General features: G+C 71.3%; 46 protein-coding genes, 1 tRNA gene and 1 rRNA gene (1 of these 48 running past the window's edge). 21 read left to right on the top strand and 27 right to left on the bottom strand.

Going from position 1 to position 57671, the window contains the following annotated elements; translation table 11 throughout:
• The 8 genes from ACZ66S_RS14165 to ACZ66S_RS14130 all read right to left on the bottom strand — a co-directional run.
• A protein-coding gene (locus tag ACZ66S_RS14165) for an ATP-binding cassette domain-containing protein (RefSeq protein ID WP_469901793.1) crosses the window boundary here: on the bottom strand, nucleotides 1-93 show its 5' end (the start). Its footprint begins 873 nt before the window's first position; 93 of the gene's 966 nt are visible here — the first part of the coding sequence; it begins with the start codon at nucleotides 91-93; its stop codon lies beyond the left edge, outside the window.
• A complete protein-coding gene (locus tag ACZ66S_RS14160; protein WP_469901792.1) occupies nucleotides 90-521 on the bottom strand; it encodes a lasso peptide biosynthesis B2 protein in 432 nt (143 codons plus the stop codon). Before ACZ66S_RS14160 ends, ACZ66S_RS14165 begins: the two co-directional genes overlap by 4 nt.
• On the bottom strand, nucleotides 518-781 hold the full coding sequence (locus ACZ66S_RS14155; protein ID WP_469901791.1) for a lasso peptide biosynthesis PqqD family chaperone: 264 nt from the start codon (nucleotides 779-781) through the stop codon (nucleotides 518-520). Before ACZ66S_RS14155 ends, ACZ66S_RS14160 begins: the two co-directional genes overlap by 4 nt.
• The gene (locus ACZ66S_RS14150) at nucleotides 778-2631 is read right to left on the bottom strand and encodes a lasso peptide isopeptide bond-forming cyclase (RefSeq protein WP_469901790.1); all 1854 of its coding nucleotides are present in this window, start codon (nucleotides 2629-2631) and stop codon (nucleotides 778-780) included. The genes ACZ66S_RS14155 and ACZ66S_RS14150 overlap by 4 nt, the downstream gene beginning before the upstream one ends.
• 74 nt (nucleotides 2632-2705) lie before the next feature.
• The gene (locus ACZ66S_RS14145) at nucleotides 2706-2834 is read right to left on the bottom strand and encodes an aborycin family tricyclic lasso peptide (RefSeq protein ID WP_123992009.1); all 129 of its coding nucleotides are present in this window, start codon (nucleotides 2832-2834) and stop codon (nucleotides 2706-2708) included.
• Nucleotides 2835-2949: 115 nt separating this feature from the next.
• A complete protein-coding gene (locus tag ACZ66S_RS14140) occupies nucleotides 2950-3702 on the bottom strand; it encodes an ABC transporter permease (protein ID WP_469901789.1) in 753 nt (250 codons plus the stop codon).
• Nucleotides 3695-4642: an ABC transporter ATP-binding protein gene (locus tag ACZ66S_RS14135; RefSeq protein ID WP_469901788.1), complete on the bottom strand. Its 948-nt coding sequence runs from the start codon at nucleotides 4640-4642 to the stop codon at nucleotides 3695-3697. Before ACZ66S_RS14135 ends, ACZ66S_RS14140 begins: the two co-directional genes overlap by 8 nt.
• A gap of 140 nt (nucleotides 4643-4782) precedes the next feature.
• On the bottom strand, nucleotides 4783-5919 hold the full coding sequence (locus ACZ66S_RS14130; protein WP_469901787.1) for a sensor histidine kinase: 1137 nt from the start codon (nucleotides 5917-5919) through the stop codon (nucleotides 4783-4785).
• Nucleotides 5920-6069: 150 nt separating this feature from the next.
• Here ACZ66S_RS14130 and ACZ66S_RS14125 point away from each other — a divergent pair, with 150 nt between their 5' ends.
• The 4 genes from ACZ66S_RS14125 to ACZ66S_RS14110 all read left to right on the top strand — a co-directional run bounded on the left by ACZ66S_RS14125 (nucleotide 6070) and on the right by ACZ66S_RS14110 (nucleotide 12070).
• The gene (locus ACZ66S_RS14125; protein ID WP_469901786.1) at nucleotides 6070-6762 is read left to right on the top strand and encodes a LuxR C-terminal-related transcriptional regulator; all 693 of its coding nucleotides are present in this window, start codon (nucleotides 6070-6072) and stop codon (nucleotides 6760-6762) included.
• 211 nt (nucleotides 6763-6973) lie between these two features.
• Entirely contained in the window at nucleotides 6974-8428 is a 1455-nt protein-coding gene (argG, locus tag ACZ66S_RS14120) for an argininosuccinate synthase (RefSeq protein ID WP_469901785.1), read from the top strand.
• 192 nt (nucleotides 8429-8620) lie between these two features.
• Nucleotides 8621-11509 (top strand): SpoIIE family protein phosphatase, encoded by a 2889-nt coding sequence (locus tag ACZ66S_RS14115; protein ID WP_469901784.1) that lies wholly within the window; start codon nucleotides 8621-8623, stop codon nucleotides 11507-11509.
• A gap of 99 nt (nucleotides 11510-11608) precedes the next feature.
• A complete protein-coding gene (locus tag ACZ66S_RS14110) occupies nucleotides 11609-12070 on the top strand; it encodes a hypothetical protein (protein ID WP_469901783.1) in 462 nt (153 codons plus the stop codon).
• On the opposite strand, the gene ACZ66S_RS14105 is transcribed toward ACZ66S_RS14110, so the two are convergent.
• Nucleotides 12057-12710, bottom strand: a complete 654-nt coding sequence (locus ACZ66S_RS14105) for a response regulator (protein ID WP_469901782.1) — start codon at nucleotides 12708-12710, stop codon at nucleotides 12057-12059. The two genes, ACZ66S_RS14110 and ACZ66S_RS14105, sit on opposite strands and share 14 nt — an antisense overlap.
• A complete protein-coding gene (locus ACZ66S_RS14100; protein WP_469901781.1) occupies nucleotides 12710-13657 on the bottom strand; it encodes a HAMP domain-containing sensor histidine kinase in 948 nt (315 codons plus the stop codon). The genes ACZ66S_RS14105 and ACZ66S_RS14100 overlap by 1 nt, the downstream gene beginning before the upstream one ends.
• 177 nt (nucleotides 13658-13834) lie before the next feature.
• Between ACZ66S_RS14100 and ACZ66S_RS14095 the strand changes: the two genes are divergently transcribed.
• The 3 genes from ACZ66S_RS14095 (at nucleotide 13835) to ACZ66S_RS14085 (ending at nucleotide 16791) form a co-directional block, all read left to right on the top strand.
• Nucleotides 13835-14320, top strand: a complete 486-nt coding sequence (locus ACZ66S_RS14095) for a cation:proton antiporter regulatory subunit (protein ID WP_381134643.1) — start codon at nucleotides 13835-13837, stop codon at nucleotides 14318-14320.
• Between the two features lie 5 nt (nucleotides 14321-14325).
• Nucleotides 14326-15546, top strand: coding sequence for a cation:proton antiporter (locus tag ACZ66S_RS14090; RefSeq protein ID WP_469901780.1), 1221 nt, complete (start codon nucleotides 14326-14328; stop codon nucleotides 15544-15546).
• Nucleotides 15547-15795: 249 nt separating this feature from the next.
• Nucleotides 15796-16791, top strand: coding sequence for a TAXI family TRAP transporter solute-binding subunit (locus tag ACZ66S_RS14085; RefSeq protein WP_469901779.1), 996 nt, complete (start codon nucleotides 15796-15798; stop codon nucleotides 16789-16791).
• On the opposite strand, the gene ACZ66S_RS14080 is transcribed toward ACZ66S_RS14085, so the two are convergent.
• Nucleotides 16781-18163, bottom strand: a complete 1383-nt coding sequence (locus ACZ66S_RS14080; protein WP_469901778.1) for a sensor histidine kinase — start codon at nucleotides 18161-18163, stop codon at nucleotides 16781-16783. The two genes, ACZ66S_RS14085 and ACZ66S_RS14080, sit on opposite strands and share 11 nt — an antisense overlap.
• A gap of 211 nt (nucleotides 18164-18374) precedes the next feature.
• The gene (locus tag ACZ66S_RS14075; RefSeq protein ID WP_365456330.1) at nucleotides 18375-19061 is read right to left on the bottom strand and encodes a response regulator transcription factor; all 687 of its coding nucleotides are present in this window, start codon (nucleotides 19059-19061) and stop codon (nucleotides 18375-18377) included.
• A 312-nt stretch (nucleotides 19062-19373) separates the two neighbouring features.
• Between ACZ66S_RS14075 and ACZ66S_RS14070 the strand changes: the two genes are divergently transcribed.
• The 7 genes from ACZ66S_RS14070 (at nucleotide 19374) to ACZ66S_RS14040 (ending at nucleotide 25312) form a co-directional block, all read left to right on the top strand.
• Nucleotides 19374-20150 (top strand): amino acid ABC transporter ATP-binding protein, encoded by a 777-nt coding sequence (locus ACZ66S_RS14070; protein ID WP_053848840.1) that lies wholly within the window; start codon nucleotides 19374-19376, stop codon nucleotides 20148-20150.
• 61 nt (nucleotides 20151-20211) lie between these two features.
• On the top strand, nucleotides 20212-21060 hold the full coding sequence (locus ACZ66S_RS14065) for a glutamate ABC transporter substrate-binding protein (RefSeq protein ID WP_469901777.1): 849 nt from the start codon (nucleotides 20212-20214) through the stop codon (nucleotides 21058-21060).
• 108 nt (nucleotides 21061-21168) lie between these two features.
• Complete coding sequence (locus ACZ66S_RS14060) at nucleotides 21169-21837, top strand: amino acid ABC transporter permease (RefSeq protein WP_469901776.1); 669 nt, start codon at nucleotides 21169-21171, stop codon at nucleotides 21835-21837.
• On the top strand, nucleotides 21834-22742 hold the full coding sequence (locus tag ACZ66S_RS14055) for an amino acid ABC transporter permease (protein WP_469901775.1): 909 nt from the start codon (nucleotides 21834-21836) through the stop codon (nucleotides 22740-22742). Before ACZ66S_RS14060 ends, ACZ66S_RS14055 begins: the two co-directional genes overlap by 4 nt.
• 188 nt (nucleotides 22743-22930) lie before the next feature.
• Entirely contained in the window at nucleotides 22931-24535 is a 1605-nt protein-coding gene (locus ACZ66S_RS14050) for an FAD-dependent monooxygenase (protein WP_469901774.1), read from the top strand.
• 116 nt (nucleotides 24536-24651) lie between these two features.
• Complete coding sequence (locus ACZ66S_RS14045; protein ID WP_309506048.1) at nucleotides 24652-24699, top strand: hypothetical protein; 48 nt, start codon at nucleotides 24652-24654, stop codon at nucleotides 24697-24699.
• Between the two features lie 76 nt (nucleotides 24700-24775).
• Entirely contained in the window at nucleotides 24776-25312 is a 537-nt protein-coding gene (locus ACZ66S_RS14040; protein WP_469901773.1) for a cupin domain-containing protein, read from the top strand.
• A 58-nt stretch (nucleotides 25313-25370) separates the two neighbouring features.
• Here the strand turns inward: ACZ66S_RS14040 and recX are convergent, their stop codons facing one another.
• Together recX and recA are read right to left on the bottom strand one after the other, a co-directional pair.
• Nucleotides 25371-26303: a recombination regulator RecX gene (recX, locus tag ACZ66S_RS14035; protein ID WP_469901772.1), complete on the bottom strand. Its 933-nt coding sequence runs from the start codon at nucleotides 26301-26303 to the stop codon at nucleotides 25371-25373.
• A gap of 4 nt (nucleotides 26304-26307) precedes the next feature.
• Nucleotides 26308-27432, bottom strand: a complete 1125-nt coding sequence (recA, locus tag ACZ66S_RS14030; protein WP_469901771.1) for a recombinase RecA — start codon at nucleotides 27430-27432, stop codon at nucleotides 26308-26310.
• 343 nt (nucleotides 27433-27775) lie between these two features.
• Here recA and ACZ66S_RS14025 point away from each other — a divergent pair, with 343 nt between their 5' ends.
• The gene (locus ACZ66S_RS14025; RefSeq protein ID WP_469901770.1) at nucleotides 27776-28192 is read left to right on the top strand and encodes a hypothetical protein; all 417 of its coding nucleotides are present in this window, start codon (nucleotides 27776-27778) and stop codon (nucleotides 28190-28192) included.
• Nucleotides 28192-28992 carry a hypothetical protein gene (locus ACZ66S_RS14020; protein ID WP_469901769.1) on the top strand — a complete coding sequence of 267 codons (801 nt, stop codon included), beginning with the start codon at nucleotides 28192-28194 and terminating at the stop codon, nucleotides 28990-28992. The genes ACZ66S_RS14025 and ACZ66S_RS14020 overlap by 1 nt, the downstream gene beginning before the upstream one ends.
• Before the next feature lie 10 nt (nucleotides 28993-29002).
• Here ACZ66S_RS14020 and ACZ66S_RS14015 read toward each other — a convergent pair whose 3' ends face one another.
• Both ACZ66S_RS14015 and ACZ66S_RS14010 read right to left on the bottom strand, forming a co-directional pair.
• Nucleotides 29003-30262, bottom strand: a complete 1260-nt coding sequence (locus tag ACZ66S_RS14015; protein WP_469901768.1) for an AI-2E family transporter — start codon at nucleotides 30260-30262, stop codon at nucleotides 29003-29005.
• Between the two features lie 135 nt (nucleotides 30263-30397).
• Nucleotides 30398-30592 (bottom strand): DUF3046 domain-containing protein, encoded by a 195-nt coding sequence (locus tag ACZ66S_RS14010; protein WP_355734159.1) that lies wholly within the window; start codon nucleotides 30590-30592, stop codon nucleotides 30398-30400.
• 80 nt (nucleotides 30593-30672) lie between these two features.
• Here ACZ66S_RS14010 and ACZ66S_RS14005 point away from each other — a divergent pair, with 80 nt between their 5' ends.
• The 4 genes from ACZ66S_RS14005 (at nucleotide 30673) to ACZ66S_RS13990 (ending at nucleotide 38975) form a co-directional block, all read left to right on the top strand.
• Entirely contained in the window at nucleotides 30673-31599 is a 927-nt protein-coding gene (locus ACZ66S_RS14005; protein WP_469901767.1) for a hypothetical protein, read from the top strand.
• 276 nt (nucleotides 31600-31875) lie between these two features.
• Complete coding sequence (locus ACZ66S_RS14000; protein ID WP_469901766.1) at nucleotides 31876-36816, top strand: ATP-dependent helicase; 4941 nt, start codon at nucleotides 31876-31878, stop codon at nucleotides 36814-36816.
• Nucleotides 36817-37323: 507 nt separating this feature from the next.
• Nucleotides 37324-38178: an Fpg/Nei family DNA glycosylase gene (locus tag ACZ66S_RS13995; RefSeq protein ID WP_469901765.1), complete on the top strand. Its 855-nt coding sequence runs from the start codon at nucleotides 37324-37326 to the stop codon at nucleotides 38176-38178.
• Between the two features lie 32 nt (nucleotides 38179-38210).
• A complete protein-coding gene (locus ACZ66S_RS13990; protein WP_469901764.1) occupies nucleotides 38211-38975 on the top strand; it encodes an SDR family NAD(P)-dependent oxidoreductase in 765 nt (254 codons plus the stop codon).
• Between the two features lie 505 nt (nucleotides 38976-39480).
• On the opposite strand, the gene ACZ66S_RS13985 is transcribed toward ACZ66S_RS13990, so the two are convergent.
• The 8 genes from ACZ66S_RS13985 to ACZ66S_RS13950 form a co-directional block, all read right to left on the bottom strand.
• Nucleotides 39481-39861, bottom strand: coding sequence for a helix-turn-helix domain-containing protein (locus tag ACZ66S_RS13985; RefSeq protein ID WP_007385114.1), 381 nt, complete (start codon nucleotides 39859-39861; stop codon nucleotides 39481-39483).
• A 109-nt stretch (nucleotides 39862-39970) separates the two neighbouring features.
• Nucleotides 39971-40516, bottom strand: coding sequence for a CinA family protein (locus tag ACZ66S_RS13980; protein ID WP_469901763.1), 546 nt, complete (start codon nucleotides 40514-40516; stop codon nucleotides 39971-39973).
• The gene (pgsA, locus tag ACZ66S_RS13975; protein WP_469901762.1) at nucleotides 40513-41352 is read right to left on the bottom strand and encodes a CDP-diacylglycerol--glycerol-3-phosphate 3-phosphatidyltransferase; all 840 of its coding nucleotides are present in this window, start codon (nucleotides 41350-41352) and stop codon (nucleotides 40513-40515) included. Before pgsA ends, ACZ66S_RS13980 begins: the two co-directional genes overlap by 4 nt.
• Entirely contained in the window at nucleotides 41349-42842 is a 1494-nt protein-coding gene (rimO, locus tag ACZ66S_RS13970) for a 30S ribosomal protein S12 methylthiotransferase RimO (protein WP_469901761.1), read from the bottom strand. Before rimO ends, pgsA begins: the two co-directional genes overlap by 4 nt.
• A gap of 89 nt (nucleotides 42843-42931) precedes the next feature.
• The gene (locus ACZ66S_RS13965) at nucleotides 42932-43765 is read right to left on the bottom strand and encodes a helix-turn-helix domain-containing protein (RefSeq protein WP_469901760.1); all 834 of its coding nucleotides are present in this window, start codon (nucleotides 43763-43765) and stop codon (nucleotides 42932-42934) included.
• A 245-nt stretch (nucleotides 43766-44010) separates the two neighbouring features.
• Complete coding sequence (locus tag ACZ66S_RS13960) at nucleotides 44011-46734, bottom strand: DNA translocase FtsK (RefSeq protein ID WP_469901759.1); 2724 nt, start codon at nucleotides 46732-46734, stop codon at nucleotides 44011-44013.
• 167 nt (nucleotides 46735-46901) lie between these two features.
• Entirely contained in the window at nucleotides 46902-47585 is a 684-nt protein-coding gene (locus ACZ66S_RS13955) for a response regulator (protein ID WP_469901758.1), read from the bottom strand.
• 244 nt (nucleotides 47586-47829) lie between these two features.
• Nucleotides 47830-53310, bottom strand: coding sequence for a HAMP domain-containing protein (locus ACZ66S_RS13950; RefSeq protein ID WP_469901757.1), 5481 nt, complete (start codon nucleotides 53308-53310; stop codon nucleotides 47830-47832).
• Nucleotides 53311-53707: 397 nt separating this feature from the next.
• Between ACZ66S_RS13950 and ACZ66S_RS13945 the strand changes: the two genes are divergently transcribed.
• Nucleotides 53708-56461 (top strand): SpoIIE family protein phosphatase, encoded by a 2754-nt coding sequence (locus tag ACZ66S_RS13945; RefSeq protein WP_469901756.1) that lies wholly within the window; start codon nucleotides 53708-53710, stop codon nucleotides 56459-56461.
• A 47-nt stretch (nucleotides 56462-56508) separates the two neighbouring features.
• On the opposite strand, the gene ACZ66S_RS13940 is transcribed toward ACZ66S_RS13945, so the two are convergent.
• From ACZ66S_RS13940 to rrf, 3 genes are all read right to left on the bottom strand, one after another.
• Nucleotides 56509-56584, bottom strand: a tRNA-Thr gene (locus tag ACZ66S_RS13940).
• Nucleotides 56585-56659: 75 nt separating this feature from the next.
• On the bottom strand, nucleotides 56660-57322 hold the full coding sequence (locus ACZ66S_RS13935; protein ID WP_469902385.1) for a DegT/DnrJ/EryC1/StrS family aminotransferase: 663 nt from the start codon (nucleotides 57320-57322) through the stop codon (nucleotides 56660-56662).
• A 114-nt stretch (nucleotides 57323-57436) separates the two neighbouring features.
• Nucleotides 57437-57553: ribosomal RNA gene (gene rrf / locus ACZ66S_RS13930) — 5S ribosomal RNA — on the bottom strand.
• Between the last annotated feature and the right edge of the window lie 118 nt (nucleotides 57554-57671).

The raw sequence follows: 57671 nt of genomic DNA, 5'->3' as shown, positions 1-57671 counted from the left end.
CATGCTGCCCGTCGGCACGGTCAGGTCGAGGCCGTTCACGGCCGCCGTGGTGCCGTAGTACGCGTAGAGGCCCTCGGCCCGGATCGCCGTCATCGGCGGCTCCCCTCGGAGAGGCGGCGCACGGCCAGGACCGTGCGGAACGCGCTGAGTTCGCCCGGCTCGTCCACCGGCCGCCCGTCGACCTCCACCCAGGCGTGCGCGCCGAACGGCTCGGTCCTGAACCCGGTGCACCAGTCGGCCCATCTGCCGTGCGCCCGGCACAGCAGCACGGTGGCCACGGAACGCTGGAGACAGCCGAGGCCCGCGCACCGGGTGCTGACCGAGACGACCGCCCGGCGGGCCCGCGCCACCTCGGCGTGCCCGGCGGGGCGGGACCCCTTGCTGAGCACGCGCAGCACGCGGTGCAGCCGGGCCGGGGGCAGTCGGACCAGCAGTCGGGCCGCGCCGGCCGCGCACCGGGGGGCGAGCTGCCGGTGCCAGGGCAGCCGCGGGGCCTGTTCGGCGACGGCGGGGGTGGTCATGAGGTGACCTCCACGAGGTGGGCGGCGCTGAGCGCGTCGATGAGGGCCCGCACGTCCTGGCGTGCCTGGGTGTCGCTGACCGGGGCGGCGGCGCACAGGCCGGCGGCGGCCGTGTCGGGCGCGTCCCCGTCGAGCAGTTGGCGCAGGACTCCGGCGCCGGAGTGGTTGAGCTGGTAGTAGCGGCCGCGGCGCCCGTCGAGCAGCACGGCGCCCGTGTCGACGGCGGTGAGGGTGACGTCCCGGGCGAGGGTCAGCTTCATGCGGGTTCTCCCGTGTGCGTGTCCGGGGTGCGGGTCGGGGGGTGCGTCTCGGGACGGGTCCGCGGATGCGTCCGCAGCCAGCTCTCGCACGCCACCGTGGTGTCGATCGGCATCAGGTGGTGGGACATCGGTCCCGGGTTCAGCACCGCGGCCCGGAAGGCCGCCGGGTCGACGAGTCCGAGCCGGGCGAGCCGGGAGTCCTCGCAGAGCTCCAGGATCCGGGCCCGGTTGCGGGCCAGGCCCCGGAACGCCTCCGCGCTGAACTCGCCCTTGTCGCGGCGGTCCAGGACGTCCGAGGGGACGAGCCCCCGTACGGCCGAGGTGAGCAGCGGCTTGAACCGCCCGCCGAGCAGGCGCTCCTCGATGCGGGTGGACAGGGCCGCCTCCACCACCCGGTCGTCGAGGAAGGGCGCGTCCCAGGTGATGCCGGTGCCCGCGAGGGCGGTGTTGACCTGGCGGACGGTGGTTCCCTCGAAGACCAGTGAGGCGAGCGCCTGGTGCCGGGCCCGGTCGGCGTCCAGGGGTCCGGGTCCGTCCTCGGCGGCGTCGACGAGGAGGTCGCGGACCGCGGCCACGGCGTCCGGGGTGGCCCAGGCGGGCAGGCGGGGCGCGAACACCCAGCCGAAGTCGGGCTCGTCGACGGGCGGGGGCGGGGTGTCGATGCGGGCGGCGACCCCGCGCAGGTTCTCGGTGAACGTCGACCGGTCCAGCAGCGCGCGCAGTGTCGACCGCCACGGCCAGCGGTTGGCCAGCCGGTAGCGGTTGACCAGCCGCAGTCCGCCGACGGGTGTGGCACGGGCCAGGGACCAGGCGCAGGCCGGCATCCGGCCGAACAGCTCGTCGCCGCCGAAGCCGGTCAGGTGCAGCGTGGCGCCCTCCGCGGTGGCCCGCTTGGCCAGGTCCTGGATGTGGGCGAGTCCGGAGGCCCAGGTCGAGGGGCCTTCCGGGGCCGCGTGCACGAGGTCGGCGGTGTACCCGACGTCGAACAGGTTCTCGGCGCGGTCGGCGGACAGGACGTGGTGCCGGGCCGCCGGGAGGGACTCCGCGGCCCTGCGGGCCCATACGGTGTCCGCGTTGGCGCTGTCGATCGGCATCACGTGGTAGGTGACCAGGTCGGCGCCCGCCGCGTGGGCGAGGAAGCACAGCGAGGTGGAGTCCAGGCCGCCGGACAGGTCGGCGCTGAGGGTGCCGCCCGCGGCGACCCGGGTGGTGATCGCGTCGTCCAGTGCCGAGCGGACGGCCGCCGCTCCCTCGGCGAGGCTGAGGGTCGGCTCGGGCAGCTCCCACCAGCGGATCTGCCGGGCCCGGCCGTCCCGGTCGAGTTGCAGCCAGTGGCCGGTGGAGAGCGGTTCGATGCCACGCCGGACCGGGCGCTGGGCCAGGGGCCAGGGAGGGCCGCCGGGCGCCAGCAGGCGGGCGGCCAGCACGCTCTCGTCGAGGTCGGCGCCGGTCAGCCGGAGCAGGGGCTCCAGCCCGCTCGCGGCGATGGTCACCCCGTCGAGGGCGGTCGTGAAGATCTGTCGTGCGCCGACGACCGAACCCTGCACCCGGGTTGCGCCGTCGACGGAGACCGCCAGGTGGAAGACGCCCGGCAGCCGGGAGGCGATCGTGTCGACGTCGTGCAGTGAGCGCAGCCTGCCGAGCGCGGTCGCGGTGGCGTTCTCGTCGAGCCGGGTGTGTCCCAGCAGGACCATCCGACGCGGGCCCGCCTCGACCGTGGTGACCTCGGCCCCGTGCCAGTCGCCGACTATCCAGGGCCGTCCCGACGCGTGGTCGACGCGCTGTGCCGCGCGCAGCCGGCCGGCCAGTGCGGCAGCGGCCGGACAGTCCGGAAGAACCACGAATTCCATGTCGCCTCGTTCCCCGTCCCCTCGTTGCCTCCGGATGGTGCCGGTGCGCTGACGCGCACCGGCACCGGAGGTGATCACCAGAAGCAGACGATCGCGTAGCCGCAGCCGGCGAAGTCGTTGCAGCTTCCGACGCCGAGGCACTTCGTGAGCTCGTCGAAGTCGCCGACTTCCTGCAGCATGGGGGGCTCGTAAATCGCGGACATGGATGTCCTCCCGTGTCGGATCGGTCGGGCCGACCTGTTCGGCCCGTGATCTGACAGGGAAGCTACGGGGCGGAATGTCCCACAGGCATGGGGCAGACGTCCTATGCCCGTCCTCTTAGCTGTCCCACCGCCGCTGCCGCACCCAGCCCCAGCCGATGGCCGCGACGGTCCAGGCGAGCAGCACGGTGAACCCGAAGGCGGTGTGCGGGGAGTCGACGGTGAGCAGTTCGTTGCCGGCCTGGTCGGGGAAGTAGCGGGCCATCTCCTTGGTCGCTCCGATGAGGGACAGGATGTGCGTGCCGGCGAGGACCATCGGCAGCAGGACGGCCAGCGGTACGACGGTGTTGCGGGAGATCGCGGCGATGCCGGCCGCGAACAGGCACATCAGGGTCAGGTAGACGACGGCTCCGGCCAGGGCGCGCGGGACGCCGCTCGCGCCCAGCGAGGATCCGTGGGACCCGAGGGCGGCCTGGGTGACCAGGTAGCCGAGGAGGGTGACCGGGACCGCGACGGCGAACGCAGCCAGGGCGGTGACGCCCATCTTGGCCGCGTAGAGGCGGCCGCGCCGGGGCACCGCGAGCAGGGAGACGCGCATCATGCCGGACGTGTACTCGCTGGTGACGACGAGCACGCCGAAGACGATCAGCGCCAGTTGGCCGTAGAGGATGCCGTCGAGGCCGGCCTGCTCGGGGGTGAAGTCGGAGCGCAGGCTGGGGTTGTCGGACTCCAGGGCGTTCTTCGCGGACCAGCCGCCGAGGGCCGCGATGAGGATGCTGACGACGGCGAACAGCAGCAGCGACCACTGGGTGCCGCGGATGCCGCGCAGTTTGGTGGTCTCGGCCCTGACGGCCGCGAGCGTGTCAGACACGGAACTCCCTGCCTTCCTCGTTGATGCCGCCGGTGCCGAGGCCGCCGGCCGGGGCGCCCGCCTCGCCGATGATCCCGAGGAAGGTCTCCTCCAACGACCCGGCACTGGTGCTGAGTTCGTCGAGCGGGAAGCCGCCCGCCGCAGCGATCCGGCTGACGTCGGCGGCCGCCATCCCGACCACGTCGAGGCCACCGCCGGGCACGCGTGTCACGGTCGCGCCGGCGCTCTCCAACTCCCGTGCCAGCCTCTCGGGTTCGGGGGTGCGGACCCTGACGGAGGAGCGTCCGTGGCGCCCGAGGAACTCCGCCATGCCGGTGTCGGCGAGGAGCCGGCCCCGGCTGATGACGACCAGGTGGTCGGCGACCAGGGCCATCTCGGCCATCAGGTGGCTGGAGACGAGGACGGTGCGGCCCTCGTCGGCCATCGAGCGCAGCAGGTCGCGCAGCCAACGGATGCCTTCGGTGTCCAGGCCGTTGACCGGTTCGTCGAGTACCAGGACGGGCGGGTCGCCGAGCAACGCGGCGGCGAGGCCCAGCCGTTGGCCCATGCCCAGGGAGAAGGTGCCGATCCGGCGCCGGGCCGCGTCCGCGAGCCCGACCGTCTCCAGCACCTGGCCGACCCGGTCCGGGGCGATCCGGTTGCTCTGGGCGAGCCAGCGCAGATGGTCGCGCGCGGTCAGGCCGCGGTGCGGGGCCGAGGTCTCCAGGAGGGCGCCGACGTGCCGCAGGGGGTGGGTCAGGTCGGCGTAGGCGCGCCCGTCGATCCGGGCGGTTCCGGTGTCCGGGCGGGTGAGGCCCAGCATCATCCGCATGGTGGTCGACTTCCCGGCGCCGTTGGGGCCGAGGAAGCCGGTGACGGCTCCGGGCCGCACCGTGAAGGTCAGGCTGTCCACGACGGTGGCCTGCCCGTACCGCTTCGTCAGGTTCTGGACGTCAATCACGTGTCGAGTCTGTCCGGCGGGGGCCGCCGGGGACATCGGACCGGGGTCGGGACGGTGCGGACGGGTTTCCCGGAGCGGCCTCATACCGGGGTATGAAGCCCCTTTCGGCCATACCTGCGGGGTGCGGATCCGGCACGTCCTCAGTACGGCAGTGTCGCGAGGACGTGGAAGCCCGCCGCGCCGGACCGGGGCCCCGCGGCGAGGGTGCCGCCGTGCGCGGCGACCCGCTCCTTCATCCCGACGAGTCCCATCCCGCCGCCGGGCACGGTCGGCCGGTGCCCGGGCCCGGGTCCCTCGTCGGTGACGTCGATCGTGAGCACGCCGTCCCGCGCGCTGACGCGGACGAGGCAGCGGGTCGGGGCGGCGTGCTTGACGGCGTTGGTCAACGCCTCCTGGACGATGCGGAAGGCGGCCAGCGCGACCCCGTCGGGGGGTTCCTCCTCGTGGTCGGTGCGCAGGTCGACGCGGACGCCCGCCGCCTCGGCCGTACGGGCCAGGGAGGGCAGGTCCGCCATGCCGCGCACCGGCTGGAGGTCGTGCTGTTCGTCGTCGTGCTCGCGGCGCAGCACCTTCAGGGTGGCCCGCATGTCCCGCAGCGCGCGACGGCTGACGTCCTCGATGACGGTGAGCGCCTCGCGCGCCTCCTCGGGGTGGGTGGCGACGACGTGGTTGGCGACGCCGGCCTTGATGGCGATGAGACCCACGCTGTGCGTGACGACGTCGTGGATGTCCCGGGCGATCCGCATGCGTTCTTCGACCTTGGCCTGCTCGGCCGCCTGCTCGATGGTCCGCCGCAGACTCTCCCGGCGCTCCCTTACGGCCGCCCCCGCGGCCCACGTCGTCCCCAGCACCAGCAGCCCGAACAGCAGTTGCACCGCCAGGGTGCCGCCCTGGTAGTGCTGTCCGCCGGTCACCGTCAGCAGGGCCGCGCCCGCCGCGCTCGCCCCGCCGACGAGCACGGCCGACCGCCCGAGCTGTTGGCGCCGGGTCGTGGCGACCAGGTACAGGGCGTATGCGGCGGCGAGGAAGACGACGGGGCCGAGCCCGGCGGCCAGTGCCGCACAGCTTCCGACCAGGACGACCGCGAACACCGGGACGGGCCACAGGCGTCGTACGGCGAGCGGCAGTGCGGTGACGAGCGAGAGCAGGGCGACGGTGACCCCGTCGGGCGTGCCGCCGGTGCCGGGCCGCACGACCATCAACTGAGGGAGCAGGGCGAACCCGAGGGCGGCCGCTCCGTCGAGGAGCAACAGACGTCGGCGCGAGACATCTCCCATGCGCCGAACCTATGCGGCCGGTCGGGCCGACGTCCAACTCGGCCTGAAGGCGACCATATGGGATCGGCGGCCGTTGACCGTCCGCTTCGTCAGCTTAGGCTGGCACGGTCTTTGCAGGCGAGCATGCTTATACCACGGGGGTGCGAAGTCGTGCGGATCAACCTGTTCATTCTCAGTGCGGATCCCGTTTTTCTGGCCGGGCTCGAAGCGATCGTGGAGCAGGACGACAGCCTCAACCTCATCGGGACGGCGGTGGACGAACCGCACGGCCGCCGATGTCTCCAGAACAGCCCGCTGCGCCCGGACGTCGTGATCATCGGCGAACCGCCGTCCAGACGCGCCATTTGCAGGAACATCGCCTGGATCGTCTCCGCGTACCGCCAGGAGGAGACCCGGCCGCGGATCGTCGTGGTGTCGCAGAACGAGTACGACGACGTGATCGTCTCCGCCCTCCGCCTCGGCGTGAACGGCTACCTCGCCCGGATCGCCTGCCCGGAGGAGCTGTTGCAGTCCCTGCCCATCGTGGCGCGCGGGGGCGCCGCCTTCAGTCCCACGATCGCCGCTCGCTTCAGCGAATACTTCGCCACCATGCAGCGACTGCCGGAGCCGCCCGAGTTCTCCCGGCTGACCAGCAGGGAGAGCGAGATACTGAAGCTGCTCGCGGACGGCTTGAACAACCGCCAGATCGCCCGGCGGCTCTTCCTCGCCGAGAAGACCGTGCGCAACTACGTCTCCCGCATCTTCACCAAGCTGGAGGTGCACGACCGGGCCGCCGCCGCGCTGCGCGCCCGCGACGCCGGATTCGGCAGCCACCCGGACGCCGCCCTGCCCCAGCCCGCCTGACGGCCCGGCCGCCGGGGTCCTGGAGGACCTCGCAGACGGCGCTCAGGTCGGCGAACCCATCCGTGCGCACCGCGACCCCGGTCGCGGTGCGCGCTGCGTCTGTCACGCGACGGAGGCCCCCAAGGCCCGCGTCGCCGGGGATGACGCGCATCACGCGCGGGACGACACCAGGGGCTTTGCATGACCATACGCGGTGATGCATAATCTTCCTATGTCCAAGGTCCTCACGTCCCTCCCCGCCGGCGAACGCGTCGGCATCGCCTTCTCCGGCGGTCTCGACACCTCCGTCGCGGTCGCGTGGATGCGCGACAAGGGCGCCATCCCGTGCACCTACACCGCGCACATCGGCCAGTACGACGAGCCCGACATCGACTCGGTGCCCGGCCGCGCGCAGACCTACGGTGCCGAGATCGCGCGCCTGGTCGACTGCCGGGCCGCGCTCGTGGAGGAGGGGCTGGCCGCGCTCACCTGCGGGGCGTTCCACATCCGCTCGGGCGGGCGGGCGTACTTCAACACCACGCCGTTGGGCCGTGCCGTCACCGGCACCCTCCTCGTGCGGGCGATGATGGAGGACAACGTCCAGATCTGGGGCGACGGTTCGACCTTCAAGGGCAACGACATCGAGCGGTTCTACCGCTACGGCCTGCTCGCCAACCCGAACCTGCGGATCTACAAGCCCTGGCTGGACGCGGACTTCGTGACCGAGCTCGGCGGCCGCAAGGAGATGTCGGAGTGGCTCGTCGCCCACGACCTCCCCTACCGGGACTCGACGGAGAAGGCGTACTCCACCGACGCCAACATCTGGGGCGCCACGCACGAGGCCAAGACCCTGGAGCACCTCAACACCGGCATCGAGACCGTCGAGCCGATCATGGGCGTCAGGTTCTGGGACCCGTCGGTCGAGATCGCGCCCGAGGACGTGACGATCGGCTTCGACCAGGGCCGCCCGGTGACCATCAACGGCAAGGAGTTCGGCTCCGCCGTCGACCTGGTCATGGAGGCCAACGCCATCGGCGGCCGGCACGGACTGGGCATGTCCGACCAGATCGAGAACCGGATCATCGAGGCGAAGAGCCGCGGCATCTACGAGGCCCCCGGCATGGCCCTGCTGCACGCTGCCTACGAGCGTCTCGTCAACGCGATCCACAACGAGGACACCCTCGCCCAGTACCACAACGAGGGCCGGCGCCTGGGCCGCCTCATGTACGAGGGCCGCTGGCTGGACCCGCAGGCCCTGATGATCCGCGAGTCACTCCAGCGCTGGGTCGGCGCGGCGGTCACGGGCGAGGTCACCCTGCGCCTGCGCCGGGGCGAGGACTACTCCATCCTCGACACCACGGGCCCGGCGTTCTCGTACCACCCGGACAAGCTGTCCATGGAGCGCACCGAGGACTCGGCCTTCGGCCCGGTGGACCGGATCGGCCAGCTCACCATGCGCAACCTCGACATCGCCGACTCCCGCGCCAAGCTGGAGCAGTACGCGGGCCTCGGCCTGATCGGCACCGGCAGCCCCACCATCGGCGCCTCCCAGGCCGCCGCGACCGGGCTGATCGGCACCATGCCGGAGCTCCCCGAGGGCGGCGCCGAGGCGATCGCCTCCCGCGGCGAGGTCTCGGAGGACGAGGTCCTCCTCGACCGGGCGGCGATGGAGTTCGGCACGGACTGAGTCACCTCGCGGAGGGGGCCGGCGCGACCACGCACCGGCCCCCTTCTCGCGTCCGCCGACACCGCCTCGTCGAGCCCGCTCCCGTCAGCTTCTGTGCAGCATGCGGAGCTGAGGTGAGGGACTGCCGGGGAACAGCTCGTCGGGAACTGTGAAGCAGGTTTCGAACGGAAACGGGAACGATAAGTTCCCTGCATGAACGCGCGGCTCGCTCTTCTCGGCACGGTCACCCCAGGTGCGACGGAGAGCGAGGTCTTCCGGCTGGCTCTCGGGCACGCGGTCGCCGAGCTGGGCGCGCTCGGCGGGACCGTGCACCTGCGCGGCCCGATGTCCGCCCTGCGCCTGGTGTCGTCCGCCGGTCTGCCGCCCGCCCTCACCCGCTCCTGGGAGATCGTCGACCAGGAGGGCCCGCTGGCCCCGGCCCGCGCGCTCCAGCAGGGCAAGGGCGTCTGGGTGCCCCTGCCCCAGGACCCGTCGGCGGGGACCCCCTGGCCCGGCACCGGACTCGCCGCGCTTCCCGTGTTCAGCGGCCGGCGCAGCATCGGCGCGCTGACGGTCCTGGCCGGCGAGCGGGGTGAACCCACCCCGGAGCACTGGGACTTCCTGCGGGAGGTCGTCGCCTGGACCGAGGACCGCATGGCCCAGGCCCCGCCGCCGTCCGGCCCCCCACAGGCCGGACCGGACCGGGAACGGCTGCGGCACGCCCTCAAGGAGGTCCGGGTCGGCTCGTGGGACTGGGCCATCCAGAGCGGCGAACTCATCTGGGACGAGGCCGCCCTGGAGCTGTACGGCACCCGCCCCGCCGACTTCAGCGGCCGGGTCGAGGACTGGATGCGGGTCGTCCACCCCGACGACCTGGCGCCCACGCTCGCGGCGGTCGAGCGGGCGATCACCGGCCACGGTGTCTTCGAGGCCGAGTACCGCGTCCGGCGCCCGGACGGCACCTGGGGCTGGACGCAGGCCCGCGGCCGGGCGACCTACGACGAGCGGGGCGAGCCCCTGCGGATGATCGGGGTCGGCTGGGAGAGCAACGAGTCGCGCTCCGCGCGTGACTCCCTCAGCAGGGCCCTGCGCCACATGAGCGACGGCTTCCTCGCGGTGGACGACGAGTGGCGGATCACCTTCGCCAACGTGGAGGCGGAACGCTTCCTCGGCTACTCCGAGGAGGAGTTGTTCGGACGCCTGCTGTGGGACCTGCCGGCCACCCGGCAGGTGCCGGGTCTGAGAGCGAGCTGTCTGGCGGCGGGCGCCGAGGAGAAGCCGGCCGGGTTCGACGTCTACATCGCGGACTGCCGGCGGCGGCTGCACGTACGGCTGGTGCCGGGTCCCGACGGCCGCACCCTCTACTTCCAGGACGTCACCGAGAAGCGCCGGCTGGCGCAGGAGCGGCAGGCGGCGGAGCGGGCCGCGGCCGAGCGGGCGGTGCGGATCGCCGAGCTGACCACGGAGCTCGCCAAGGCGACGACCTCCCGGGACGTGGTGGACGCGGTGGCCCGCCGGGTGCTGCCGCCGTTCGCCGCCTCCGGGCTGATGGTCCAGGTCAGCGAGGGCGACCGGCTCCACCACGTCGGCGCGGTCGGCTATCCCCGGGACTTCGTGGCCCTCCTCGACAGCCGCTCCCGGGGGGTGACCGGCGACCCCGCCTGGGACACGATCGCGTCCGGCCTCCCGCTGTTCCTCTCCTCGACACGCGAGTACGCCACCCGCTACCCCGAGCTGGCCGACTTCCCCGCCCTCGGCGACAAGAAGTCCTGGGCGTTCCTGCCGCTGACGGCGTCGGGACGCACCTTCGGTGTCTGCGTGGTCTCCTTCGACCGGCCCCGGCTCCTCGACGACGAGGAACGCGCGCTGCTCACCACCATCACCGCCCTCGTCGCCCAGTCCCTGGAACGGGCCCGGCTCTACGACGCCGAGCACACCCGGTCCCGGGAACTCCAGCGCAGCCTGCTCCCCCAGGCCCTGCCCGACCTGCCCGCGTGCACGGCGGCCGCCCGCTATCTGCCGGCCGGGCACGGCGCGGACGTCGGCGGCGACTGGTACGACATCATCCCGCTGTCCGGCGGCCAGGTCGCGCTGGTCGTCGGCGACGTGATGGGCCACGGCCTGCCGGAGGCGGCCACCATGGGCCGGCTGCGCACCGCGGTGCACACCCTGGCCGACCTGGAGCTCGCGCCCGACGAGATCCTCGGCCACCTCAACGACATCGTCGGCGGCATGAGCGAGGCGTCGTACGCCACCTGCTTGTACGCGCTCTACGACCCGACGACCCGGGTCTGCTCCATCGCCCGGGCCGGCCATCCGCCGCCCGCTCTGGTACGGCCCGACGGAACCGTGCACTTCCCCGCACCGGACGCCGATCCCCCGCTGGGCGCGGCCAAGCCGCCGTTCGAGACGACCGAGCTGGAGGTGCCCGAGGGCAGTCTGCTCGTGCTGTACACCGACGGGCTGGTGGAGTCGGCGACACGGGAGATCGACGAGGGCATGGCCGAGCTGGCGCGGCTGCTCGGCACCGCCCACGCCGACGGGACCGCCGTGGACCTTGAACGGCTGTGCGACACGCTGACGGCCGGTCTGCTGCCGGCGGACCAACAGGCGGCCGACGACGCGGCGTTCCTGGTGGCCCGGCTGCACGCGCTGCCGGCCGAGCGGATGGCCGTACGGTCCCTGCCCGAGGACCCGAAGGCGGCGAGCCTGGCCCGCCGTCTCGTCCGCGAACAGCTCACGGCCTGGGGCCTGGAGGACCTGTCCCCCATCACGGAACTCCTGGTCAGCGAACTGGTGGGCAATGTCGTCCGGCACGCCCGCGGCCCGGTCCGGCTGCGCCTGCTGCACACCACCGAGCTGATCTGCGAGGTCTACGACGGCAGCCAGACCATGCCCCGGATCCGGCATGCCGCGGACACCGACGAGGGCGGCCGGGGCCTCCAGCTCATCTCGGCCCTCTCCACGCGCTGGGGCGCCCGCTACACCCCCACGGGCAAGTGCATCTGGACGGAACAGTCCCTGCGGGGCCCGGCCGAGCCGGCGGACGTGCTGTTCCTCGACCCGGCCGACTTCGACGAGGACTGGGAGGCGCTCCTGTGACGTGCGCGCCCGTTCGGCCCAGCTCCACGGGCCGGACACCGGGCGCGTCCCTAGATTCGCGGTGACGGCTGTTCCGGCCCCGCCCGAAAGGCACGACCCATGGGAATACGCACCACGTTCACCGGCGCCACGCTGGCCGTCCTGGCCATCGCCGGACCGCTGACCGGCGTCGCACACGCGCAAGGCGACCTGGACTGCGCGGACTTCGCCTACCAGGAGGACGCCCAGGCGCAGTTCGACCGCGACCGCTCCGACCCCGACCGTCTCGACGAGGACCAGGGCCGCGACGACGGCATCGCCTGTGAGGTGCTGCCGCACAGGGACACCGCCGTGAGCGTCGCCACGCCGCTCACCACCCCCCTGGCCACACCCACCGCACCTGTCGTCACGCCACTGCCCACGCTCGGTGTCCAGGGCGGGTCCGGAGGCAGCGTGGGCCCGGCCGGCTTCGAGCGGGCGATCGGGGCGGTCCTGGCGCTCGGCGGGGTCGGCCTCGCGGGGGCGTACGTCGTGCGGCGGCGCCGCGGCACCCAGGCGCAGGCCCGTCTCAGGGGTCGATGAGCCCGGCCCTTATCGCATACCGGGTCAGCTCCAGGCGGTCCCGCATCCCCAGCTTGTGCAGCAGGTTCGCCCGGTGCCGCTCCACCGTCTTCGCGCTGATGAACAGCAGCTCGCCGATCTCCTTCGTGGTGTGTCCCTCGGCGACGAGCTTGAGGATCTCCTCCTCGCGTTCGGTGACGGCCCGCGCGGGCAGGTCGTCACCGCGGTGCAGCCGGTCCAGGTAGGAGCGGACGAGGGCCCGCTCGGCCCCGGGGTAGACGAAGGGCTCGTCGCGCACGGCGGCCCGGCACGCCTCGACGAGATCCCGGTCGGCGACGGACTTGAGCACGTATCCGCTGGCCCCGGCCTTGAGCGCCTCGAAGAAGTACTGCTCGTTGTCGTACATCGTCAGGATCAGGATCCGCAGGTCCGGCAGCCGCCGGGACAGCTCGCGGGCCGCCTGCAGTCCGGTCATCCGGGGCATCGCGATGTCCAGCACGGCCAGATCGACCTCACGCGCGCGTGCCAGCTCCACCGCCTCGGCGCCGTCCCCCGCCTCGGCCACGACGGTGAGGTCCGGCTCCCCCTCCAGGATCAGCCGGACCCCCCGCCGCACGAGGGTGTGGTCGTCGGCGAGCAGGACACGGGTCGGCCCGGCCATCAGCGCACCTCCGCCGGGACCGGCACGCACAGCCGTACGTCCGTCCCCCGCCCGGGACCGCCGTGCACCGAGAACACGGCCCCGACCAGCAGCGCCCGCTCCCGCATCCCCTGGATCCCGGCCCCTTCCGGCGCCCCGCCCAGTCCCTTGCCGTTGTCGCGCACGAGGAGTTCGACTCCGCCCGCGACCGGCCGGAGACTGACCTCCGCGCGGTCGGCGGCCGAGTGCCGCGCGGTGTTCGTCAGCCCTTCCTGGGCGACCCGGTAGAGCACGAGTTCCGACTCCTCGGTCAGCCGGGGCAGATCACCGCCGACGCGGTGGCGCACGGTCAGTCCGTGCGTGGTGAACTCGGCCGCCAGGGACCGCAGGGCGCTCGACAGCCCGAGCTCCTCCAGCACCCCGGGCCGCAGCCGCCGCGCGATCCGGCGGATCTCGTCGAGCCCGGCCCGGGTCGCCTCCTGCGCCTGCCCCACCTCTTCCCGCAGTTCCGCCGGCGCCCGGTCGGCGACCCGCTTGAGCTGCAACAGCACCGCGGTCAGCGTCTGCCCGACCTCGTCGTGCAGCTCGCGCGCGATGCGGTGCCGCTCCCTCTCCTGCGCGGAGAGGGCGTGGGCCGCGCCGGTCGCCCGCTCGGCCTCCAGCCGGTCGAGCATCGTGTTGTACGTCGTGATCAGCGCGGCCGTCTCGGCAGGACCGGAGACCGGGGCACGCACCCCGGGGCGCAGCAGATCGACGGCGGCCATGGCCTGCCCCAGCCGTTGCAGCGGGGTGAGCCCCACCCGCAGCACTAGGGCGTTGGCGACCAGCAGCAGGGCGAGCCCGCCGAGGACGACCACGACCTCCCCCCGCCGGACGGGCGTGGAGACGGTGACCGGCCCCAGCAGCAGCGCGGTGGCGACGACGAGGCCCGCGGCGTTGAGCGAGAAGATCCGCCAGAACAGCGACACGGCCCGGCCCTCACTCCTCCCGTACGACACCCGAGGCCCCAGCCTCGCCGGTGCCCGCCGCTCGCGTATATCCGTCACGTCACCCATATCGCCACCGTACGGGGACCTGACAGCATGCGAACCCGGCACCCGTGATCACTCGGACCACCGCTCACTCGAACCACAAGGGGAAGAAACGTGTCTGCTCCACGCCTGAGGGCGACGCCGCTGCCGGGCATCGGGGTCCAGTACGACCTCATGACCCGCGAGGACCGCCATCTCTCCGTGGTGGCGCACCGCGACGGTGCCCGCACGGTGAGCGTGTACCGGGCCGACGACCCCGACTCCTGCGCCCAGTCGCTGCGCCTGACGGGTTCCGAGGCGGGCGCCCTCATCGACGCGCTGAAGCCCTCCCACCACAGCGCGAGCCTCCTCTACGCCTCCGACCTGGGCCTGGTGGCCGAGCGCATCGAGGTGGCGGCCGGTTCCCGCTGGAACGGCCGGGTCCTCGGCGACACGAAGATGCGCACCGACACGGGAGCCTCCGTCGTGGCGGCCCTGCGCCGCGCCGAGGCGATCCCCTCCCCCGCGCCCGACTTCCGCCTGGCGGGCGGCGACATCCTGATCGTCGTGGGAACCCGCGAGGGCGTGGACGCGGCAGCGGCGATCCTCGGTCGGGAGTAGAAAGCATGCACTCCGCGGTCCTCCTGATCGAGTTCGGCTCGATCATCCTCGGCCTGGGCCTCCTCGGCCGTTTCGCCGCCCGTTTCCGCCTCTCCCCCATCCCCCTCTACCTCCTGGCCGGCCTGGCGTTCGGCGAGGGCGGCCTGCTCCCCCTGGGAGCGAGCGAGGAGTTCGTCTCCATAGGAGCCGAGATAGGAGTGATCCTGCTCCTCCTGATGCTCGGCCTGGAGTACACGGCCGGCGACCTGGTCACCAACCTCAAGGCCCACTACCCCGCGGGCCTGGTCGACGGCGCCCTGAACGCCGTACCCGGCGCCGCGGCCGCCCTCCTCCTCGGCTGGGGTCCCGTGGCCGCCGTCGTCCTGGCAGGCGTCACCTGGATCTCCTCCTCGGGCGTCATAGCCAAGGTCCTGGGCGACCTGGGCCGGGTCGGCAACCGCGAGACCCCGGTCATCCTGAGCGTCCTGGTCCTGGAGGACCTGGCGATGGCGGTCTACCTGCCCATCGTGACCGCCCTGGTGGCCGGCGCGGGCCTGCTGGCCGGCAGCCTGACCCTGGCGATCGCCCTGGGGGCGGCCGGCCTGGTCCTCTTCATAGCGGTCCGCTACGGCCGCCTGATCTCCCGCTTCGTGTCGAGCGACGACCCGGAGAAGCTCCTCCTGGTCGTCCTGGGCCTGACGATCCTGGTGGCAGGCGTGGCCCAGCAGCTCCAGGTCTCGGCTGCGGTCGGCGCGTTCCTGGTCGGCATAGCCCTCTCCGGCGAGGTGGCCGAGGGCGCCCACACCCTCCTCAGCCCCCTGCGCGACCTCTTCGCCGCGGTCTTCTTCGTCTTCTTCGGCCTCCACACCGACCCGGCGAGCATCCCGCCCGTCCTGCTCCCCGCCCTCGCCCTGGCCCTGCTCACCGCGGCCACGAAGATCGCCACCGGCTACTGGGCGGCCCGCCGAGCCGACATCTCCCCCAAGGGCCGCTGGCGCACGGGCGGCGCGCTCGTGGCCCGCGGCGAGTTCTCCATCGTCATAGCGGGCCTCGCGGTCTCGGCCGGCATAGAACCCTCCCTGGGCCCCCTCGCCACGGCCTACGTCCTCATCCTGGTCATCCTCGGCCCCCTCACCGCCCGCTACACAGAACCCCTGGCCACAAAACTCACCTCCCACCGCAACGCCCCCACCACACCGGACACCCCACCCCGGGTAACAGAGGCGTCGGTGGACGGCACGGCGTAACCCCGCGGGCCGGCGGAGGCTGGTCGCGCAGTTCCCCGCGCCCCCAGGAGGTTGCGGTCACCTGCGCCACGACGGGCCGTCGGCCGCGTACGGCGGTAAAGGGCCGGAGTGGGGCCCCACCGGGCAGCAACGGGCCGCCGCAGGCATTCAGGGGCGCGGGGAACTGCGCAAAACGCTCGCCCCCACCAACCCGCACCCACAAACAAACCACACTGGCCAGCCCCCCACCCCCCCTGGCAGGATCACCGCATGCCCCCGCCGTTCCCCCACCTCAGCCGCCGCCAGGCACTCCAGACCGCGATCGCCACCCTCGTGGCGCTCGGCCTGCTCCTGTGGTGGCTGCTCCCGCTCGGCGAGAGCCCCCCGACCGGCACGATCACCTTCAGCACCGGCACGAGGGCGGGCGTCTACCAGAAGTACGGCCAGCTCCTGCGGGACGAGATCCACAAGGACATGCCGGACGTCAAGGTGAAGCTGGAGACCAGCGCGGGCTCGCAGGAGAACGTCAGACTCGTGGCGACCGGAAAGTCCGACTTCGCCATCGCCGCCGCCGACGCGGTGGAGACCTACCAGCAGAACGGCGACCCCGGCGCCGACCGGCTCCGCGGCGTCGCCCGCCTCTACGACGACTACGTACAGCTCGTCGTCCCCGCCGACTCGGACATCCGCACGGTCGCCGACCTGAAGGGCAAGCGCGTCTCCATCGGCGTCCCCAACTCCGGCGTACGGCTGATAGCGGACCGCGTACTCGACGCCGCCGGCATCGACCCGGACAAGGACATCCAGCCGCGGGCCGAGGGCATCGACACCGGCCCCGAGCTCCTCGGCCACGGCCTGGACGCGTTCTTCTGGTCGGGCGGTCTGCCCACCGACGGTCTGAAGCAGTTGGCCGAACGCTCCGCGTTCCGCTTCGTCCCGATCGAACCCTCCCTCGTGGCGAAGCTGCACGTCGAGGGCGAGCCCACCCGCTACTACCGGGCCACCAACATGCCGGCGTCGGCGTACCCGTCCGTCCAGAACAACAGGACCGTCCCGACGATGGCCGTCTCGAACCTGCTGATCACCCGCAAGGACATGGACCCGGAGCTCACCGAGTGGCTCACCCGGACCGTGATCAAGAGCAGGGACGGCATCGGCCGGGACGTGCACTCCGCCCAGTTGGTGGACGTGCGCACGGCGATCTACACCGACCCGGTTCCCCTGCACGACGGCGCCCGCCGCTACTACCGCTCGGTCAAGCCGTAGGACGGCTGCGCGGCACGGAGACGGTCACGACCAGCCCGTGCGGCTCGTGGTGGCCGTACGAGATCGCCCCGCCCCCCGCGGACAGCAGGGCCCGCGAGATGGACAGCCCGAGACCGGACCCCTTGACGTTCTGGTGCCGCCCGCTGCGCCAGAAGCGGTCGCCGACCCGCGAGAGTTCCTCGTCGGTGAGCCCGGGGCCGCGGTCGGCGACGACGACCGTCGAGGTGTCCCCGTCCGCGGCGACGGTGACCGACACCTTCTCGCCCTCCGGCGTGAACTTGAGCGCGTTGTCGATGACGGCGTCGAGGGCGCTGGAGAGGGTGACGGGGTCGGCCCAGGCGGTGGTGGGCGGGCAACTGCCCACCAGGCGCACCCCCTTGGCGTCGGCGGTCGGCGTCCAGGCGGCGACGCGCTCGGCCGTGAGCTCGCCGATGTCGGTGACGCTCAGGTCCGCCTCGGTGTGCTCGGCGAGGGCGAGGTCGAGGAGGTCGTCGAGGACCTGCGCCAGCCGTTTGCCCTCGGCCTGCACGGAGGCGATCTCGGTGTTCCCCTCGGGCAGTTCGAAGGCGAGCAGCTCGATGCGCAGCAGCAGTGCGGCGAGCGGGTTGCGCAGTTGGTGCGAGGCGTCGGCGACGAAGGCCCGCTGCTGCTCCAGCACGTCCTCGACGTTGTCCGCCATCTCGTTGAACGACTTGGCCAGGCGCCTGAGTTCGGGCGGGCCGCCCGCGACCGCCACGCGTGACTTGAGCCGGCCGGTGGCGATGTCGTGGGTGGTGGCGTCGAGGACCCGGACGGGCCTGAGCACCCAGCCGGTGAGCCGCAGCGCGGCGCCGACGGCCAGCAGCATGGCGGCGAGTTCGCCCGCGAAGATGACGAGCCAGTCCTCAAGGATCCGTGAACGCATGGGCCCGGTGGGCGAGTCGGTGACGACGACCGCGACGACGTCGCCGTCCCGGATGACCGGCGAGGCGACGACCAGCCGGCCCCGCTGCCAGGGCCACACCTGCTTGGGGTCCTGGCTGCGCCGGCTGAGCAGGGCCTCGCCGAACGCGTCACGGACCTCGCCCTCCTTGGGGAGGAACCATCCGCTGGGCGCGGTGGCCATGGGCACATCACCGTCGTAGAAGACGCCGACGCGAATGCCGTAGACCTTGTAGTAGCTGGCGAGTTCGCTCTCCAGGGTCTCCAGGCGCTCGTCGGAGGCGTCGGTGACGAACTGGGCGAGCGCGGCGAAGTGCGCGGTGTCGTCGATCCGGTCGACGATGACCTTCTGCTGCTGCGCGGAGGCCATACCGATGGCGAGCGGCACGCCCAGGGCCATCAGCACGGCGGCCATGAGCATGATGAGCAGGGGAAGAAGACGTGTACGCACGGCCCCGCCTACGCCCCGCCCCGGTGCCGCGAGCGGACCCCACGGCCCTCACGGCACACGCGGGCACCCCCGCCACCGCAGTCACCCGCGCCCACAGCCACCATCCTCACCCGACCGGAATCCCTCACCCCGAGCGTCGCACAGCTCCTGCCCTCGTCCGGCCACCGGAGCCTTCGCCCCGGCTCCGCGCACCCGTGCGAGCCCCGCCGCCTCACGCCCCGGGCGCCACCAACCGGTACCCGACGCCCCGCACCGTCTCGATCAGTGCCGGCATCCGCAACTTCGCCCGCAGGGACGCCACATGGACCTCCAGGGTGCGCCCGGTGCCCTCCCAGCTCGTGCGCCAGACCTCGCTGATGATCTGTTCGCGCCGGAAGACCACACCGGGTCGCTGGGCGAGCAGCGCGAGGAGGTCGAACTCCTTGCGGGTGAGCTGCACGACGGTGCCGTCCACGGTGACCTGCCGGGTCGGCAGTTCGATGCGCACGGCCCCGAGGACCAGCGCCGTGTCCGCGCCGCCGGGCGCGTCCTCGTGGACGGTGCGCCGGCTGACGGCGTGGATGCGGGCGAGGAGCTCCCCCGTGTCGTACGGCTTGACCACGTAGTCGTCGGCGCCGAGGTTCAGCCCGTGGATGCGGGAGCGGACGTCGGAGCGCGCGGTGACCATGATCACCGGCGTGCTGGTGCGCTTGCGGATCTTGCCGCAGACCTCGTAGCCGTCCTGGTCGGGCAGACCGAGGTCGAGCAGCACGACCCCGAAGCCGTCACCCTCGGGGACGAGCGCCTGGAGGGCCTCCTCGCCGCTGCGCGCGTGCGTGACGTCGAACCCGTGCCGGGCGAGCACCGCGGACAGCGCGGCGGCCACGTGGTTGTCGTCCTCGACGAGGAGAAGTCTCACCCCGGCCCCCTTTTGACCATCGGACGTACTATCTGAATATGCAGTGAACAGGGACAAATGTGCGTACGCACGCGCGTGTGCGCACCGTGCAGTCATGCTGATGGATGAGGACGGCGTCAAGAGCGTTCCGGTTGCGCCGCCCTTCCGTTACCCGGCCGATACGCACTCCGGATGCGCACTGGTGGCAAGTGCTACGACACGTGTCCGATTGCTATCGGATCGTGATGCTCAGATTCCCCTCAAGACTAATGACGCTGGTCGCGTGGGGTTACTACTGTCCTCCGAAACCGAGGAGGACGGAGCCAGAGAGCGATGACCGAAGTATCGGTGGCCAAGGAAGATGTGGCCGCGACCGGCGAACTGGTCGTCCTGAAGAGCGTCAACAAGCACTTCGGCGCGTTGCACGTACTCCAGGACATCGACCTGACGATCGCCCGCGGCGAGGTCGTCGTGGTCATCGGACCCTCCGGGTCCGGGAAGTCCACCCTGTGCCGCACCATCAACCGCCTGGAGACGATCGACACGGGTTCGATCGCCATCGACGGCAAGCCGCTGCCCCAGGAGGGCAAGGAACTGGCCCGGCTGCGCGCCGACGTCGGCATGGTCTTCCAGTCCTTCAACCTCTTCGCGCACAAGACCGTGCTCGAGAACGTGATGCTGGGCCAGATCAAGGTCCGCAAGGCCGACAAGAAGAAGGCCGAGGAGAAGGCGCGCTCCCTGCTCGACCGGGTCGGCGTCGCCACCCAGGCGGACAAGTACCCCGCCCAGTTGTCCGGCGGCCAGCAGCAGCGCGTCGCCATCGCCCGGGCCCTGGCGATGGACCCCAAGGTCATGCTCTTCGACGAGCCCACGTCGGCGCTCGACCCTGAGATGATCAACGAGGTGCTGGAGGTCATGCAGCAGCTCGCCCGCGACGGCATGACAATGATCGTCGTCACGCACGAGATGGGTTTCGCACGATCGGCCGCAAACCGCGTGGTGTTCATGGCGGACGGACGGATCGTCGAGGAGGCTGCGCCCGACCAGTTCTTCAGCAACCCGCGCAGCGACCGCGCCAAGGACTTCCTGTCGAAGATCCTGCACCACTGACGTGCCACCCGGATCGACCACCGACGGCTCTCCTCTCTTCATCACCAAAAGGATGTTCACCATGAAGCTCCGCAAGGTCACCGCCGCCTCGGCCGCCGTTCTCGCCCTCGCCCTGTCCGCGACCGCCTGCGGCGGCGACAGCAAGGACGACAGCTCCGGCTCGAGCTCCAGCGGCGGTGGCGGCAAGATCAAGATCGGCATCAAGTACGACCAGCCCGGCCTCGGCCTGAAGGAGCCCGACGGTTCCTTCTCCGGCTTCGACGTGGACGTGGCGACCTACGTGGCCAAGCAGCTCGGCTACGCACCCGACAAGATCGAGTGGGTCGAGACCAAGAGCGCCGACCGTGAGAACGCGCTCGCCCGTGGCGACGTGAAGATCATCGCGGCCACCTACTCGATCACCGACGAGCGCAAGCAGAAGGTCGACTTCGCGGGCCCGTACCTGCTGGCCCACCAGGACCTGCTGGTCAAGAAGGACTCCAAGATCAGCGAGGCCACGGACCTCAACGGCGAGAAGCTGTGCTCCGTGACCGGCTCGACCTCGGCCCAGAACGTCAAGGACGACTTCGCCCCGAAGGCCCAGCTCAAGCAGTACGGCGGCTACTCGGAGTGCATCGCCGGCCTGCAGAGCGGCGCCGTGGACGCGGTGACCACGGACGACTCGATCCTCGCGGGCTTCGCCTCGCAGGACAAGTACAAGGGCCAGTTCAAGCTCGCCGGCCTCAAGCTGAGCAACGAGAACTACGGCATCGGCGTGAAGAAGGGCGACACGGCGACCGTCAACAAGGTCAACGCCGCCCTCGAGAAGATGGTCAGCGACGGCTCCTGGCAGAAGGCCGTCGACGACAACTTCGGCCCGGCCGGCTACAAGAACGAGCCCGCCCCGAAGATCGGCACCATCGTCAAGTAACGCAGGGACCCACCGGCGCGCCGCCGCCCGCCGCGATCAGGGCGGCGGCGCGCCGCGCCCGTCCACGTACGCCCCACACACGCCACACACCCGGAAGCGCGGGAGATCGTGTTCGACTTTCTAGAAGGTTATGACGTCCTCGGGGCGTTCTGGATGACGGTGAAACTCACCGCCCTGTCCGCTGTCGGCTCCCTGATCTGGGGCACCCTGCTGGCCGCGATGCGGGTCAGCCCGGTCCCGTTGATGCGCGGATTCGGCACCGCCTACGTCAACATCGTCCGGAACATCCCCCTGACGGTCATCATCGTCTTCACCTCGCTCGGCCTCGCCGACATCTTCGGTGTGACGATGGGCGCGGCGGACAACTTCGACGTCCAGGGCTTCCGGCTGGCGGTGCTCGGTTTCATCGTCTACACCGCCTCGTTCGTCTGCGAGGCGATCCGCTCCGGCATCAACACGGTGCCGCTCGGCCAGGCCGAGGCGGCACGCGCGATCGGGCTGAACTTCAGCCAGACCCTGCGTCTCATCGTGCTCCCGCAGGCCTTCCGCTCGGTCATCGGCCCGCTGGCCAACGTGTTGATCGCGCTGACCAAGAACACCACGGTGGCGGCCGCGATCGGCGTGGCCGAGGCCGCTCTCCTGATGAAGGAAATGATCGAGAACGAGGCCCAGACGCTCGCCATCGGCGCGGTCTTCGCGCTCGGCTTCGTGGTACTGACCCTGCCGACCGGCCTCATCCTCGGCTGGCTCGCCAAGCGACTGGCGGTGAAGCGATGAGTTCGGTCCTCTACGACACTCCGGGACCCCGCGCGAAACGGCGCAACGTCCTCCTGTCCGTCGTCTTCACCCTGCTGCTGCTCCTCCTGCTGTGGTGGGTGTGGCAGAAGATGGACGACAAGAACCAGCTCGAGTGGAACCTCTGGGAGCCCTTCACCACCGGGGCGGCCTGGACGACCTACCTGCTGCCCGGTCTCGGCAACACCCTCAAGGCCGCGGCGATCTCCATGGTCATCGCCCTGCCGCTGGGCGCGGTCTTCGGCATCGCCCGCATGTCCGACCACGCCTGGGTCCGCGGTGTCGCCGGCACGGTGGTCGAGTTCTTCCGGGCGATCCCGGTTCTGCTGCTGATGCTGTTCGCCAACGAGTTCTACGTCCGCTCCACGGACATCTCCAGCGAGCAGCGCCCCCTGTACGCCGTCGTCACCGGCCTCGTGCTCTACAACGCCTCGGTGCTCGCCGAGGTCGTCCGGGCCGGCATCCTCTCGCTGCCCAAGGGGCAGACGGAGGCGGCCTACGCGGTCGGTCTGCGCAAGGGCCAGACGATGACCAGCATCCTGCTGCCGCAGGCGGTCACCGCGATGCTGCCGGCCATCGTCAGCCAGCTCGTCGTCATCGTGAAGGACACCGCGCTGGGCGGCGTGATGCTCGGCTTCACCGAGCTGCTCAACGCGCGTCAGACGCTGGCCGCGAACTACGCCAACGTCATCCCCAGCTTCATCGTCGTGGCGATCGTCTACATCATCGTGAACTTCATCCTCACCAGCTTCGCGAGCTGGCTGGAGCAGCGGCTGCGGCGCAGCAAGAAGAGCACGGGCGCGGTACTGGGCGAGGACACGGAGATCAACCCGGCGGCGGTGGGCGGCACCTACGGAACCGGCGAGAACACCGGCGGCGGATTCTGATAGTCAGTCAAGTGGTATGAACCGCAGGTGCGGACAACACGGAGGCAGTGGCATGATCGCCACTGCCTCCGTCACTTGACGCAAGCAGCGGCAATGGGTTGCATACGTTCTGTGATCGTGCACCCTGCTCCAACCTCCTGTTCACCTACGTTCCTGGGGACTCCGCCGCGGGCAGGAGGCGCCGCGTCGTGGACCCGGTGATCATCGTCGGAGCGGGGCCCGTCGGGCTCACGCTCGCCCTGGCGCTGGCGCGTCAGGAGGTCCCCGCCGTGGTCCTCGACGAGGGCCCCGGCAAGGACGAACCCCGCCTGGCCCGCACCGCCGTACTGCACGAGGACACCGCCGCCCTCATGGCCCGGCTGACCGGGGTCCCGGTCACCGAGCTGGGTGTGCACTGGGCCGGATGGCGGTCGATGCGCCGCAAGCAGGTGATGCGCGAGGTCGACTTCGAGGAGGCCGGGGACGCCCCCCTGCACCTCGCCCAGCACGTCCTGACGGGCGCCCTGCGCGCCGCCCTCGCCGCGGAGCAACTGGTCAGGCTCGTCCCGGACAGCCGTCTCGACACCGTCGAGCAGGAACGCTCCGGCGTGACGGCCCACACCCGCGGCCCCAAGGGCACATGGTGGCGCGGGAGTTACCTGGTCGGCTGCGACGGCACGCGCTCCACCGTGCGCAAGCTGGAGGACATCCGCTTCCCGGGCCGTACGGCCGTGGAACGCCACGCGGTCGCCGCCCTGCGCGCGGAACTCCCCTGGGAGGACCGGGCGTTGCTGCACCGGATGCCGCCGTGGCGGACGACCGGGCCGTCGGCCGGGGAGATCACCGCCCGTCCGCTCCCCGAGGACGTGTGGCGCCTGGACTGGCTGCTGCCGCCGGGCAAGGACCTGGTCACCCCCGAGCTCCTGGTGGCCCGCGTCCGGGAGACCCTGGCGGGCTGGACGGGCGGGGCGACACCGCCGTACGAACTCCTCGACACCGGCGTCCACACCGTGCACCACCGGCTGGCCCGCCGCTGGCGCGCCGGCCGGGTCTTCCTCGCCGGGGACGCGGCGCACTGTCTCGGGGCGCTCGGCACGCAGGGGCTCGACGAGGGCCTCCGGGACGCCGACAACCTCGCCTGGAAACTGGCCCTGGCCTGGCACCACGGCCCCCACGAGGCGCTTCTCGACAGCTACCAGACCGAGCGGCGCGCGGTCGTCGCCGGGCGGCTGCGCGCCGCCGACCAGGCGCTCCCGCTGCTGCGCGGCGGCGGTGGCCTGCGCTCGGTGGTGCCCGGCTCGGCCCGCGGCCACGACGCGCTTCTCACCGACGGTCACCTGGGGCGCGGCCCGCTCGGCGCGCCGGGGGCGTACGCCGACTCACCTCTCGCACCCCGGCACCTCGAAGGAGAGGTGCCCGTCGACACGCTGCCCGGGTCGTCGGTCACGGATGTGCGGGTCACCGCCGAGGACGGCTCGTTCGTACGACTGCGCGACCGACTCGGCCGGGGCGCGCTGCTCGTCGTCCTGATCGCACCGGGCACCGGGGTGTGGGAGCGCAAGCACTGGGTGACCGCCGGGATCATGCCCCGGCTGGCCGCGGCGGTGAGCGCGCTGCCGCACTCCGCCGAACTCCTGGTCGCCGAGGAGTACCCGGGCGCGGCCCCGCACACGGTCCTTCTCGTGCGCCCCGACGGCCACCTCGTCACGGCACTGAGCGGAGTCCGCCCGGCCGACCTGTACTCGGCGGCCGAGACGGCGCTGGGCGGACCTCCGGCGAAGACCGAGGCGAACGCGGGGGCCGGATCGCGTTGACGTGCTCGCTGTCACTGTGCGTCCACATAGTGACAGCGAGTTGAAACGGCCGTCGGCGCCATGGTGTACTCCGGATCGTGACCGACACCTGTGTGCGCCTGTGGCGGAGGGTCCATATGGACCTCGTCCGCTATGCGGGCTGCGTGTGTCGCCCGTCCTGCTGAATTCGCCTTTTCTCTCCCCCGCGTGCCGCGCCTGTGCGACGGCACGCTGTCGCGAACTCTTCTCAGGACGGTACCCGTGTCTGTCTCCCCCGCCCTCCCCTCGGTCTCCGCCGCCGTCGCGCCGCCCACCCAGGCCGAACTCCTCGACTTCGTACGGCGCACCGCCGCCGACACCGAGCTCGTCGACTCGCTCCCGCTCGACCCCGAGGGCCGCACCTGGGTGCGCCTGGAAGGGCCCGGCGGCAGCGAGGCGTGGCTGATCGGCTGGCCGCCCGGCACCGGCACCGGATGGCACGACCACGCCGAGTCGGTCGGCGCCTTCGTCACCGCGGCCGGTGAGCTGACGGAAAACTCCCTCGCCGCCCGGCTGCCCGCCGACGGCTGGAAGACCCTGGAACTCTCCGACGACGTGGACCGCGAGCGGCGGCTGCCGGCCGGCAAGGGCCGCTCCTTCGGGCAGCACCACGTCCACGAGGTCCTCAACGAGTCCACCGAGGTCCACGCGATCTCCGTGCACGCCTACTACCCACCCCTCCCCCAGATCCGCCGCTACAGCCGCACGGGCCCGATCCTGCGGCTGGAGCACGTGGAGCGCCCGGAGGACTGGCAGTGAGCGCGTCCACGGACCGTTCGCGGGGGAGGCCCGGCCCGGCTCGCGCGCGCTCCCCGATTCAGAACCCCTCGTCCCCGAAGAACTCCGTCTCCTCCCCCTCCTCCTCCAGCGCCTGCCGCACCACCCGCAGGGCCATCCCCTCCGGGTAGCCCTTGCGGGCGAGCATGCCGGCGAGGCGGCGCAGTCGCTTGTCACGGTCGAGGCCTCGCGTCGCGCGCAGCTTGCGGTCGACGAGCTCGCGGGCCGTGGCCTCCTCCTGCTCGGAGTCGAGCTGCGAGACGGCCGCGTCGATCAGCGTGGAGTCGACGCCCTTGGTGCGCAGCTCCTGGACGAGCGCCCGCCGGGCGAGTCCCCGGCCGTGGTGCCGGGACTCGACCCAGGCGTCCGCGAACGCGCTGTCGTTGATCAGTCCGACCTCCTCGAACCGCGACAGCACCTCCTCGGCCGCCTCGTCCGGGATCTCCCGCTTGCGCAGGGCATCGGCGAGCTGCTTGCGCGTGCGCGGGGTCCCGGTGAGCAGGCGCAGACAGATCGCCCGCGCCCGCTCCACCGGGTCCGCCGGAGGCTCCCCCTGCTCGGCCCTCGACAAGGAGGGGCCGCCTCCGTCCTCACCGGGCGATTCCCCGAAGCCGCGCCGGCGCTGCCGACGCCCCCGGGAACCACCCGCGCCTGGTGCTCCGCCACCGCGGCGCGAGCTCCGGCCGAACGCCCTGTCACCGGACCCGTCGCCGCTCGGCCCACCGTCGCCGTACGTCCCCCCGTCACTGTGGGAACGACCGCCGCGGCGGGACGGACCGGCGCCGAGGGCGAAGTCGTCGCCGAGCGCTCCTTCGTCGCCGTACGACACCGAACGGCCGTGTCCCCCGTCCGCTCCGTGCCCCGTACCGTCGCCGTACCCGTCGCCGATCGGCCCGGCAGAACCCCCGTCGCCCTTCGCGCCCCGCCCTCGCGGAGCGTCCTCGTACTCGGCCCAGTCGGTTCGCCGTGTCACGGGATCAGCTCTTGGCCGCCGGGGCCTTGGCCTTCGTCGCCTTCGCGGCCGCCGGTGCCGGCACCTTCGCGGTGTCGTCCGCGGCGGCGGTCACCGCGGCGTCCGCTCCCGGCTCGGCTGTGGGCTCCTCGGGACGCACGCCGACGCCCAGCTTCTCCTTGATCTTCTTCTCGATCTCGTTGGCCAGGTCGGGGTTGTCCTTCAGGAAGTTGCGCGCGTTCTCCTTGCCCTGGCCGAGCTGGTCGCCCTCGTACGTGTACCAGGCGCCGGCCTTGCGGACGAAGCCGTGCTCCACGCCCATGTCGATCAGACCGCCCTCGCGGCTGATGCCCTGGCCGTAGAGGATGTCGAACTCGGCCTGCTTGAAGGGCGGCGCGACCTTGTTCTTGACGACCTTGACCCGTGTGCGGTTGCCGACCGCGTCGGTGCCGTCCTTCAGGGTCTCGATGCGGCGGATGTCCATGCGCACCGAGGCGTAGAACTTCAGCGCCCGGCCACCGGTCGTGGTCTCGGGGGAGCCGAACATCACGCCGATCTTCTCGCGGAGCTGGTTGATGAAGATGGCGGTGGTCTTGGACTGGTTGAGCGCGCTGGTGATCTTCCGCAGTGCCTGGCTCATCAGACGGGCCTGCAGACCCACGTGGCTGTCGCCCATCTCGCCCTCGATCTCCGCGCGCGGGACGAGGGCTGCGACGGAGTCGATGACGATGAGGTCGAGGGCGCCGGAGCGGACCAGCATGTCCACGATCTCCAGAGCCTGCTCGCCGTTGTCCGGCTGGGACAGGATCAGGTTGTCGACGTCGACGCCGAGCTTGCGCGCGTACTCGGGGTCGAGAGCGTGCTCCGCGTCCACGAAGGCCACCTGGCCGCCGGCCCGCTGGGCGTTGGCCACCGCGTGCAGGGTCAGGGTCGTCTTGCCGGAGGACTCCGGTCCGTACACCTCCACCACTCGGCCGCGCGGGATGCCGCCGACGCCGAGCGCGACGTCGAGCGCGGTCGACCCGGTGGGGATGACCTCGATGGGCTCGTTCGGCCGCTCGCCCATGCGCATGACCGCGCCCTTGCCGAACTGCCGTTCAATCTGTGCGAGGGCGGCGTCGAGCGCCTTCTCGCGGTCGGTTCCTGCCATGGGTTCCACCCGATTTGCTTGAGTCGATCGCTTCACGTCAAAGACGCTAACGCCTGCCACTGACAATGCGCCCCGACGCCCGTCCGGCCTGTGGATAACTCGGGCACTTCTCCATGCAAACCATGTCGAATCACCCGCCGTTGGCTTCGCCGGAGCTTCCATATGAATGGATGTTCGATTTTCGTGTCAAGCGCACCACGCGGCACCCGGGACACTTCCTCCGACCCCTCACCGGCGCCCTGCTCCCCTGCCCCTCCACCCCCTGCGGCTACTTCCCACGGCGTACTCCGGATGCCTTCGGCGGTACGACGACCGGACGGGCCGCACTCGCGAGCCTTGTGCCATGGACACCCCGACGAGCGCTCGAGAAGCGACCCCGACCACCCACCGGTACCCCGGCGGGAGGGCACGTCCCCCCGTCGTGATCGCCACGCTGTCCGCCCTGCTCCTGCCGGCCGCCTCCGTCGCGGGCCAGATCGCCGCCGGCGCGGACCATCCGGCCGTACCGCCCGGCCTCCTCGTCCCGCTCGTGGCGGCGGCCCTGCTCCTGTGGCGCGCCAACGGCCGGACCACCGGGCTCGCCCTCGGCATCGGCCTGTTCCTCGGCGCGGGCGCGATCCTGACCCCGGACACCGGCGACCATCTCTCCTCGGGTGACACCGCGCTCATCGCCTCGACGCTCGCCGAACTCGTCGCCCTCACCGCCCTGGTGGTCGCCGGCGCCGCGGCCTGCCTGGCCCGGAAGGCAGCGCGGACCTGATGGAACCGACCCTGACGAGTGCTCCCTCCGTGCCGGACCGGACGTCGGTATCGCGGGAAGCCGGTGCCCGCCGCGTGGAGCGCCTCTGCCACGCGACCGGTCTCCTCCTGGTCCTCTCCGGGCTCGCGCACCTGGTGGTGTTCGCCGTGGACGGCGGCCCCTGGGACGGGCCGGTCTCCTGGCGCAAGCCGGTGACGTTCGGGGTGTCCTTCGGGGTGACCCTGATCGCGGTCACCTGGGTCACGTCCTACCTGCGGATCGGCCCGCGGTCACGAGCCCTGCTCCTCGCGGTGTTCGCGGCGGACTGCGTGGTGGAGGTGGGCGGCATCACCCTCCAGGCGTGGCGCGGGGTGCCCTCGCACCTCGACATGGAGACACCCTTCGACACCGCGGTGTCCATGACGCTCGCGGTGGGCGGCGGTGTGCTGGTGGTGCTGCTGACGGTGTTCGCGGTCGCCTCCTTCCGCCACCGGCCCTCGGGCCCGGCGGGGATGGATTTCGCGGTGCGGTGGGGGTTCGCCGTCCTGCTGGTGGCGCTCGCCTCGGGTGCCGCGATGATCGCGCGCGGGGTCGTCCTCACCCGCACCGGCCACCAGGAGGCGGCGTACCACTCGACCGCCCCGCTCAAGCCACTGCACGGCGTGAGCCTGCACGCGGTCCTGGTCCTGCCCGCACTGGCCTGGCTGCTGTCCCGCACGTCCTGGAGCGAGCCACTGCGGCGACGGATCCTGTACGCGGCGATCGGCACCTACGTCACGGCCGTCGTCGGCGCCGCCGTGCGGGCCGCGCTCACCTACTGAACCGGCGCCCTCAGGACGAGCTGTCGCCGTCGGTCGAGTCCCGCGTCTCCGGCCGCCGCCGCTCCCACAGCGCACGCATGCGCGTGACCGGTGAGGGCCCCTCGCCCCGCTTCCGGTGTCCGTGCACACGCGGGTCGTCGGTGACGTCGTACCGCTTCACGTACGCCCCAAGGAATGCCTGCAGGGTGGCGACCGCCGGAATGGCGATCAGGGCACCGACCGCGCCCAGGAGGGCGGTGCCCGCGATGACCGAGCCGAAGGCGACCGCGGGGTGGATGTCGACGGTCTTCGAGGTCAGCTTGGGCTGGAGCACGTAGTTCTCGAACTGCTGGTAGATCACCACGAAGACGAGCACCCACAGCGCGTACCAGGGGTCGACCGTGAAGGCGATCAGCATGGGCAGGGCGCCCGCGAGATAGGTGCCGATGGTCGGGATGAACTGCGAGACCAGGCCGACCCACACGGCGAGCACGGGCGCGTACGGCACGTCGAGGGCCTGGAGCAGGACGAAGTGCGCGACGCCGGAGGCGAGCGCCATCAGACCGCGGGAGTAGATGTAGCCGCCGGTCTTGTCGACGGCGAGCTCCCACGCGCGCAGCACCTCGGCCTGGCGGGCGGGCGGCAGGACGGAGCAGATCGTGCGCCGCAGCCGGGGGCCGTCCGCCGCGAAGTAGAACGAGAACAGCGCGATCGTCAGGAGCTGGAAGAGACCGCCGAGGACCTGCGCGGACACGTCCAGGACGCCGGTGGCGCTGTTCTTCACGTAGTTGCGCAGCCAGTCGGAGCGCAGCAGCCCCTCCTGGACGTCCACCCGCTTCAGCTCGGTGTGGAAGTGTCCGTTGATCCAGGCGATGACGGAGTCGAGATAGTCCGGGAAGTCCTCGACGATCTTGATGATCTGGCCCGCGAGCATGGACCCGAGCAGCGTCACGAACCCGGCCGTCACGATCAGCACGCCGAAGAAGACGAGGAAGGTGGCGAGCCCCCTGCGCATGCCCCGCGCGGCCATCTTGCTCACCGCGGGTTCGATGGCCAGGGCCAGGAAGAACGCGATGAGGATGTTGATCAGCAGGCCTATGAGCTGGTGGAAGGCCCAACTGCCGAGTTGGAAGACGGCGATGAGGGCGAGCGCGAGCACCATGGCACGCGGCAGCCAGCGCGGCATGCGGGCGTTCGGCCCGGTGCCTGCGGCCGGGGGCCGGGCGGGGGGCGTCGTGCCGAGCGGAGATGCGTGCTGGGCTGCCTGCCCGGACTCGTCAGTGGGTGCCACGGAGCAAGTCTCGCCCACGCCACCGACAATGGCTGCCGTCCTGCGATCTTCGTGACCGGTCAGTTCCACTTTCGTAAGATCTTCACACCCGCCGGCACCTGTTCCGGCACCTCGTGCGGGAGCGTCCACGCCGTCTCAGTGCCGCTCGCCCGGAACGTTCATCACGGTGCACACCACGCGCCACACGTCCTTGGCGTCCCAGCCCGCGTCCAGTGCCTCGTGCACAGTGCGCCCGCCGAGCTCCGTCATCACATGGTCGCGCGCGAAGGTGTCGGCGTACCCCGGACCGAAGTGCTCCGCCATCCGCTGCCAGAAGACCGTCAACCGCATGACTCCAGTATCCCGCCCCTGAGGGTGGGCCTCGCCCGGGACCGCTTGCCGAGACCGCTTTCCGCCCTACGGTCTGACGCATGCCCGAAACAGGAGCTTCCCCACTCCCCCAGACGCCACCGGCGCACTCCCCGCTCTTCCGCGCCGAGCACTTCGTCTGGCTCACCGCGCGTGTGCTGGAACAGCGTCTGTTCGCGTACCTCTTCCTGAACCGCAGCCCCGACCCGGTGGAGACGGCCCTGGACGCCTACCGCAACACGGACGGCGGGTACGGTCACGCGCTGGACCCCGATCTGCGCGGCCCGGTCAGCCAGCCCCTGCACACCGCTCACGCCCTGCGGGTCCTGGACGTCGTCGGACGCTGCGGCGGACAGCGTGTGGAGCGCGTGTGCCGCTATCTCACCTCGGTGTCCACTCCGGAGGGCGCCCTCCCCGCGGTCACTCCCGCCCAGCGCGGCTATCCGACGGCTCCCTTCATGAAGGTCCTGGACACCCCGCCCAGTGAGCTGCTCACCACCGGTCCCGTGGTCGGCCTGCTGCACCGCAACGAGGTGTGGCACGCCTGGCTGTTCCGGGCCACGGACTTCTGCTGGCAGGCGGTGGAGTCCCTCCAGGTGTCCCACCCCGACGAGATCCAGGCCGCCCTGACCTTCCTGGACTCCGTCCCCGACCGCTCGCGCGCCCAGGCGACCGCCGACCGTCTGGGCCGCCTGGTGCGCGAACAGCGCCTGGCCGCGCTGGACCCCGCGGACCTCGCGGGCCTCACCCCGGGGGCGCACCACCTCCCGCACGACTACGCACGGACCCCGGACTCCCTCGCGCGCGCGTGGTTCACGGACGACGAGATGTCCCGTTCCCTGGACTTCCTCGCGGCCGGGCAACAGGAGGACGGCGGCTGGCCGACCCACAGCCCCCCGTGGGCCCCCACCACCGCCCTGGAGACCCGCCCCATGGCAACCATCAGGGCCTTGCAGACCCTACGAGCCCACGGCCGCGAGGTGGGCTGAGCCCACCGCCGTCACTTCCCCCACGGGACCGCAGACTCCAGGGGCGCGGGCCCCAGGGGCGCGGGCCCCAGGGGCGCGGGGAACTGCGCAAAACCCCAGCCCCCCACAGACCCGCACAGGCCGCCGCAGGCCCCAGGGGCGCGGGGAACTGCGCGACAAGCCCCCACAGCCCCGCACCCGCCCCACAACAGGACCCGGCACCCACCCAACCACCAGACGGCACCCCGAACCTCTCAGGTCAGCCCCATTGTCAGTCCCCCGGTGCAGGATGGACGCATGGTCAACTCAGCACACCGAGCCCTGAACGGCTTCTCCCCCGCGACCCGCGGCTGGTTCACGGGTGCGTTCGACGCGCCCACCACCGCCCAGGCCGGCGCGTGGCAGGCCATCACGGAGGGCTCGGACGTGCTGGTGGTCGCCCCCACCGGCTCCGGCAAGACCCTGGCCGCCTTCCTCGCCGCCCTGGACCAGTTGGCCTCCACACCCCCGCCCGCGGACCCGAAGAAGCGCTGCCGGGTCCTGTACGTCTCCCCCCTCAAGGCCCTCGCCGTCGACGTGGAGCGCAACCTCCGCAGCCCCCTGACCGGCATCCGCCAGGAGTCCGTCCGCCTGGGCCTGCCCGAGCCCGAGATCAAGGTGGGCATCCGCTCCGGCGACACCCCTCCGGCCGAGCGCCGGGCCCTTTCCACCCGCCCCCCGGACATCCTGATCACCACCCCGGAATCCCTGTTCCTGATGCTGACGTCGGCGACCCGGGACGCGCTGACAGGCATCGAGACGGTGATCCTCGACGAGGTGCACGCCGTCGCCGGCACCAAGCGCGGCGCCCACCTCGCCCTCTCCCTGGAGCGCCTGGACGAGCTCCTCCCGAAGCCGGCCCGCCGCATCGGCCTCTCCGCCACGGTCCGCCCGGTGGACGAGATCGCCCGCTATCTCTCCCCGCAGCGCAAGGTGGAGATCGTTCAGCCGAAGTCCGGCAAGGAGTTCGACCTCTCGGTCGTGGTCCCGGTGGAGGACCTGGCCGAGCTCGGCGGCTCCCCGGTCTCCGAGGGCAACGAAGGCGCCGAGCGCCCCTCCATCTGGCCCCATGTGGAGGAGCGGATCACCGACCTGGTCCAGTCCCACCGCTCCACGATCGTCTTCGCGAACTCCCGCCGCCTCGCGGAACGCCTCTGCAACCGTCTCAACGAGATCGCCTACGAGCGCGCCACCGGCGAGCCCCTGGACGAGAACCACGCCCCGGCCGAGCTCATGGGCGGCTCGGGCGCGGCCCAGGGCGCCCCCTCGGTCATCGCCCGGGCCCACCACGGCTCGGTCTCCAAGGAGCAGCGCGCCCTGGTCGAGGAGGACCTCAAGGCGGGCCGCCTCCCGGCCGTGGTGGCGACCTCCAGCCTCGAACTCGGCATCGACATGGGCGCGGTGGACCTGGTGATCCAGGTCGAGTCGCCCCCTTCCGTGGCCTCCGGGCTGCAACGCGTCGGACGCGCGGGCCACCAGGTCGGCGCGGTCTCCACCGGCGTGGTCTTCCCGAAGTACCGGGGCGACCTGGTCCAGGCGGCGGTCGTCACGGAACGCATGCGGACCGGTTCCATCGAATCCCTCAAGGTCCCCGCGAACCCCCTGGACGTCCTCGCCCAGCAGATCGTCGCGATGACCTCGATGGACACCTGGCAGCTCGACGACCTCCTCGCCACGGTCCGCAGGGCGGCCCCCTTCGCCTCCCTGCCCGAGTCCGCCTTCACCGCGGTCCTCGACATGCTCGCGGGCCGCTATCCCTCCGACGCCTTCGCCGAACTGCGCCCGCGCGTGGTGTGGGACCGCATCGCCGGCACGATCACCGGCCGCCCCGGTGCGCAGCGCCTGGCCGTCACCTCCGGCGGCACCATCCCCGACCGCGGCCTCTTCGGCGTCTTCCTCGCCGGCTCCGACCCGAAGAAGGGCGGCGGGAGGGTCGGCGAGCTCGACGAGGAGATGGTCTACGAGTCACGCGTCGGGGACGTCTTCACGCTCGGCACCAGCTCCTGGCGCATCGAGGACATCACCCGCGACCGCGTCCTGGTCTCCCCCGCCCCCGGCGTCCCCGGCCGGCTCCCCTTCTGGAAGGGCGACCAGCTCGGCCGTCCTCTTGAACTGGGCCGCGCGGTGGGCGCGTTCCTCCGCGAGGTCGGCTCCCTGTCCAAGGAGGACGCCCGCCTGCGCCTGCTCACCGCGGGCCTGGACGCGTGGGCGGCGGACAACGTCCTGTCCTACCTGGACGAACAGCGCGAGGCCTGCGGCCACGTCCCGGACGACCGGACCATCGTCGTGGAGCGCTTCCGGGACGAACTCGGCGACTGGCGGGTCGTCGTCCACTCCCCCTTCGGTGCCCAGGTCCACGCCCCCTGGGCCCTCGCCCTCGGCGCCAAGCTCTCCGAGCGTTACGGCATGGACGCCCAGGTCATGCACGCCGACGACGGGATCGTGCTGCGGCTGCCCGACGCCGACCTGATGAGCCTGGACCTCCTCGACCGGGAACCCGACAGGACCGGCACGGAGTACGACGCCGAGAAGGCCCCGGTGGGCGCCGCGGACGTCGTCTTCGACAAGGGCGAGGTCGACCAGGTCGTCACCGACCAGGTCGGCGGCTCCGCCCTGTTCGCCTCCCGCTTCCGCGAATGCGCCGCCCGGGCACTGCTGCTGCCGCGCCGCAACCCCGGCAAGCGCACCCCCCTGTGGCAGCAGCGCCAGCGCGCCTCCCAACTGCTCCAGGTGGCAAGCGAGTTCGGTTCGTTCCCGATCGTCCTGGAGGCCGTCCGCGAGTGCCTCCAGGACGTCTTCGACGTGCCCGGCCTCGTCGAGCTGATGGGCGACCTGGAGTCCCGCAGGGTCCGCCTGGTCGAGGTCACCACCCCCGAGCCGTCCCCCTTCGCCCGGTCCCTCCTCTTCGGCTACGTCGCCCAGTTCCTGTACGAGGGTGACTCGCCCCTCGCCGAGCGCCGGGCGGCGGCCCTCTCGCTGGACTCGCGTCTGCTGGCGGAGCTGCTCGGCCAGGCGGAGCTGCGCGAGCTGCTCGACGCCGAGGTCCTGACCGAGCTGGAGCGCGAGCTCCAGTGGCTCACCGAGGACCGCCGGGTGAAGGACGCCGAGGGCGTCGCGGACGTCCTCCGGGTCCTCGGCCCGCTCACCGACGCCGAGCTGGCCGAGCGGGGCGCCGAGCCGCAGTGGGCGCAGGAGCTCGCCAGGGCCCGCCGCACGATCAAGGTCCGCGTGGCTGGCGCCGACCACTGGGCGGCGATCGAGGACGCGGGCCGCCTGCGCGACGCCCTCGGCACAGCACTGCCGGTCGGCGTCCCGGAGGCCTTCACCGAACCGGTCAAGGACCCTCTGGGTGACCTCCTCGCGCGCTACGCCCGCACCCACGGCCCCTTCACCTCGGCGACGGCCGCCGCCCGCTTCGGCCTGGGCACGGCGGTCACCGAGGGCGCCCTGCAGCGGCTGGCCGCGAGCGGACGTGTCGTCCAGGGCGAGTTCCACCCGGCCGGCATCGGGCAGGAGTGGTGCGACGCGACCGTGCTCCGCCGCCTGCGCCGCCGTTCTCTGGCGGCCCTGCGCCACGAACTGGAACCGGTGCCGCCGCCGGCCCTCGCCCAGTTCCTGCCGCAGTGGCAGCACATCGGCAAGGGCCACTCCCTGCGCGGCATCGACGGGCTGGTGCGTGCCGTGGAGCAGTTGCAGGGCGCCTCCGTACCGGCCTCCGCCCTGGAGAAGCTCGTCCTGCCGTCCCGCGTGACGAACTACGCCCCGGCCATGCTCGACGAGCTCACCGCCGCCGGAGAGATCGTGTGGGCCGGAGCGGGCGCGCTCCCGGGCAAGGACGGCTGGGTCTCCCTGTACCTGGCGGACGCGGCCCCGCTGCTCCTGCCCCCGCCCCACCCCCTGGAGCTGACGGCCCTCCACCAGTCCGTCCTGGACGCCCTGACCGGCGGTTACGGCCTGTTCTTCCGCCAGATCGCCGACCAGGTCCGCGCCACCACCCACCCGGAGGCCACCGACCCCCAACTGGCCGACGCCGTCTGGGACCTGGCCTGGTCCGGGCGGCTCACCAACGACACCCTCACCCCGATGCGTTCCCTGCTGGGCTCCGGCCGCACCGCCGGTTCCACCGCCCACCGCGCCAAACGGACGATCCCTCGGGGCCGCTACGGCTCCCTCACCGCGGCCGCCCGCACCGCCTCCCGCACCGGCCCGCCGACCGTCGCCGGCCGCTGGTCCCTGCTCCCGCCGCGCGAGGCCGACCCGACCGTGCGTGCCCACGCCCTGGCCCGCACCCTGCTCGACCGGCACGGAGTGGTCACCCGGGGAGCCGTGTCGGCGGAGGGCGTGGAGGGCGGCTTCTCGGCGACGTACCGCATCCTCTCCGCCTTCGAGGACAGCGGTCAGGCTCGCCGCGGCTACGTGGTGGAGGGCCTCGGCGCCGCCCAGTTCGCCATGGACGGCGCGGTCGACCGCCTGCGCGCGGTGTCCAACGCCCGCGACCGTGGCGAAGCGCTGCCAGAGGCGGGCGCCCCCGACATCTGGAGCGCGGACTCGTCACCCGACGCCCCCTGGGCGCCCCCCGGCCCCGCACAGGACACCCCCGCGACCGAGGACTGGGACTGGACCCGCGCCTTCGACACCCCCGAGGGCCCCGACCCGGCCCGTACTGCCGCCTCCCCGGCTTCCCCGGCTTCCCGCGACGAGTACGTCTCCCCCCGGGACTACCCACCCCAGCCCACCCCCCAGCACTGGCAGGGCAGCTCCTCGTACGGCTCGGGCTTCGGCAACCGCAGGCAGAACGCCTCCGACGCCTCCCGGGCCGTGGTCCTCGCCGCCGCCGACCCCGCCAACGCCTACGGCGCGGCCCTTCCGTGGCCGGACTCCCCGACTGAGGCGGGTCACAAGCCGGGCCGCAAGGCGGGCTCCCTCGTGGTCCTGGTCGACGGTGAGCTCACGCTCTACATGGAGCGCGGCGGCAAGACCCTCCTGGCCTGGCCCTCCACGACGGACGCCACCCCCACCGACGACCCCCGCCTGCGCCCGGCGTCCGAGGCCCTCGCGGCAGCCGCCAAGGCCGGCTCCCTGGGCACGGTCACGGTGGAACGCATCAACGGCACCTCAGCCCTGACCTCCCCCCTGGGCACCCTCCTGGAATCAGCAGGCTTCATCGCCACCCCAAGGGGCCTACGCCTACGCGCCTGACGCCAAGCCCAATCGACCCCGGTAACGCAGACACCCACCCCCGGACGGCCAGACACCACCCAGCACACCAGCACTCACCCCGCCCCAAGCCCACCATCACCCCACCCACAGCCCGGGCCGCAGCCCAGGTCCAGCACGCGCCGCCCGGCGAGCTCGCCGAAGATCTCGGCGCCCGGGCCGGTGCCGCACCGCACCCGCACCCGCACCCGCACCCGCACCCGCACCCGCACCCGCACCCGCCAACGGCGAACCCGCCCCACCAGGGCCACCCGCACCCGACCACAAATCCGCACGGGTGGTGCGGGTGGGAGCACCCCGGCCGAAGGCGAAGCCGAGGCCCCACACGAACCCCGCCGCACCCCCACCCCCACCACCGACACCACCGACACCACCGACACCCTCCACCGGCACCGGCACCGACATCCCCCGACCGGCACCAGCACCGCCCCCCTCCCCCCCACTCCCCCTCCCGAAGCCCCACCCCCTCCCCCATGCCACCCTTGACCCATGCCCGAAGGTGACACGGTCTGGCAATCCGCGAAGCGCCTGCACAGCGCCCTCGCAGGCAAGGTGCTGACCCGCAGCGACCTCAGGGTCCCGAGATTCGCCACGGCCGACCTCACGGGCCGCAGGGTCCTCGACGTCACCGCCCGCGGCAAACACCTCCTCACCCGCGTGGAAGGCGGCCTGACCCTCCACTCCCACCTCCGCATGGACGGCTCCTGGCGGATCTACGCGGAGAACCAGCGCTGGACGGGCGGCCCCGCCCACCAGATCCGCGCGATCCTGGCCAACACCGAACTGTCCGCCGTCGGCTACCGCCTCCCCGTCCTGGAACTGCTCCGCACCGCGGACGAGGAGAAGGCCGTCGGCCACCTCGGCCCCGACCTCCTCGGCCCGGACTGGGACCCCGAGCGCGCCCTCGCCAACCTTCTCCAGGACCCCGCCCGCTCCCTCGGCGAGGCCCTTCTGGACCAGCGCAATCTCGCCGGCGTCGGCAACGTCTTCAAGAGCGAGATCTGCTTCCTCCTCGGCGTCACCCCCTGGCTCCCCGTCGGCGCGCTCCCCGCAGACCGCGCCGCCCAGGTCCCCGTGCTCGCCAAGAAGCTCCTGGAGGCCAACCGCGACCGCCCGGTCCGCAACACGACCGGCCGCCGCGGCCCGGACCTGTTCGTCTACGGCCGTGCGCCCCGCCCCTGCCTCCGCTGTCGCACCTCCCTCCTCGTCGCCGACCAGGGCGACGGCTCCCGCGAACGCCCCACGTACTGGTGTCCGACCTGCCAGACCGGCCCGGCCCCCAGTCCGCGCCGCAGGACACCGGGCGGAGCACACTCCAGAACATCGCGCCGTACGACCAATTGACGACCCGTCAGAAACGCTCGTACCGTCGCTCCATGGCCGTCAGCGCGTACGACCTCACGGGACGCACCGCGTTCGTCACCGGCGCCGCCGGCGGCATCGGCCGCGCGACCGCCGTCCTGCTCGCCGAGGCGGGCGCCACCGTCCACTGCGCCGACCTCGACGCCTCGGGGCTGGACGGGACGGCGACCCTGATCAAGGACGTCGGCGGCATCGCGCACACCCATCCCCTCGACGTCACCGACCGCGAACAGCTCCACCGGGCCATCACCTCCTGCGAACGCCTGGACGTGCTGGCCGCCATCGCCGGGATCATGCACAGCAGCCCGGTCCTGGAGACAAGGGACGAGGACCTCGACCGCGTCCTCGACGTCAACTTCAAGGGCGTGCTCCACGCCTGCCAGGAGGCGGCCCGTCTGATGCTCGACCGGCGGACGAGGGGCAGCATCGTCACGATGGCGTCCGGCGCCGTGGACACGGGCGGGCCGGGCCTGCTCTGCTACGGCGCGGCCAAGGCAGCCGTCGTACAGCTCACGAAGACGCTGGCCACCGAGGTCGGCCGGTACGGCATCCGGGTCAACGCCGTCGCGCCCGGCTGGATCCGTACCCCCATGACCAGCCGCCACGACGAGGACGCCCAGGAGCACACCGAGGCCCTCATGGCCCGTATGTCACCGCTGAGGCGCGTGGGCGAACCGGAGGACGTCGCGCACGCCGTGCTCTACCTGGCCTCCGACGCCTCGTCCTTCACGACGGGCCAGATCCTCCGTCCGAACGGCGGGGTCGCGATGCCTTGGTAGTCCCGCCGTCCACCCGCCGCACCCCGCCTTCCACCCGCCGCACCCCGCTCTCGCCGGCCTGCCCGGGCCCCGCCGGCCTTCCGGCGGCCCGCCACGCCTGACGCCACCGTCCGGCGGCCATGGCTCCCGCGGCCCGCGCCTTCGGCACACAGTGCACCGGCAGCAGGCTCAGCCCCCAGCCGCCCGCCGCGACCGCCCCTTCGAGCACCCCGGCGCCCGGCGCCAGCACCAGCCGCGCCACGGCCCACCACCACAGTGCCCCGAGCCCGAGGGCCATGCTCCGACCTACTGTCGGCCCCGCCATGCCGCCACCTCCGGCCCGGACGCTAGACGGCCGCCCGATCCGCGGGGAGGGCGCACCACGGGCACACGGACGCACCGACGCGACCGTCGCTCCAAGATGCACGAAAACCCCGACCGGCGCCTCTCCAGACCAACTGGAGAAACCCGTCCGGGGCCTCGCAGACTTCCTCTCGGCGAGCCATCGGCGCACCGAGCGTGAGCGTCACGCCGCTACGACGTCCACCGCTTCGCTCGGCGCCTTGATGGTCACTCGTTCCGGTGGCACACCCTTCACCGACACGGAACCCAGCATCGGACGCACGGGCGCCGGTACGGGCTCGCTCGGGGTGGCCGCAGCAGACTGGGCCAGCTCGGCGAGGGCGAGTTCGTCGCTCACTTCCCGCATGAGCTCGGACATCCGTACGTCCAGCGCGTCGCAGATCGCGGAGAGCAGTTCGGAGGAAGCCTCCTTCTGCCCCCGCTCCACCTCGGAAAGATAGCCGAGTGAGACTCGGGCGGAGGAGGAGACTTCGCGCAGAGTACGGCCCTGGCGCTGGCGCTGCCGACGCAGCACGTCACCCAGCAGGCGACGGAGCAGAATCATCGGTGGCTCCCTCCTCGGACCGCGTAGCCGCATCCTTCACGCCCCACCGTACCGCCTTGCGCCGCGGCCGTGCGGGGAGCGATGTCGTGTTCACTCAGGGCTGCAAACATCAAAACCCCCCGTTCCGTTCCGTATCCTGTGCCCGCTCATTTCCGGTCTGTTCGCCCGCGAGCTCCTCCAGGAGGAGTGCGAGTACGCTCCGTACACTCTCCATACGAATTTCCGCGCGGTCGCCGTTCAACCGCAGCGCGGTCACTTTCCCGCCACCCGCTGCCTCGGAAGCGCCTGCGGAGGGTCCGTCGACAGCCACGAACACCGTTCCGACGGGCTTGCCGTCCTGGGGTTCCGGGCCGGCGACTCCGGTGGTCGCGATGCCCCAGTCGGCGCCGAGCGCCTTGCGCACTCCGGCCGCCATCCGGGCCGCGACCTGCGGATCCACCGCACCTCGCTGGTCCAGCAGGGTGGCGTCGACACCCAGCAGCTCGTGCTTCAGCTCGGTGGCGTACGCCGTCACCGACCCCCGGAACGCCTGGGACGCGCCGGGAACCGCTGTGATTTCCGCCGCAACCAGTCCGCCGGTGAGCGACTCGGCGACCGCGAGCGTCTGACCCTTCACGGTGAGTAGTCGCACCACTTGGGCGGCTGAGGAATTCACGCTTCCGTCTCCTCCAACGCCGCCTTGCGCTCGGCGATTCCCTGCCTGCGCAGCACAATGGCCTGTCTCACATAGTCCAGCCCGGTCGCGACGGTCAGCACGACCGCCACAGCCATCACCCAGAACCTCGCGGTGGCCAGCCACCCCGTGAGCGCCAGGATGTACATCCCCACGGCGATCCCCTGGCTGAGCGTCTTGAGCTTGCCGCCCCGGCTCGCCGGGATCACGCCGTACCGGATGACCAGGAAACGCAGGAGGGTGATCCCGAGTTCCCTGCCGAGGATGACGATCGTCACCCACCAGGGCAGGTCCCCGAGCCCGGACAGACAGATCAGCGCGGCCCCCATGATCGCCTTGTCGGCGATGGGGTCGGCGATCTTCCCGAAGTCCGTGACGAGGTTGTAGGTGCGGGCCAGGTGCCCGTCGAACAGGTCGGTGATCATGGCGACGGCGAAGGCCGCCCAGGCGAACGAGCGCCACGCGGGGTCGTACCCGCCGTCGGCCAGCATCAGGGCCACGAAGCCGGGCACGAGGAGCAGCCGGAGCATGGTCAGCAGATTGGCGATGTTCCAGACGCTGGCCTGGTTGACGGCCGCGGCCGCGATCTTCGCCCCGCGCGCGGGCCTGGCATCGGAGTCGACGTCGGCCTCCGGAACCGCTCCGGTGACGACCCCCACGCCGGGGACGACACCGGCACGCACCTCGGCGGCCGTACCGGAGACCACGTCCGAGGGGGCGCTCGGTGCCGCGCCGGACGCGGCACTCGGGACCCCGGCCGCCGGTCCGCCCTTCGCAGCGGAGGGGCCACCTGCGGCGGACGCCGGAACTCCGGTCATCTGCCCGCCTCCTCACTACACCCGAGCGAGCCGTCGAGCGGCTCGGCCACCAGGTCGACACCTTCCGTCCCGACCACCTTCGCCTCGACCATACGACCGACCCTCAGGCCCGCGCCGCTCGTGAGCAGCACCTGGCCGTCGGTCTCGGGCGCCTGGTGCGCACCGCGGCCGTGCACGCCCTCCTCGTCGACGGACTCGACCAGGACGTGCACGGTCTCGCCGACGCGCTCCTCGGCGCGCTGCGAGACGAGTTCCTCGGCGAGCCGGGAGACCCGCGCGAGCCGCTCGGCGACGACGTCCTCGTCCAGCTTGTTCTCGTACGTCGCGGCTTCGGTGCCCTCCTCGTCGGAGTACCCGAAGACCCCGATGGCGTCCAGGCGCGCGCCGTTCAGGAAGCGCTCCAGCTCGGCGAGGTCGGCCTCGGTCTCGCCGGGGAAGCCCACGATGAAGTTGGAGCGCACGCCGGCCTCGGGGGCCTTGCCGCGGATGGTGTCGAGGAGCTCCAGGAAGCGGTCGGTGTCGCCGAAGCGGCGCATCGCGCGCAGCACGCCGGGCGCGGAGTGCTGGAAGGACAGGTCGAAGTAGGGCACGACCTTGGGCGTGGAGGTGAGCACGTCGATCAGGCCGGGCCGCATCTCGGCGGGCTGGAGGTAGCTCACGCGCACGCGTTCGAGGCCGTCCACCTCGGCCAGCTCGGGCAGCAGGGACTCCAGCAGCCGGATGTCGCCGAGGTCCTTGCCGTACGACGTGTTGTTCTCGGAGACCAGCATGATCTCCTTGACGCCCTGCTCGGCCAGCCAGCGCGTCTCGTTGAGGACGTCCGAGGGGCGGCGGGAGATGAAGGAGCCGCGGAAGGACGGGATCGCGCAGAAGGAGCACCGCCGGTCACAGCCGGAGGCCAGCTTCACCGAGGCGACCGGGGAGCCGTCCAGACGGCGGCGCAGGGGCGCGCGGGGGCCCGAGGCCGGGGCGAGGCCGTCCGGCAGGTCGGCGGGGGCGGGGACGGCCTCCTCGGCCGGGCCGTGGCCCGGCAGCGCGACGGACGCCGCCGACTCCTGCCGCTCGGCCGGGCTGATCGGCAGCAGCCGGCGCCGGTCGCGCGGGGTGTGCGCGGCGTGGATGCCCCCGCTGAGGATGGTCTGGAGCCGGTCGGAGATGTCGGCGTAGTCGTCGAAGCCGAGCACTCCGTCCGCTTCCGGCAGCGCCTCGGCGAGGTCCTTGCCGTACCGCTCGGCCATGCAGCCCACCGCCACGACGGCCTGGGTTCTGCCGTGACCCTTGAGGTCGTTGGCCTCCAGGAGGGCGTCGACGGAGTCCTTCTTGGCGGCCTCGACGAAGCCACAGGTGTTGACGACGGCGACGTCCGCGTCCGCGGCGTCCTCCACGAGATCCCAGCCGTCCGCCTCCAAACGGCCTGCGAGCTCCTCCGAGTCCACCTCGTTGCGGGCGCAGCCAAGAGTGACGAGTGCGACGGTACGGCGTTCAGGCATGGGCTCAAGACTACTTCGTCCCACCGACACCCCATGTCGAAGGGGTTGGCCGATCTTGGCCAACCCCTTCGACGGAACCGAACAGACGCCTAGCCGACCTGCGGGTCGCCCTTCGTGTAGGTCAGGCGCTCCACGGCTCCGGGCTGCCAGTCGTCGTCGATCTTCTTGCCGTTCACGTACAACTGGATCGCGCCGGCGTCACCGAGGACCAGGTTGATCTTGTCGCTGTCCTGGAAGGTCTTGGTGTCGCCCTGCTTGAGCAGTCCGTCGAAGAGAGTCCGCCCGTTGTGGTCCTTGGCGAGGATCCAGCTCTTGCCGTCGTCGGCGCTGACCTGCACGGTCACCTTGTCCTGCGGGGCAGCCGCGATCGCGCTGTCCGACGGCGTGGGCTTGGTGTCCTTGGTCTTGTCGGCCTTGGGCGTCGGGGACTTGCTGGTGGAGGGTGTCGTGCCGTCCGCCACCTGGGTCGTACCGCCGTCGTCGCCGCCCTTGAAGGCGGTGAACCCGACGAAGCCGACCACGGCGACGATCGCGGCGACCATGGCCGCGGTCCAGTTGGGTCCGCGCCGCTCGGGACGGATGCGCTCCGCCTCGAACAGCGGGGCCGCCGGGGTGGGAGCCGGACGGCCGCCGCCGTGATCGGCGGCGTACTGGTCGAGAAGGGGGGCCGGATCCAGGTGGACGGCCTTGGCCAGGGTCCGGATGTGGCCCCGGGCGTACACGTCGCCACCGCAGGGGGCGAAGTCGTCCGCCTCGATGGCGTGCACGATGGCGATGCGGACCCTGGTGGCGTTGCTGACGTCGTCGACGGTCAGCCCGGCCGCGATCCGCGCCTGTTTCAGGGCGCGGCCGACGGAGAGGTGGGCTTCCTGCGGGTCGTCTTCGAACGGACGCTCGTCTTCAGGGGAGTTGCCGATGGACACGGGGGCGCCTTTCGAGCGTTTAAGCCACCTGTGCTGGAGGTTCAGTCTAGGGGGGGTGCGAAAGGGTGGGGCAACCGGGCGGTGGGACTTTGTACGCCATCGGAATGGCCGAACACGCCGATGGTGGGGCAGCAGCCTTTTGCTTCCCTCAACTTGACGTACGTCGAAGGGAAACGGTTGCTCGATGATCCCTTACGGGTGAGTCACGATCGAACATCGGTGGCCGCACCCGTTCCGAGCTCCCCCTAAGCCTCCCCGCGGATCACCGCGAGCACTCCGTCCAACTCGTCAGCCTTCACAAGAACGTCACGAGCCTTGGATCCCTCGCTGGGTCCGACGATGCCCCGGGACTCCATCAGGTCCATCAGACGGCCCGCCTTCGCGAACCCGACCCGCAGCTTGCGCTGGAGCATGGAGGTCGACCCGAACTGCGTGGAGACGACCAGCTCGGCCGCCTGGCACAGCAGGTCGAGGTCGTCGCCGATCTCCTCGTCGATCTCCTTCTTCTGCTTGGTGCCCACGACGACGTCGTCCCGGAAGACCGGCGCCATCTGGTCCTTGCAGTGCTGGACGATCGCCGCGACCTCGTCCTCGGTCACGAAGGCGCCCTGCATACGGGTGGGCTTGTTGGCGCCCATCGGCAGGAACAGTCCGTCGCCCTTGCCAATCAGCTTCTCGGCACCCGGCTGGTCGAGGATGACCCGGGAGTCGGCGAGCGAGGAGGTGGCGAAGGCGAGCCGCGAGGGCACGTTCGCCTTGATCAGACCGGTGACGACGTCCACCGACGGCCGCTGCGTGGCGAGCACCAGGTGGATGCCGGCCGCGCGCGCGAGCTGCGTGATCCGCACGATCGCGTCCTCGACGTCCCGCGGGGCGACCATCATCAGGTCGGCGAGCTCGTCGACGATCACCAGCAGGTACGGGTACGGCTGGAGCTCGCGCTCACTGCCCTCGGGCGGTTTGACCTTGCCGTTCCTTATGGCCTCGTTGAAGTCGTCGATGTGCCGGAAGCCGTACGCCGCCAGGTCGTCGTAGCGGAGGTCCATCTCCCGTACGACCCACTGGAGCGCCTCGGCGGCCCGCTTCGGGTTGGTGATGATCGGCGTGATCAGGTGCGGGATGCCCTCGTACGCCGTCAGCTCCACGCGCTTGGGGTCGACGAGGACCATGCGCACGTCCTCGGGGGTCGCGCGCACCATGATGGAAGTGATCAAGCAGTTAATGCACGACGACTTACCGGAACCGGTGGCTCCGGCGACCAGCACGTGCGGCATCTTCGCCAGGTTGGCCATCACATAGCCGCCCTCGACGTCCTTGCCGAGCGCGACCAGCATGGGGTGCTCGTCCTCGGCGGCAGCCGCGAGCCGCAGCACGTCACCGAGGTTGACCATCTCGCGGTCGGTGTTGGGGATCTCGATGCCGACCGCGGACTTGCCGGGGATCGGGCTGATGATCCGCACGTCCGGGCTGGCGACGGCGTACGCGATGTTCTTGGCCAGCGCGGTGATCCGCTCGACCTTCACGGCGGGGCCGAGCTCGACCTCGTAGCGCGTGACCGTCGGCCCGCGCGTGAAGCCGGTGACGGCGGCGTCGACCTTGAACTCGGTGAAGACGGTCGTCAGCGAGGCGACCACGGCGTCGTTGGCCGCACTGCGTGCCTTGCCGGGTCCGCCGCGCTCCAGGAGGTCGAGGGAGGGCAGCGCGTAGGTGATGTCGCCGGACAGTTGGAGCTGCTCCGCGCGCGCGGGCATCTCGCTGGGGGCCTCGGGAAGGGGCTTGGTGAGGTCGGCGACCTCGACCTTGAGCCTGTCCTGCTTGGGACGCGCCTCCTGCTTGGGCCGCGCGGCCGGCACCGGGGTGGGTACGGGGGTCGTCTCCACCCGGTCGCCCACGCTGACGCCGTGCGTGAGGTCGGCGACCAGCGGCGAGGGCGGCAGACCGTGCATGACGACGCCGTCCAGGTCCGCCGCGGCGGCCGCGGCGATGTCCACGGCGTCCATCTGCCGGTCCATCGCGGGCTGCGGGACCGCGGACCGGCGGGGACGCCCACGACGCTGGGAGAGGGCCTCCTGCTCCGCTCCGTCGGGGTCGTACGACTCGGGGGCGGGGCCGCCTCGCCTGCGTCCGCGCGCGGGCAGCGCCTCGCGCCACTGCTCGTCGTAGCGCTCGTCGTCCTCACCGAGTTCGTCGACCGGCTCGGGCAGGATCCCGAGCCGCACACCGAGCTCCCGCAGCCGTCGCGGAATGGCGTTGACCGGGGTGGCCGTGACGACGAGCAGCCCGAAGACGGTCAGCAGCACGAGCAGCGGTACGGCGAGGACCTCGCCCATGGTGTACGTCAGCGGGGTCGCCGCTCCCCAGCCGATGAGACCGCCGGCGTCCCTTATCGCCTGCATGCCGTTGCTGCGGGCGGGCGCGCCGCACGCGATGTGGACCTGCCCGAGCACGCCGATGACGAGCGCGGACAGCCCGATCACGATTCGGCCGTTCGCCTCGGGCTTCTCGGGGTGCCGGATGAACCGCACGGCGATGACCGCGAGCAGTATCGGCACCAGCAGATCGAGCCGGCCGAAGGCACCGGTCACGATGATCTCGACGAGGTCGCCGACGGGGCCGCGCAGGTTCGACCAGGTACCAGCGGCCACGATCAGGCCGAGGCCGAGCAGCAGGAGTGCCACGCCGTCCTTCCGGTGCGCGGGGTCGAGGTTCTTCGCACCCTGCCCTATCCCGCGGAACACCGCGCCGACGGCATGGGCGATGCCGAGCCAGACGGCGCGGATGAGGCGGAGGATGCCACCGGTCGGGCTGGGCGCCGGCCTCGGCGGCACGGCCTTCTTCGCCGCGACCTTCCTGGCGGGCGCCTTCTTGGCGGGTGCTCTCTTGGCAGCGGCCTTCTTCGCCGGACCCTTCGCGGGAGCGGCAGCCTTCTTGGCGGGCTGCTTCTTGGCTGCGGAGGGACGTGAGGCCATGGGTGTGAGGTTACCGGTGGAGACGACCGCGGACACGTGTGCCCACTGCTTCACCCGTTCGTGTCGCTTCTGGAGAGGTGCCGAACTGACGCGGGCTCACCCCCGTAAAGGGCGGGATCACTTGCGCCACACGTCAGTCCGCTCGGTGTTCGGCCCGGTGGTTCCGCTCAGTTCGGCGAGGGCACCGACGGCGAGCTCCCGGTGCCCGGCTCCAGCGCGTCCAGCGCCCGCCGCAACCCCGTGAGTTTGCGTTCGAGATGGGCCGCGGTGGCCACCGCGGCCGCGTCCGCGGACTCGTCGTCCAGTTGCTTGGAGAGCGCCTCGGCCTGCTCCTCGACCGCCGCGAGCCGCGCGGACAGCTCGGCGAGCAGGCCCGCCGGCTCCTTCGTGTCCCCGAGCGACGCCTTGCCGCCACCGCCCTCCAACTGGAGCCGCAGCAGCGCCGCCTGCTCCCGGAGCTGGCAGTTCTTCATGTAGAGCTCGACGAACACCGAGACCTTGGCGCGCAGCACCCACGGGTCGAAGGGCTTGGAGATGTAGTCCACCGCGCCCGCCGCGTACCCCCGGAAGGTGTGGTGCGGACCGTGGTTGATGGCGGTGAGGAAGATGATCGGGATGTCCCGGGTCCGCTCCCGCCGTTTGATGTGCGCCGCGGTCTCGAAGCCGTCCATGCCCGGCATCTGGACGTCCAGCAGAATCACCGCGAAGTCGTCCGTGAGCAGTGCCTTGAGCGCTTCCTCCCCGGACGATGCCCGCACCAGTGTCTGATCGAGCGCGGAGAGGATGGCCTCCAGCGCCAGCAGATTCTCCGGCCGGTCATCGACCAGGAGGATCTTGGCCTTCTGCACCATGGCCCGCCCTCCTCGCCCCGGATGTGCACCGGGTGCCGCCCCTGGGGACGACTCCCTTTCGCCGCCCGTCCTTGTGCCGGTCATCGTAGCCGCACCCTGTCTGTCGCCACACCCTGTCACCGTGATGTCACTGTGCACGTAGCAGAAACGTAGCGGGAGACCAGAAGGTTCCCCGAATCCCGTACTTCTACACGGCGTCGGGCACAGTGAGTCAGCAACTGCGCGTGAACTTCGCGGTTTCCCATCACTCCCCCCGCATCCACTGCTGCATCACCGACAGCAGATGATCGGGGTCGACGGGCTTGGTCACGTAGTCGGAGGCGCCCGACTCGATCGCCTTCTCCCGGTCGCCCTTCATCGCCTTTGCGGTCAGTGCGATGATCGGGAGCCCGGCGAACTGCGGCATCCTGCGGATCGCGTTCGTCGTCGCGTACCCGTCCATCTCGGGCATCATGATGTCCATCAGGACGACCGCCACGTCCTCGTGCTGTTCCAGCACCTCGATGCCCTCACGGCCGTTCTCCGCGTACAGCACCGACAGTCCGTGCTGTTCGAGGACGCTGGTGAGCGCGAAGACGTTGCGGATGTCGTCGTCGACGATCAGCACCTTCTCCCCGCCGAACCGGATGCCCCGGCGCGGCTGCGGCGCGGCCTGGTGCTCCACCGCCGACCACTGGTCCGGCTGTCCGATCCGCTGCTCCAGGGCCGGTGCGGTCCGGCGCCGGCGCCGGAACAGCGCCGCGGCACCGTTCTGCGTCTCCTGGTACGACTTCACCTCGGCCGGCGTCTCGACCTGGGGCCCGGACCGCCCGTTCTCCGACGTGGACGCCACCAGGTCACCGGCCTCCAGGGCGGGCATGGACTGCTGGTAGCCCTGCGGCGGCAGTTCGCTGGGGTGCAGCGGCAAATACAGCGTGAACGTCGATCCGCGTCCCGGCTCGCTCTGCGCGTGGATCTCCCCGCCGAGCAGTTGCGCGATCTCCCGCGAGATCGACAGCCCGAGTCCCGTGCCGCCGTACTTGCGGCTGGTCGTGCCGTCGGCCTGCTTGAACGCCTCGAAGATCACCCGCATCTTGCTGGCCGCGATGCCGATGCCGGTGTCGGTCACCGAGAACGCGATCAGGTCGGCGTCCGGGTCGCGCAGCGAGCCGGCCTCCAGCAACTGCTCCCTGATCGCCACCGGCACATCCCGCCCGGCGGGCCGGATGACCAGCTCGACGGCCCCGGAGTCGGTGAACTTCACCGCGTTGGACAGCAGGTTGCGCAGCACCTGGAGCAGCCGCTGCTCGTCGGTGTGCAGCGTGGCCGGCAGCTCGGGCGAGACCCGCACGGACAGGTCGAGGCCCTTCTCCGCGGTCAGCGGCCGGAAGGTGGCCTCCACGTAGTCCACGAGCTGCACGAGCGCGATGCGCGTCGGCGAGACGTCCATCTTGCCCGCCTCGACCTTCGACAGGTCGAGGATGTCGTTGATGAGCTGGAGCAGGTCGGAGCCCGCGCCGTGGATGGTCTCGGCGAACTCGACCTGCTTGGGGGTGAGGTTGGAGTCCGCGTTGTCGGCGAGCAGCTTGGCGAGGATCAGCAGCGAGTTCAGCGGTGTCCGCAGCTCGTGCGACATGTTGGCCAGGAACTCGCTCTTGTAGCGCATGGACACGGCGAGCTGCTCGGCGCGCTCCTCCAGGACCTGCCGCGCCTCCTCGATCTCGGTGTTCTTCACCTCGATGTCGCGGTTCTGCTGGGCCAGCAGCTCGGCCTTCTCCTCCAGCTCGGCGTTGGACGCCTGGAGGGCCTTCTGCCGGTTCTCCAACTCCGCCGAACGCTCCCGCAGTTGCTCGGTCAGCTCCTGCGACTGCTTCAGCAGCACCTCGGTCTTGGTGTTGACGGAGATGGTGTTGACGCTGGTCGCGATCATCTCGGCGATCTGGTTGAGGAAGTCCTTCTGGATCTGCGTGAAGGGAGTGAAGGACGCCAGCTCGATGACACCGAGCACCTTCCCCTCGAACAGCACCGGGAGAACGATCACCTGCGCGGGCGGCGCCTCTCCGAGACCGGAGGAGATCTTCAGATAGCCGCTGGGCGCGTTGTCGACCAGGATCGTGCGCTTCTCCTCGGCGGCCGTCCCGATGAGCGCCTCCCCCGGCCGGAACGACGTCGGCATGGAGCCCATCGAGTAGCCGTACGACCCCAGCATCCGCAGCTCGTACTGGTCCTCGGCCTCGGCGCTCATGTCCTTGCCGTCCAGGAGCGGCATCGCGACGAAGAACGCGCCGTGCTGCGCGGTCACCACCGGCGTCAGCTCGCTCATGATCAGCGAGGCCACGTCCTCCAGGTCCCGGCGGCCCTGCATGAGCGCCGAGATACGGGCCAGGTTGCCCTTGAGCCAGTCCTGCTCCTTGTTGGCGATCGTGGTGTCGCGCAGGTTGGCGATCATCTTGTTGATGTAGTCCTGCAGCTCCTGGATCTCCCCGGACGCGTCCACGTCGATCTTCAGGTTCAGGTCGCCCCGGGTCACCGCGGTCGCCACGCGGGCGATGGCCCGTACCTGCCGGGTGAGGTTTCCCGCCATCTCGTTCACGGACTCGGTCAGGTCGCGCCAGGTGCCGTCGACGTCACGCACGCGTGCCTGGCCGCCGAGCTGTCCCTCGGTACCCACCTCGCGGGCGACGCGGGTGACCTCCTCGGCGAAGGACGAGAGCTGGTCGACCATCGTGTTGATGGTCGTCTTCAGCTCCAGGATCTCGCCGCGGGCGTCGATGTCGATCTTCTTGGTCAGGTCGCCCTTGGCGATGGCCGTGGTCACCATGGCGATGTTCCGCACCTGACCGGTCAGGTTGGACGCCATCTGGTTCACGGACTCGGTGAGGTCCTTCCAGGTGCCGGCCACACCGGGCACCCGCGCCTGGCCGCCCAGGATGCCGTCCGTGCCCACCTCACGGGCCACCTTGGTGACCTGGTCGGCGAACGAACTCAGCGTCTTCACCATGGTGTTGAAGGTGTCGGCGAGCTGCGCGACCTCACCGCGCGCCTCGATCGTCACCGTCCGCGTGAGGTCACCGTTGGCGACCGCGTTCGCCACCTGGGAGATGTTGCGCACCTGCATGGTCAGGTTGTTGGCCATCAGGTTCACGTTGTCGCTGAGGTCCTTCCAGATGCCCGTGACACCCGGAACCCGCGCCTGCCCGCCGAGCTGCCCCTCGGTGCCCACCTCACGGGCCACCCGGGTCACCTGCTCGGCGAAGGACGAGAGCTGGTCGACCATCGTGTTGACGGTGGTGACGAGCTCGAGAATCTCGCCCTTCGCGTCGACGGTGATCTTCTTCGAGAGATCGCCCTTGGCGACCGCCGTCGTGACCTCGGCGATGTTGCGCACCTGGATGGTCAGGTTGTTCGCCATGAAGTTCACGGACTGGGTGAGGTCCTTCCAGGTGCCGGAGACACCCTGGACCTCGGCCTGTCCGCCCAGGATGCCCTCGGTGCCCACCTCGCGGGCCACCCGCGTCACCTGGTCGGCGAAGCTGGAGAGCTGGTCCACCATGGTGTTGAGGGTGTTCTTCAGCTCCAGGATCTCGCCGCGCGCGTCCACGTCGATCTTCTGCGACAGGTCACCCCGGGCCACCGCGGTCGCCACCTGGGCGATGTTCCGCACCTGGGCGGTGAGGTTGCCCGCCATTCCGTTCACGGAGTCGGTCAGGTCACGCCACACACCGGCGACACCGGGCACCTGCGCCTGGCCGCCGAGACGGCCCTCGGTGCCCACCTCGCGGGCCACCCGCGTCACCTGGTCGGCGAAGGCGGAGAGCTGGTCGACCATCGTGTTGATGGTGTTCTTCAGCTCCAGGATCTCGCCGCGCGCGTCCACGTCGATCTTCTGCGACAGGTCACCCCGGGCCACCGCGGTCGTCACCTGGGCGATCTGCCGCACCTGGGAGGTGAGGTTGCCACCCATGAAGTTGACGGAGTCGGTGAGCTCCTTCCAGGTCCCGGAGACGCCGGGCACGACGGCCTGACCGCCCAGCCGGCCCTCGGTGCCCACGTCCCGGGCCATCCGCGTCACCTGGTCAGCGAAGGCCGAGAGCTGGTCCACCATCGTGTTCACGGTGTTCTTCAGTTGGAGCATCTCGCCGGAGACGTCCACGGTGACCTTCTGCGACAGGTCGCCGTTGGCCACCGCCGTCGTCACCTGGGCGATGTTCCGCACCTGTCCGGTGAGGTTCCTGAACGCCGTGTTGACGGAGTCGGTGAGGTCCTTCCAGGTGCCGGCGGCCCCGGGCACCTGCGCCTGGCCGCCCAGCTCACCCTCGACACCGATCTCGCGCGCCACGCGCGTGACCTCGGCACCGAAGGCGGAGAGCTGGTCCACCATGCCGTTGACGGTGTTCTTCAGCTCCAGCATCTCGCCGGCCACGTCGACGGTGACCTTCTGCGACAGGTCACCGTTGGCCACCGCCGTGGTCACAGCGGCGATGTCCCGCACCTGGGTCGTGAGGTTCCGGAAGACCGTGTTCACCGAGTCGGTGAGGTCCTTCCACGTCCCCGCCGCACCCGGCACGTTCGCCTGTCCGCCGAGCTGTCCCTCGGCGCCGACCTCGTTGGCCACGCGCGTGACCTCGTCGGCGAAGATCCGCAGCGTCTCGGTCATCTGGTTGATCGTGTCGGCGAGCTGGGCGACCTCGCCGCGTGCGGACACCGTCACCTTCTGCGACAGGTCACCGCTGGCGACCGCCGTCGTCACCTGGGCGATCCCGCGCACCTGGGCCGTCAGGTTGCCGGCCATGAGGTTCACCGAATCGGTGAGGTCCTTCCACACGCCGGCCACACCCGGCACCTGCGCCTGGCCGCCGAGCTCACCTTCGACACCCACCTCGCGCGCGACGCGGGTCACCTCCGAGGAGAAGGAGGAGAGCTGGTCGACCATCGTGTTGACGGTGTTCTTCAGCTCCAGCATCTCGCCGGCCACGTGGACGGTGACCTTGCGGGACAGGTCGCCCTTGGCCACCGCCGTCGTCACCAGCGCGATGTCCCGCACCTGGGCCGTCAGCCGGTACGCCATCGTGTTGACGGACTCGGTCAGGTCCTTCCAGGAGCCCGACATGCCCCGCACGCGTGCCTGCCCGCCGAGCTTGCCCTCGGTACCGACCTCGCTGGCGACCCGGGTGACCTCGTCGGTGAACGTCGAGAGCTGATCGACCAGGTTGTTCACCGTCCGCCCGACCTTGAGGAACTCCCCGCGCAGCGGATGCCCCGTGCCGTCCGGCGCCTGGGTCCTGAGCTCCATCCGGGGGGACAGATCGCCCTCCGCGACCGCGGACAGCACCCGGCCGACCTCGGAGACGGGCCGCACGAGATCGTCCACGAGCGCGTTGGAGGCGTCGATGGCGGACGCCCAGGAGCCCTCACAGGCACCTGTTTCCAGCCGTTCTGTGAGCTTGCCCTCACGGCCCACCATGCGCCGCACCCGGGACAGCTCGCCCGTCAGGTGCAGATTGCGGTCGGCGACCTCGTTGAACACGGCCGCGATCTCCGACATCACGCCGTCGCCGGACACCGTGAGCCGCTTGCGGAAGTTCCCGTCGCGCATCGAGACCAGCGCCGTCAGCAGCCGGTCCAGGGCAGCCGTGTCGACCGCGGTGGTCCCGCCCCGCGGTTTGCGCTGGCCGCTCGGGGACTGTCCGGACTGTCCACCCTTCGCGCGCGTCCTAGTGCCCCGCGTCGCTGCGCCAGACTCCACTGTGTCCCTCCCGCAGGGGTCGACCGTTACTGCTGTGCTCGGGTGCCACCGCGCGGCACACCGGTTGCTTCCGCGTGCATCTGCTTACTACAGAGATATTTCAGCCAGGCGTGCAGAGCCGCACGACGGGCTGCTGCCCGCCGTACGCGCAAGCCACTCGGCCTGCCCGAACCTTCTTCAGGAGCCTGCCCAGTGTTTCACCCCGGTTGAACCCGGCCATAACAGTTCGGCAGCTTCGCACATCGTCCGCACACCCTCCGGACGGAAACACTGCAGACCGGCATCCGCATGGCCGTCGAAGGTAAGTAACCTTGCATGCGGCTGTCCAGCCGAGCCGGTCCCGTCCGGCCTGGGCGGTGGCACGAGCACGAGCGGGCATCGGAGGGCGGCCGCACACATGACCACCGGACTGATCCCCGGGGGACAGAACCCGGATCCCCGGCCGACGGGCGGTCTGCCGCAGCAGCGGCACGAGCCGGTCGGCCAGGCAGCCCTGCACGTCGACAACCGGTCGAGGAGTTCTGTGATCACCGCGCGCGCGGCCGCCAGCTTCGAGCCCCTCGGACGATCGGTGGCGACGGCCCGCTCCTTCGTCCGCGACACCCTCCAGGGCTGGGGCTTCGCCGACATCGTCGACGACGCGGTGGTCCTCACCAGCGAACTCGTCACCAACGCCGTGGTGCACGCGGGCACCTCCGCCGACGTGCTGTGCCTGCGCAGTGACGACGGAGTACGCATCGAGGTGGCCGACCGCTACCCCGAGCGGGAGATCCCCCTCCAGGGCCAGGCCGTCAACATGGGCAACCTCGACCGCGAGGGCGGCCGCGGTCTCCAGCTCTGCGCGGCGCTCGCCGGCCGGTGGGGCGTCGAGTACACCCCCACCCACAAGCAGGTCTGGTTCCAACTCCACCTGCCCGAACGCCCGGTGGGCACCCGCACGGCCGGCCCGTCGCTGCCCGCGGACCTCCTCCCGCTGGCCGACGGCCGGGTCCGCGTCGCCGTCGTCCAGATCGACCGCACGGGCGCCATCACCTCGTGGAACGAGGACGCCGAGGAACTCTTCGGCTACGCCGCCGAACAGGTCATCGGCAAGCCCCTGACCGACCTCGCGGCCTGGCCGCACACCCCGGGCACCGGCACCGGGATCGCCGAGGCCCTGCAGCTCTCGCGCTGGGAGGGCAGCTACGGCATAAGGGCCGCCAACGGCCGCGTCACCTCGGTCTACGCCTCCCACCTGCGCGTCCGTGACACCGGCGGCGAGCCCTCCACGGTCTGCCTCCTGGTGCGCGACCACGAGCGGGCCGTGCTCCAGACGCCGTTGCGCGGCCCGGCCACCGACACGACCGCCTCCGCCGACGGCCAGAGCACCGACCCGTTCGAGGTGTTCATCGGCTCCCCCGCTCCGGACGACCTCGACGGCCTCCTCCAGCGCACGGTCGAACGCGCCCGCGACATGCTCGACGGCGACTCCGCCTTCCTGCTCCTCGCGACCGACGACGAGACGGAGCTGGAGGTCCGTGCCTCCACCGGCCTGCCCTCCGCCCGCCAGCGCTTCGCCCGCGTGCCCGTCGAGGCGGGCCCCGGCAGATACGGCTCCGCCCGCATGCCGGCCGTCCACGACGACCTGTCGGCCGTACCGGGCGCCGTACCGCTCCTGAACGGCACCGGCATGCGCTCGGTCGTCACGGTCCCGCTGAAGGTCGAGGGCCGCCTCACCGGCTCCCTCGGCGTGGCCGCGGAGGGCGCCGGCAGATACTCGAACGAAGAGGCCCTGCGCCTCCAATTCGCCGCCGACCGGATCGCGTTGGCCGTGGAGTCGGCCCGCCTGGGCGAGCTGGAGCGCCTGCGCCGTGGTTCCCTGAGCTTCCTCGTCGAGGCCTCCGACCTCCTCGCCGGCACCCTGGACCGCGACCAGACGCTGGCCCTCATGGCGCAGATGACCGTCCCCACCCTGGCCACCTGGTGTGCCGTCTACACGATCGCCGACCAGGCCTCGGATCCCTATCTGTCGTACGTCCTGCACGAGGACGAGGAACTCATCGACGGCATCAAGTCGTTGCTGTCGAAGATCCAGCCCCCGGACCCGGTCCCCACCCCCGGCGCCCGGGTCTGGTCGGCCCCCGCCGAGGCGGCCCACCAGGCGGCCCTGCGCAGCTCCATGCGCAGCCTCGGCCTCAGCGGCGGCCCCACCCACCAGATCGCCTCCGGGATCGGCCCCACGCACGCCACGGCCTCCGCGGTCGGCGGCGAGACCGTCGTCCTCCCCCTGGTCGCCCGCAACCGCGTCATCGGCATGCTGACCCTCGGCAAGCCCGCCGACGAACACTTCCGCCAGGAAATCCTGGAACTGGCCGAGGACTTGAGCCGCAGGGCCGCCCTCGCCCTCGACAACGCCCGCCTGTACTCCGAGCGCACGGCGATCAGCCAGTCCCTCCAGCGCAGCCTCCTGCCGCCCGAGCTCCCCGAGATCGACGGCGTCGAGGTCGAGGTCATCTACCGCGCGGCCGGCGAGGGCAACGAGGTCGGCGGCGACTTCTACGACGTCTTCCCCATCAGCGACGGCGCGTACGGCTTCGCCATCGGCGACGTCTGCGGCACCGGCCCGAACGCCGCGGCGGTGACCGGCCTCGCGCGGCACGCCCTGCGCCTGCTGGCCAGGGAGGGCCTGAGCGGCCCGGCCGTCCTGGAGCGCCTGAACTCCGCGATCCTCGACGAGGGCGCCCGCAGCCGCTTCCTGACCCTCCTCTACGGCGAGCTGTGGCCGCAGGAGGACGGCAGCGCCCGCCTGAAGGTGGTCTGCGCCGGCCATCCGCTCCCGCTGCGGCTGCGCCAGGACGGAACCGTAGAACCGGCTGCCGAACCCCAGCCCCTCCTCGGCGTCATGGACGACCTGGAGCTCTACGAGGAGACGGTCACCCTCGACCCGGGCGACGTCCTCCTCTGCGTCACGGACGGCGTCACCGAGCGCCGGGAAGGCACCCGCATGCTGGGCGACGACGGTCTCGCCGACGTTCTCACCACCTGCACGGGCCTGACGGCCGGCGCGGTCGCGGCCCGCATCATGCGCGCGGTCGAGCGTTTCGCCTCCGACGCCCCGTCCGACGACATGGCGATCCTGGCGATGCGCGTCCCGGGTCTGCACAACGACTGAGTGCGCGCACGAAAAAGGCCCCGCCCGAATGGGCGGGGCCTTTTGGCTGGAGCCCCCTAACGGAATCGAACCGTTGACCTTCTCCTTACCATGGAGACGCTCTGCCGACTGAGCTAAGGGGGCCTGTCGCCTTTTCGAGGTTTCCCTCGCGGCAACGGAATAGATCATACCCCGAACAGACCCGTGCTCCCAACTCGCTCAGAATGCAGGCTGAAGCAGTCCCCCGAGCGCATTGCAGGCGGCCACGACCCGTTGCATGTCCCGCTTGGTCAACGAGGCGTCCACGGGCAGCGCGAGCGTTTCGTCCGCAGCCAGCTCGGTCTCCGGCAGCGACACACAACGCCGGAACTCCGGAAGCCGGTGGACGGGAGTCTTGACCGGCACCCGGCAGTCAACTCCCTTGCTCCGCAGGGCCCGCGCGAACGCGTCCCGATCCGGCCGCCCGTTACCGGGCACCCGCACGATGTACTGCTGGTAGGTGTGCCCGTCCCCACCGTCGGGCGTGCGCACCCCGCGCAACTTCCCGTCGAGATAGCAGGCCCGCTCCCGACGCTGAGCTATCTCGTCGTACGGCGCCTCGGACTCGCCCTCCTGCAACACCAGCAACCCGTGCTTGCGCCCGACCGCGAGCAGCGCCCCCATGTCGGCCGGCCGCCCGAATCGGTGCACGACAACGACGGCCGCCGTGCGAGGAGTTACGGCCGCTTCGACGGCGGACGCGTCAAGGCAGTAGCTGACCGGATGTATGTCCGCGAAGACCGGCAGCGCACCGGTGAGTGTCACCGCCTCGGCGACCTCGACGTTCCCGAAGGCCGGTACGACGACCTCGTCACCGACTCCGACGCCGGCGGCCCTGAGCATTGCAGCAGTACCCATGCTGCGGATGGTGGTGGCGCAACGTGAACTTCAAGTGACGCACAACAAAAAAGGGTTGGACCCCGAACCGAAGTTCAGGATCCAACCCTTTCAATAATTGTTCGGCGGTGTCCTACTCTCCCACAGGGTCCCCCCTGCAGTACCATCGGCGCTGTAAGGCTTAGCTTCCGGGTTCGAAATGTAACCGGGCGTTTCCCTCACGCTATGACCACCGAAACACTATGAAACTAGACCGGAATACACACAGTCGTTGCCTCAGAACTAACACAGTGGACGCGAGCAAATATGGACAAGCCCTCGGCCTATTAGTACCGGTCACCTCCAGCGGTTACCC

The sequence above is a fragment of the Streptomyces sp. NPDC107471 genome, from assembly GCF_055582845.1.
Note: the sequence above shows the minus strand (reverse complement) of the source record. Positions and strands in the feature narration are given on the sequence as shown.

Excerpts from the sequence above, each read along its gene's own strand:
- ACZ66S_RS13960 (WP_469901759.1), bottom strand. The coding sequence starts at position 46,734 with ATGGCCTCACGTCCCTCCGCAGCCAAGAAGCAGCCCGCCAAGAAGGCT.
- pgsA (WP_469901762.1), bottom strand. The coding sequence starts at position 41,352 with ATGACCGGAGTTCCGGCGTCCGCCGCAGGTGGCCCCTCCGCTGCGAAG.
- ACZ66S_RS14065 (WP_469901777.1), top strand. The coding sequence starts at position 20,212 with ATGAAGCTCCGCAAGGTCACCGCCGCCTCGGCCGCCGTTCTCGCCCTC.
- recA (WP_469901771.1), bottom strand. The coding sequence starts at position 27,432 with ATGGCAGGAACCGACCGCGAGAAGGCGCTCGACGCCGCCCTCGCACAG.
- ACZ66S_RS14160 (WP_469901792.1), bottom strand. The coding sequence starts at position 521 with ATGACCACCCCCGCCGTCGCCGAACAGGCCCCGCGGCTGCCCTGGCAC.
- ACZ66S_RS13955 (WP_469901758.1), bottom strand. The coding sequence starts at position 47,585 with ATGGTGCAGAAGGCCAAGATCCTCCTGGTCGATGACCGGCCGGAGAAT.
- ACZ66S_RS13995 (WP_469901765.1), top strand. The coding sequence starts at position 37,324 with ATGCCCGAAGGTGACACGGTCTGGCAATCCGCGAAGCGCCTGCACAGC.
- ACZ66S_RS13945 (WP_469901756.1), top strand. The coding sequence starts at position 53,708 with ATGACCACCGGACTGATCCCCGGGGGACAGAACCCGGATCCCCGGCCG.
- ACZ66S_RS14115 (WP_469901784.1), top strand. The coding sequence starts at position 8,621 with ATGAACGCGCGGCTCGCTCTTCTCGGCACGGTCACCCCAGGTGCGACG.
- argG (WP_469901785.1), top strand. The coding sequence starts at position 6,974 with ATGTCCAAGGTCCTCACGTCCCTCCCCGCCGGCGAACGCGTCGGCATC.
- ACZ66S_RS14150 (WP_469901790.1), bottom strand. The coding sequence starts at position 2,631 with ATGGAATTCGTGGTTCTTCCGGACTGTCCGGCCGCTGCCGCACTGGCC.
- ACZ66S_RS14020 (WP_469901769.1), top strand. The coding sequence starts at position 28,192 with ATGGAACCGACCCTGACGAGTGCTCCCTCCGTGCCGGACCGGACGTCG.
- ACZ66S_RS14000 (WP_469901766.1), top strand. The coding sequence starts at position 31,876 with ATGGTCAACTCAGCACACCGAGCCCTGAACGGCTTCTCCCCCGCGACC.
- ACZ66S_RS14055 (WP_469901775.1), top strand. The coding sequence starts at position 21,834 with ATGAGTTCGGTCCTCTACGACACTCCGGGACCCCGCGCGAAACGGCGC.
- rimO (WP_469901761.1), bottom strand. The coding sequence starts at position 42,842 with ATGCCTGAACGCCGTACCGTCGCACTCGTCACTCTTGGCTGCGCCCGC.
- ACZ66S_RS14105 (WP_469901782.1), bottom strand. The coding sequence starts at position 12,710 with ATGGCCGGGCCGACCCGTGTCCTGCTCGCCGACGACCACACCCTCGTG.
- ACZ66S_RS14070 (WP_053848840.1), top strand. The coding sequence starts at position 19,374 with ATGACCGAAGTATCGGTGGCCAAGGAAGATGTGGCCGCGACCGGCGAA.
- ACZ66S_RS13985 (WP_007385114.1), bottom strand. The coding sequence starts at position 39,861 with ATGATTCTGCTCCGTCGCCTGCTGGGTGACGTGCTGCGTCGGCAGCGC.
- ACZ66S_RS13935 (WP_469902385.1), bottom strand. The coding sequence starts at position 57,322 with ATGCTCAGGGCCGCCGGCGTCGGAGTCGGTGACGAGGTCGTCGTACCG.
- ACZ66S_RS14130 (WP_469901787.1), bottom strand. The coding sequence starts at position 5,919 with ATGGGAGATGTCTCGCGCCGACGTCTGTTGCTCCTCGACGGAGCGGCC.
- ACZ66S_RS14085 (WP_469901779.1), top strand. The coding sequence starts at position 15,796 with ATGCCCCCGCCGTTCCCCCACCTCAGCCGCCGCCAGGCACTCCAGACC.
- ACZ66S_RS14155 (WP_469901791.1), bottom strand. The coding sequence starts at position 781 with ATGAAGCTGACCCTCGCCCGGGACGTCACCCTCACCGCCGTCGACACG.
- ACZ66S_RS14005 (WP_469901767.1), top strand. The coding sequence starts at position 30,673 with ATGCCCGAAACAGGAGCTTCCCCACTCCCCCAGACGCCACCGGCGCAC.
- ACZ66S_RS13990 (WP_469901764.1), top strand. The coding sequence starts at position 38,211 with ATGGCCGTCAGCGCGTACGACCTCACGGGACGCACCGCGTTCGTCACC.
- ACZ66S_RS14090 (WP_469901780.1), top strand. The coding sequence starts at position 14,326 with ATGCACTCCGCGGTCCTCCTGATCGAGTTCGGCTCGATCATCCTCGGC.
- ACZ66S_RS14110 (WP_469901783.1), top strand. The coding sequence starts at position 11,609 with ATGGGAATACGCACCACGTTCACCGGCGCCACGCTGGCCGTCCTGGCC.
- ACZ66S_RS14025 (WP_469901770.1), top strand. The coding sequence starts at position 27,776 with ATGGACACCCCGACGAGCGCTCGAGAAGCGACCCCGACCACCCACCGG.
- ACZ66S_RS14010 (WP_355734159.1), bottom strand. The coding sequence starts at position 30,592 with ATGCGGTTGACGGTCTTCTGGCAGCGGATGGCGGAGCACTTCGGTCCG.
- ACZ66S_RS14145 (WP_123992009.1), bottom strand. The coding sequence starts at position 2,834 with ATGTCCGCGATTTACGAGCCCCCCATGCTGCAGGAAGTCGGCGACTTC.